The sequence below is a fragment of the Vitreoscilla massiliensis genome, from assembly GCF_001457815.1.
Classification (GTDB): domain Bacteria; phylum Pseudomonadota; class Gammaproteobacteria; order Burkholderiales; family Neisseriaceae; genus Vitreoscilla; species Vitreoscilla massiliensis.
The window spans coordinates 55,839-111,872 of record NZ_LN898216.1; the positions used below are offsets into that span (position 1 = coordinate 55,839).

The 56,034-nt window shown below is 51.2% G+C and carries 63 protein-coding genes (2 of these 63 running past the window's edge); 31 read left to right on the forward strand and 32 right to left on the reverse strand.

Annotation, left to right across the window (positions count from 1 at the left end):
• From BN3003_RS00845 to BN3003_RS00855, 3 genes are all read left to right on the forward strand, one after another.
• Positions 1-296 carry the 3' portion of a hypothetical protein gene (locus tag BN3003_RS00845; protein ID WP_147645287.1) on the forward strand. The gene continues 169 nt to the left of window position 1, outside the view, so 296 of the gene's 465 nt are visible here — the last part of the coding sequence; the start codon falls outside the window, past its left edge; its stop codon occupies positions 294-296.
• 22 nt (positions 297-318) lie between these two features.
• Positions 319-1,749, forward strand: a complete 1,431-nt coding sequence (locus BN3003_RS00850; protein ID WP_058304852.1) for a radical SAM protein — start codon at positions 319-321, stop codon at positions 1,747-1,749.
• Between the two features lie 87 nt (positions 1,750-1,836).
• Positions 1,837-3,693, forward strand: a complete 1,857-nt coding sequence (locus BN3003_RS00855; protein ID WP_058304853.1) for a Na/Pi cotransporter family protein — start codon at positions 1,837-1,839, stop codon at positions 3,691-3,693.
• Positions 3,694-3,774: 81 nt separating this feature from the next.
• Here BN3003_RS00855 and BN3003_RS00860 read toward each other — a convergent pair whose 3' ends face one another.
• The 3 genes from BN3003_RS00860 to BN3003_RS00870 all read right to left on the reverse strand — a co-directional run bounded on the left by BN3003_RS00860 (position 3,775) and on the right by BN3003_RS00870 (position 6,716).
• On the reverse strand, positions 3,775-4,017 hold the full coding sequence (locus BN3003_RS00860) for a DUF1272 domain-containing protein (RefSeq protein WP_058304854.1): 243 nt from the start codon (positions 4,015-4,017) through the stop codon (positions 3,775-3,777).
• A gap of 139 nt (positions 4,018-4,156) precedes the next feature.
• The gene (locus tag BN3003_RS00865; protein WP_058304855.1) at positions 4,157-5,602 is read right to left on the reverse strand and encodes an aldehyde dehydrogenase family protein; all 1,446 of its coding nucleotides are present in this window, start codon (positions 5,600-5,602) and stop codon (positions 4,157-4,159) included.
• Positions 5,603-5,843: 241 nt separating this feature from the next.
• A complete protein-coding gene (locus tag BN3003_RS00870) occupies positions 5,844-6,716 on the reverse strand; it encodes a DMT family transporter (protein WP_058304856.1) in 873 nt (290 codons plus the stop codon).
• Positions 6,717-6,902: 186 nt separating this feature from the next.
• Here BN3003_RS00870 and BN3003_RS00875 point away from each other — a divergent pair, with 186 nt between their 5' ends.
• A complete protein-coding gene (locus BN3003_RS00875) occupies positions 6,903-7,757 on the forward strand; it encodes a helix-turn-helix domain-containing protein (protein WP_058304857.1) in 855 nt (284 codons plus the stop codon).
• Positions 7,758-7,830: 73 nt separating this feature from the next.
• Here BN3003_RS00875 and BN3003_RS00880 read toward each other — a convergent pair whose 3' ends face one another.
• From BN3003_RS00880 to BN3003_RS00940, 13 genes are all read right to left on the reverse strand, one after another.
• Positions 7,831-9,219, reverse strand: a complete 1,389-nt coding sequence (locus BN3003_RS00880) for an MFS transporter (protein WP_058305098.1) — start codon at positions 9,217-9,219, stop codon at positions 7,831-7,833.
• Between the two features lie 310 nt (positions 9,220-9,529).
• Positions 9,530-10,312 (reverse strand): 3-oxoadipate enol-lactonase, encoded by a 783-nt coding sequence (pcaD, locus tag BN3003_RS00885; protein ID WP_058304858.1) that lies wholly within the window; start codon positions 10,310-10,312, stop codon positions 9,530-9,532.
• Between the two features lie 9 nt (positions 10,313-10,321).
• The gene (gene pcaF / locus BN3003_RS00890) at positions 10,322-11,530 is read right to left on the reverse strand and encodes a 3-oxoadipyl-CoA thiolase (RefSeq protein WP_058304859.1); all 1,209 of its coding nucleotides are present in this window, start codon (positions 11,528-11,530) and stop codon (positions 10,322-10,324) included.
• Positions 11,531-11,589: 59 nt separating this feature from the next.
• A complete protein-coding gene (locus BN3003_RS00895; RefSeq protein WP_058304860.1) occupies positions 11,590-12,240 on the reverse strand; it encodes a 3-oxoacid CoA-transferase subunit B in 651 nt (216 codons plus the stop codon).
• 12 nt (positions 12,241-12,252) lie between these two features.
• Positions 12,253-12,924 (reverse strand): 3-oxoacid CoA-transferase subunit A, encoded by a 672-nt coding sequence (locus BN3003_RS00900; RefSeq protein WP_058304861.1) that lies wholly within the window; start codon positions 12,922-12,924, stop codon positions 12,253-12,255.
• Positions 12,925-12,990: 66 nt separating this feature from the next.
• The gene (gene benE / locus BN3003_RS00905) at positions 12,991-14,190 is read right to left on the reverse strand and encodes a benzoate/H(+) symporter BenE (protein WP_058304862.1); all 1,200 of its coding nucleotides are present in this window, start codon (positions 14,188-14,190) and stop codon (positions 12,991-12,993) included.
• A gap of 18 nt (positions 14,191-14,208) precedes the next feature.
• Entirely contained in the window at positions 14,209-14,991 is a 783-nt protein-coding gene (gene benD, locus BN3003_RS00910) for a benzoate diol dehydrogenase BenD (RefSeq protein WP_082625476.1), read from the reverse strand.
• Positions 14,992-15,005: 14 nt separating this feature from the next.
• Complete coding sequence (benC, locus tag BN3003_RS00915; RefSeq protein ID WP_058304864.1) at positions 15,006-16,022, reverse strand: benzoate 1,2-dioxygenase electron transfer component BenC; 1,017 nt, start codon at positions 16,020-16,022, stop codon at positions 15,006-15,008.
• A gap of 83 nt (positions 16,023-16,105) precedes the next feature.
• Complete coding sequence (benB, locus tag BN3003_RS00920; RefSeq protein ID WP_187119834.1) at positions 16,106-16,606, reverse strand: benzoate 1,2-dioxygenase small subunit; 501 nt, start codon at positions 16,604-16,606, stop codon at positions 16,106-16,108.
• On the reverse strand, positions 16,603-17,988 hold the full coding sequence (benA, locus tag BN3003_RS00925) for a benzoate 1,2-dioxygenase large subunit (RefSeq protein WP_058304866.1): 1,386 nt from the start codon (positions 17,986-17,988) through the stop codon (positions 16,603-16,605). The genes benB and benA overlap by 4 nt, the downstream gene beginning before the upstream one ends.
• 84 nt (positions 17,989-18,072) lie before the next feature.
• Positions 18,073-18,999: a catechol 1,2-dioxygenase gene (catA, locus tag BN3003_RS00930; RefSeq protein WP_058304867.1), complete on the reverse strand. Its 927-nt coding sequence runs from the start codon at positions 18,997-18,999 to the stop codon at positions 18,073-18,075.
• 93 nt (positions 19,000-19,092) lie between these two features.
• Positions 19,093-19,383 carry a muconolactone Delta-isomerase gene (gene catC, locus BN3003_RS00935; RefSeq protein ID WP_058304868.1) on the reverse strand — a complete coding sequence of 97 codons (291 nt, stop codon included), beginning with the start codon at positions 19,381-19,383 and terminating at the stop codon, positions 19,093-19,095.
• Positions 19,384-19,397: 14 nt separating this feature from the next.
• Positions 19,398-20,507, reverse strand: coding sequence for a muconate/chloromuconate family cycloisomerase (locus BN3003_RS00940; RefSeq protein ID WP_058304869.1), 1,110 nt, complete (start codon positions 20,505-20,507; stop codon positions 19,398-19,400).
• Positions 20,508-20,616: 109 nt separating this feature from the next.
• Here BN3003_RS00940 and BN3003_RS00945 point away from each other — a divergent pair, with 109 nt between their 5' ends.
• Positions 20,617-21,531, forward strand: a complete 915-nt coding sequence (locus tag BN3003_RS00945) for a LysR family transcriptional regulator (RefSeq protein ID WP_058304870.1) — start codon at positions 20,617-20,619, stop codon at positions 21,529-21,531.
• Positions 21,532-21,733: 202 nt separating this feature from the next.
• Positions 21,734-22,000, forward strand: a complete 267-nt coding sequence (locus tag BN3003_RS18725; protein WP_147645289.1) for a hypothetical protein — start codon at positions 21,734-21,736, stop codon at positions 21,998-22,000.
• Between the two features lie 189 nt (positions 22,001-22,189).
• On the opposite strand, the gene BN3003_RS00950 is transcribed toward BN3003_RS18725, so the two are convergent.
• The 7 genes from BN3003_RS00950 to BN3003_RS00980 all read right to left on the reverse strand — a co-directional run bounded on the left by BN3003_RS00950 (position 22,190) and on the right by BN3003_RS00980 (position 28,797).
• On the reverse strand, positions 22,190-23,188 hold the full coding sequence (locus tag BN3003_RS00950) for a homoserine dehydrogenase (protein ID WP_058304871.1): 999 nt from the start codon (positions 23,186-23,188) through the stop codon (positions 22,190-22,192).
• 94 nt (positions 23,189-23,282) lie between these two features.
• A complete protein-coding gene (locus tag BN3003_RS00955) occupies positions 23,283-23,657 on the reverse strand; it encodes a hypothetical protein (protein WP_058304872.1) in 375 nt (124 codons plus the stop codon).
• 101 nt (positions 23,658-23,758) lie between these two features.
• Positions 23,759-24,592: an NYN domain-containing protein gene (locus BN3003_RS00960; RefSeq protein ID WP_234332978.1), complete on the reverse strand. Its 834-nt coding sequence runs from the start codon at positions 24,590-24,592 to the stop codon at positions 23,759-23,761.
• Positions 24,593-25,111, reverse strand: coding sequence for a transcription elongation factor GreB (gene greB, locus BN3003_RS00965; protein ID WP_058304874.1), 519 nt, complete (start codon positions 25,109-25,111; stop codon positions 24,593-24,595).
• Complete coding sequence (recD, locus tag BN3003_RS00970; protein ID WP_058304875.1) at positions 25,101-26,831, reverse strand: exodeoxyribonuclease V subunit alpha; 1,731 nt, start codon at positions 26,829-26,831, stop codon at positions 25,101-25,103. The genes greB and recD overlap by 11 nt, the downstream gene beginning before the upstream one ends.
• An 18-nt stretch (positions 26,832-26,849) precedes the next feature.
• Positions 26,850-27,554: a lipoprotein-releasing ABC transporter ATP-binding protein LolD gene (lolD, locus tag BN3003_RS00975; RefSeq protein ID WP_058304876.1), complete on the reverse strand. Its 705-nt coding sequence runs from the start codon at positions 27,552-27,554 to the stop codon at positions 26,850-26,852.
• Complete coding sequence (locus BN3003_RS00980) at positions 27,547-28,797, reverse strand: lipoprotein-releasing ABC transporter permease subunit (protein ID WP_058304877.1); 1,251 nt, start codon at positions 28,795-28,797, stop codon at positions 27,547-27,549. The genes lolD and BN3003_RS00980 overlap by 8 nt, the downstream gene beginning before the upstream one ends.
• 144 nt (positions 28,798-28,941) lie before the next feature.
• Between BN3003_RS00980 and BN3003_RS00985 the strand changes: the two genes are divergently transcribed.
• From BN3003_RS00985 to BN3003_RS01020, 8 genes are all read left to right on the forward strand, one after another.
• On the forward strand, positions 28,942-29,403 hold the full coding sequence (locus BN3003_RS00985) for a nucleoside deaminase (RefSeq protein WP_234332980.1): 462 nt from the start codon (positions 28,942-28,944) through the stop codon (positions 29,401-29,403).
• Between the two features lie 90 nt (positions 29,404-29,493).
• Positions 29,494-29,940: an SRPBCC family protein gene (locus tag BN3003_RS00990; RefSeq protein WP_058304878.1), complete on the forward strand. Its 447-nt coding sequence runs from the start codon at positions 29,494-29,496 to the stop codon at positions 29,938-29,940.
• Between the two features lie 180 nt (positions 29,941-30,120).
• Positions 30,121-31,050, forward strand: coding sequence for a tRNA 2-thiocytidine(32) synthetase TtcA (ttcA, locus tag BN3003_RS00995; RefSeq protein ID WP_058304879.1), 930 nt, complete (start codon positions 30,121-30,123; stop codon positions 31,048-31,050).
• Positions 31,041-31,445 carry a hypothetical protein gene (locus BN3003_RS01000; protein WP_058304880.1) on the forward strand — a complete coding sequence of 135 codons (405 nt, stop codon included), beginning with the start codon at positions 31,041-31,043 and terminating at the stop codon, positions 31,443-31,445. The genes ttcA and BN3003_RS01000 overlap by 10 nt, the downstream gene beginning before the upstream one ends.
• A 164-nt stretch (positions 31,446-31,609) precedes the next feature.
• Positions 31,610-32,404 carry a polyamine aminopropyltransferase gene (locus BN3003_RS01005; protein WP_058304881.1) on the forward strand — a complete coding sequence of 265 codons (795 nt, stop codon included), beginning with the start codon at positions 31,610-31,612 and terminating at the stop codon, positions 32,402-32,404.
• A 20-nt stretch (positions 32,405-32,424) separates the two neighbouring features.
• A complete protein-coding gene (locus tag BN3003_RS01010) occupies positions 32,425-32,745 on the forward strand; it encodes a (2Fe-2S) ferredoxin domain-containing protein (RefSeq protein ID WP_058304882.1) in 321 nt (106 codons plus the stop codon).
• Complete coding sequence (locus BN3003_RS01015; protein ID WP_058304883.1) at positions 32,745-33,371, forward strand: alpha/beta hydrolase; 627 nt, start codon at positions 32,745-32,747, stop codon at positions 33,369-33,371. The genes BN3003_RS01010 and BN3003_RS01015 overlap by 1 nt, the downstream gene beginning before the upstream one ends.
• Entirely contained in the window at positions 33,371-34,033 is a 663-nt protein-coding gene (locus BN3003_RS01020) for a CDP-alcohol phosphatidyltransferase family protein (protein WP_058304884.1), read from the forward strand. Before BN3003_RS01015 ends, BN3003_RS01020 begins: the two co-directional genes overlap by 1 nt.
• Positions 34,034-34,097: 64 nt before the next feature.
• On the opposite strand, the gene BN3003_RS01025 is transcribed toward BN3003_RS01020, so the two are convergent.
• From BN3003_RS01025 to BN3003_RS01055, 7 genes are all read right to left on the reverse strand, one after another.
• Positions 34,098-34,361, reverse strand: coding sequence for an HP1242/YdcH family protein (locus BN3003_RS01025; protein ID WP_058304885.1), 264 nt, complete (start codon positions 34,359-34,361; stop codon positions 34,098-34,100).
• A 136-nt stretch (positions 34,362-34,497) separates the two neighbouring features.
• Positions 34,498-34,965, reverse strand: coding sequence for a DUF2269 family protein (locus tag BN3003_RS01030; RefSeq protein ID WP_058304886.1), 468 nt, complete (start codon positions 34,963-34,965; stop codon positions 34,498-34,500).
• A 1-nt stretch (position 34,966) separates the two neighbouring features.
• Positions 34,967-35,332: a DoxX-like family protein gene (locus BN3003_RS01035; protein ID WP_058304887.1), complete on the reverse strand. Its 366-nt coding sequence runs from the start codon at positions 35,330-35,332 to the stop codon at positions 34,967-34,969.
• Complete coding sequence (locus BN3003_RS01040; RefSeq protein ID WP_058304888.1) at positions 35,332-36,177, reverse strand: sugar nucleotide-binding protein; 846 nt, start codon at positions 36,175-36,177, stop codon at positions 35,332-35,334. The genes BN3003_RS01035 and BN3003_RS01040 overlap by 1 nt, the downstream gene beginning before the upstream one ends.
• Positions 36,178-36,278: 101 nt before the next feature.
• Complete coding sequence (locus BN3003_RS01045; protein WP_058304889.1) at positions 36,279-36,764, reverse strand: DUF4274 domain-containing protein; 486 nt, start codon at positions 36,762-36,764, stop codon at positions 36,279-36,281.
• 105 nt (positions 36,765-36,869) lie between these two features.
• Positions 36,870-37,322 (reverse strand): GIY-YIG nuclease family protein, encoded by a 453-nt coding sequence (locus BN3003_RS01050; RefSeq protein ID WP_058304890.1) that lies wholly within the window; start codon positions 37,320-37,322, stop codon positions 36,870-36,872.
• A 217-nt stretch (positions 37,323-37,539) separates the two neighbouring features.
• Positions 37,540-38,058 carry a GbsR/MarR family transcriptional regulator gene (locus BN3003_RS01055; protein ID WP_058304891.1) on the reverse strand — a complete coding sequence of 173 codons (519 nt, stop codon included), beginning with the start codon at positions 38,056-38,058 and terminating at the stop codon, positions 37,540-37,542.
• Positions 38,059-38,283: 225 nt separating this feature from the next.
• On the opposite strand from BN3003_RS01055, the gene creB reads away from it, so the two are divergent.
• The 3 genes from creB to creD all read left to right on the forward strand — a co-directional run bounded on the left by creB (position 38,284) and on the right by creD (position 41,862).
• The gene (gene creB, locus BN3003_RS01060) at positions 38,284-39,003 is read left to right on the forward strand and encodes a two-component system response regulator CreB (protein ID WP_058304892.1); all 720 of its coding nucleotides are present in this window, start codon (positions 38,284-38,286) and stop codon (positions 39,001-39,003) included.
• A complete protein-coding gene (gene creC / locus BN3003_RS01065) occupies positions 39,003-40,430 on the forward strand; it encodes a two-component system sensor histidine kinase CreC (RefSeq protein WP_058304893.1) in 1,428 nt (475 codons plus the stop codon). The genes creB and creC overlap by 1 nt, the downstream gene beginning before the upstream one ends.
• A 76-nt stretch (positions 40,431-40,506) precedes the next feature.
• Positions 40,507-41,862, forward strand: coding sequence for a cell envelope integrity protein CreD (gene creD, locus BN3003_RS01070; RefSeq protein WP_058304894.1), 1,356 nt, complete (start codon positions 40,507-40,509; stop codon positions 41,860-41,862).
• 127 nt (positions 41,863-41,989) lie between these two features.
• Here the strand turns inward: creD and galE are convergent, their stop codons facing one another.
• A complete protein-coding gene (gene galE / locus BN3003_RS01075; RefSeq protein WP_058304895.1) occupies positions 41,990-43,006 on the reverse strand; it encodes a UDP-glucose 4-epimerase GalE in 1,017 nt (338 codons plus the stop codon).
• 19 nt (positions 43,007-43,025) lie between these two features.
• Positions 43,026-43,904, reverse strand: coding sequence for an Hsp33 family molecular chaperone HslO (hslO, locus tag BN3003_RS01080; protein WP_058304896.1), 879 nt, complete (start codon positions 43,902-43,904; stop codon positions 43,026-43,028).
• Between the two features lie 143 nt (positions 43,905-44,047).
• On the opposite strand from hslO, the gene BN3003_RS01085 reads away from it, so the two are divergent.
• The 14 genes from BN3003_RS01085 to BN3003_RS01150 form a co-directional block, all read left to right on the forward strand.
• On the forward strand, positions 44,048-44,899 hold the full coding sequence (locus BN3003_RS01085; protein WP_058304897.1) for a class II glutamine amidotransferase: 852 nt from the start codon (positions 44,048-44,050) through the stop codon (positions 44,897-44,899).
• Positions 44,900-45,244: 345 nt separating this feature from the next.
• Positions 45,245-46,324 carry an endonuclease/exonuclease/phosphatase family protein gene (locus BN3003_RS01090; RefSeq protein WP_058304898.1) on the forward strand — a complete coding sequence of 360 codons (1,080 nt, stop codon included), beginning with the start codon at positions 45,245-45,247 and terminating at the stop codon, positions 46,322-46,324.
• Positions 46,325-46,349: 25 nt separating this feature from the next.
• Entirely contained in the window at positions 46,350-46,820 is a 471-nt protein-coding gene (gene nrdR / locus BN3003_RS01095) for a transcriptional regulator NrdR (RefSeq protein WP_058304899.1), read from the forward strand.
• 15 nt (positions 46,821-46,835) lie between these two features.
• Positions 46,836-47,411 carry a hypothetical protein gene (locus tag BN3003_RS01100; protein ID WP_058304900.1) on the forward strand — a complete coding sequence of 192 codons (576 nt, stop codon included), beginning with the start codon at positions 46,836-46,838 and terminating at the stop codon, positions 47,409-47,411.
• Positions 47,411-48,541, forward strand: a complete 1,131-nt coding sequence (gene ribD / locus BN3003_RS01105) for a bifunctional diaminohydroxyphosphoribosylaminopyrimidine deaminase/5-amino-6-(5-phosphoribosylamino)uracil reductase RibD (RefSeq protein ID WP_058304901.1) — start codon at positions 47,411-47,413, stop codon at positions 48,539-48,541. Before BN3003_RS01100 ends, ribD begins: the two co-directional genes overlap by 1 nt.
• Positions 48,538-49,551, forward strand: a complete 1,014-nt coding sequence (rfbB, locus tag BN3003_RS01110; RefSeq protein ID WP_058304902.1) for a dTDP-glucose 4,6-dehydratase — start codon at positions 48,538-48,540, stop codon at positions 49,549-49,551. The genes ribD and rfbB overlap by 4 nt, the downstream gene beginning before the upstream one ends.
• Before the next feature lie 14 nt (positions 49,552-49,565).
• Positions 49,566-50,435, forward strand: a complete 870-nt coding sequence (gene rfbA, locus BN3003_RS01115) for a glucose-1-phosphate thymidylyltransferase RfbA (RefSeq protein ID WP_058304903.1) — start codon at positions 49,566-49,568, stop codon at positions 50,433-50,435.
• On the forward strand, positions 50,435-50,989 hold the full coding sequence (rfbC, locus tag BN3003_RS01120; protein WP_058304904.1) for a dTDP-4-dehydrorhamnose 3,5-epimerase: 555 nt from the start codon (positions 50,435-50,437) through the stop codon (positions 50,987-50,989). Before rfbA ends, rfbC begins: the two co-directional genes overlap by 1 nt.
• A complete protein-coding gene (gene rfbD / locus BN3003_RS01125; RefSeq protein ID WP_058304905.1) occupies positions 50,977-51,843 on the forward strand; it encodes a dTDP-4-dehydrorhamnose reductase in 867 nt (288 codons plus the stop codon). The genes rfbC and rfbD overlap by 13 nt, the downstream gene beginning before the upstream one ends.
• Before the next feature lie 23 nt (positions 51,844-51,866).
• Entirely contained in the window at positions 51,867-53,168 is a 1,302-nt protein-coding gene (locus BN3003_RS01130) for a nucleotide sugar dehydrogenase (protein ID WP_058304906.1), read from the forward strand.
• Between the two features lie 11 nt (positions 53,169-53,179).
• Positions 53,180-54,229, forward strand: coding sequence for a Gfo/Idh/MocA family protein (locus BN3003_RS01135; protein WP_058305100.1), 1,050 nt, complete (start codon positions 53,180-53,182; stop codon positions 54,227-54,229).
• 3 nt (positions 54,230-54,232) lie between these two features.
• Complete coding sequence (locus BN3003_RS01140; RefSeq protein ID WP_058304907.1) at positions 54,233-55,285, forward strand: glycerol-3-phosphate dehydrogenase/oxidase; 1,053 nt, start codon at positions 54,233-54,235, stop codon at positions 55,283-55,285.
• Positions 55,273-55,860 (forward strand): acyltransferase, encoded by a 588-nt coding sequence (locus BN3003_RS01145; protein ID WP_058304908.1) that lies wholly within the window; start codon positions 55,273-55,275, stop codon positions 55,858-55,860. The genes BN3003_RS01140 and BN3003_RS01145 overlap by 13 nt, the downstream gene beginning before the upstream one ends.
• Positions 55,861-55,878: 18 nt before the next feature.
• Positions 55,879-56,034, forward strand: the 5' portion of a protein-coding gene (locus tag BN3003_RS01150; protein WP_058304909.1) for a DegT/DnrJ/EryC1/StrS family aminotransferase. 921 nt of this gene lie beyond the right edge of the window; only the first 156 of its 1,077 coding nucleotides appear in the window; it begins with the start codon at positions 55,879-55,881; its stop codon lies off the right edge, out of view.

Here is a 56,034-nt window from a genome sequence, read left to right on the forward strand (position 1 = left end):
ATGGATTGATGCTTTGCGCCAGTGCGCTGATGTTGCGCTGGCAGTTTACGCGCCAGCAAGCCCCGCGCAGCCAAACCATCCGCAGCATCGTCTTGTTATTGTTTCTGTATGTGCCCACGCTGCTGTCTGGGCTGTGTGTCACCATGCTGTGGACGCCACCAAAATGGAGGCTGGCATTCCACTCCTTACAACACTTTTTTTGGCAATACCATGGCTGGCTGTTAATGACCGTGTTAATCGGTTATGTTGTCTGTGCCTGCTGTTTGTCGGTCTACCAACGTCGCCACCCCTCTTAAACGCATTTACAGGACGCTTGTTATGTCGCGCAAAAACCGCCCTTACCATTTCTACGACACCACCGGCAGCATCTGCTCCACCTGTTACAGACAGATTGAAGCCAAAATTTTGTTCAAAGACGGCAAAGTGTATATGGACAAATGGTGTCCGCAACACGGCACGGAGCGCGTGCTCATCAGCGACGATGAAGAATATTACCGTTTGGGGCGCGAGGTGTTTGTGAAGCGGCCTGAAATGCCGCAAACCTTTAACACGCGCATGCATTACGGCTGCCCTTACGATTGTGGTCTCTGCCCCGACCACATGCAGCACTCGTGTCTGTCCATCATCGAAATCAACGAGGCTTGCAATCTCAATTGCCCAGTGTGTTTTGCCGCCAGCGGCACCCACAAACACACCCACCATAGCCTAGAAAACATCATTGCCATGTTAGACACGGTGGTGAAAAATGAAGGCGAACCCGATGTGGTGCAATTGTCTGGTGGCGAGCCGACACTGCATCCGCAGTTTTTTGAAATATTGGCGGCGGCGCGAGCGCGGCCAATTAAGCACTTGATGATCAACACCAATGGCATCCGCATCGCGCAAGAGCCTGAGTTTGTCGCCAAGCTGGCCGAATTTGGCCGCCATGGTTTGGAAATCTATTTGCAATTCGATTCGATGCGGCCTGAAGTATTGAAAACCTTGCGCGGCGCCGATTTGAGCCGCATCCGCCGCCAAGCATTAGAGAATTTAAACCAACACAATCTGTCTACCACGCTGGTGGTGACGGTGGCACGCGGCCACAACGACGACGAATTGGGCGACATCATTCGCTTTGCCCAAAGCCAGCCGTGTGTGCGTGGCGTGACCCTCCAGCCGATACAACAAGCCGGTCGTCAAACTGGTGTCGCCGCCGACAACCGCCTAACCGTCAGCGAGATACGCCGCAACATCATCCAGCAATCAGGCATCTTCGATGCCGCCGACATCGTGCCCGTACCGTGCAATCCCGATACCTTGGCCATGGCTTACGCCTTGAAAGTCGGCGACACGCTCACGCCGCTCACCCGCTATTTTGAGCCGCAAACCTTGGTCGAAGGCAGCGCCAACACCATTGTGTTTGAACACGATGTCGATTTAAAACAGCAAGTGTTCAAGCTGTTTTCCACCAACCACAGCCCCGAATCACAAGCTTCGTGCTTGAGCGAATTGATGTGTTGTCTGCCACAAATCGCTGCGCCGAATCTCAGTTATGAAAACGTGTTTCGCATCTTGATTGTGCAATTCATGGACGCCACCAACCTCGACATCCGCGCCTTGAAAAAATCGTGCATCCACTTCGCCACCGCCGATGGCCGCATGATTCCATTTGAAAGCCACAACCTCTTTTACCGCCCCGAACAAGCCGCCTTATTACAAGGCTTGCGCGAGAAGATTGAGCAAACGCATACCGTGTGGGCGCAAGTTTGACTATGATGTGCGCATGTCACACCTAGATGACTTGGCTTTGCATTGAGCGGCTTACAGGCCGCTTTTCTACTGCCATCAAGGAGGCTCATGCGCAATTTACTCAATCTCAAGCAACAGCAAAACCTCAAATATGTGTTGATGTTAGCTTTGCTGTTGGCTTTCAGTGTTTCGTTTTACCACAGCAATGCGTGGCTGCAGCTGTGTTATGGCTTGGCGATTTTTTTGTTTGGCATGCAGTGCATAGAAGAAGGTTTGCAACGCGCTGCCGGCGGTTATTTGGAACGCCTGCTGAACAAATCCACCGACACGCCGTTTAAAGGTTTGTTGTTCGGGATGGGTGCCACGTTTGTGTTGCAATCCAGCACCTTGGTGTCGCTACTGACCATTGCGTTTTTAAGCGCCGGTTTAATCGGCTTGGGCGCAGGGGTGGCGGTGTTATTGGGTACCAACTTGGGCGCGACCAGTGGCATTTGGTTGCTGGCGCTGGCCGGACAAAACATCAGCCTGAGCGTGATGGCCTTGCCTTTGCTGTTTTTTGGCGTGTTGGCGAGTTTTTTTGGCGACAAAGGCAAGGCGTTTGGGCGCGCACTGATGGGCATAGGCTTTATCTTTGTTGGCATCGATGCCATCAAGCAAGGTTTTACCGACATGGGCGGCGCGGTCGATTTCACCCAATTGCACGTCAGCGGCATCACCGAAATTTTGATTTTCATTGCCATCGGTTTGCTGCTCACGGTGGTGTTGCAGTCTACCCACGCCGCCTTGATTTTGACTTTAGCTGCTTTGGCCGGTGGGCAAATCGCGCCCGAACAGGCGTTTGCCTTGGCCATAGGTTCCAACGTCGGCAGCAGCATCACCACTGCCTTTGTTGGCTTTTTGGGCAGCGAACGCAATGGCCAACGCTTGGCCTTGGCGCATGTGTTGTTCAACATCGTCACCGCCTTATTGAGCCTGTTGTTGTTTGTGCCATTAAGCTGGTTGGTATTGCAATCCACCGCGTGGGTGGGCTTGGGCGACAACAGCATGATACAACTGGCGCTGTTTCACACCTTGTTTAACGTCTTGGGCGTGGTGGTGTTTTGGCGTTTTCAAAGCCAGTTGGCGACCAAACTGCAGCAATGGTTGCCTGAGCGCGCCGAACAACAGCTGCCGACCTTGATTGCCGAGCCACACGAAACCCGCCCTGCCAGCAAAAAGTCCAGCACCGAAGCGGTATACCTGAGCAAAAGCAGTTTGCGCGCCTCTGATACCGCGGTATTGGCAGTGGTGAATGAAATTCGCCATTTGAGCCGTTTGACGCTGGAAGTGATGTGCCATGCGGTGTATGTGCCGGCGCAGCAATTGTTTTCGGGCCTCACGGACAACGACGATTTGCGTTTACAGGCCGCCCAATTGCCATTGCAATTGGATGCCGATGCCTTGTACCAACAACACATCAAAGGCGTGTACAGCGAATTACTCGGCTACATCAACCGCATCGAAGTGCCACTGTCGGATGAACAAGAAAGCATCTTACAAAGCTGCCAAGCGCTGGCCTTGCAGTTTGCCGAAGCAGTGAAAGACAGCAAGCATTTGCAGAAAAACCTGCAACTGTATTTGCAAAGCGACGATGAGGTGCAGCATTACTATGCGCGTTTGCGCGAGTATGTGTTTGGCTTGTTGCTGCAAGTGGCTCCGTTAAGCCAAGACGGTGCGGCCTCGCTGTTGGCGCAACAAGCGCAGTTGCAACAAGGCATGCAGCAGTTTGAATTGTCGTTTAGCCGCGAGGTATTGGCCGGTTTGCGCGAGGGCAAACTCAGCGACAGGCAAACCAGCTCGCTGATGAACGACATTGCTTACGCGCGCCGCATTGGTCACAGCTTATTGGAAATTTTGGAACAAGCGCAGCAATTGCTGGCGCAAGCGCCGGCGGTTGAGGCGAAAGATGAGCCTGTTATGGCTTAGGCTTAATGTCTATGCTTTAACACCACATGTGTTTACAGGCCGCATTCAGCGGCCTGTAAACCTGTTGATTACCGAAATTCTTTAAGCTTGCCCACAATCGGGCTTGTGAATGTGCTCGGTAGAGGCAGGGAATTGTTCCCACAAATGCATGGCGCGCGACGGTCGCAAGCGCAGCGTGCCGCCGCAATTGGGACAAGTCTCGTGCAAATGGCCGTTGGCACACGAGGCGCAAAACGTGCATTCAAACGAACAAATGTACGCCCGCTCAGAATCGGCGGGCAAGGCAGCATCACAACATTCACAATTCGGGCGCATCTCCAACATGGTCAGTCCTCTATCGCTTATTGAACACCACCCGATTGTAGCGCTATTTTGTGTTCTATCAAGTGTTTGCCATCAAGCCGCACAAAAAAATACAGGCCGCATGTAAGCGGCCTGTAAGGCATTTCAAACCAGCGCAGACTTATTCAGCCCAGCCTGAAATGAATTTGCTGTCCATGAATTCTTCCAAACCAAACACACCGCCTTCACGGGCGCGACCAGAGGCTTTAACACCACCGAACGCAGCACCACGGGCGCGGCTCTTGCCATTCATTTCCACCATGCCGGCCTGTAACTGACGGCTCAAGCGGCGGCGGCGTTCCACGTCTTGGGTTTGCACATAATTGGTCAAACCGTAAATGGTGTCGTTGGCAATCGCCACCGCTTCTTCTTCGGTGTCGAATGGAATGATGGCCAATACTGGGCCAAAGATTTCATTTTTGGCGATGCCCATTTCATTGTTCACATCGGCAAACACGGTTGGGCGCACAAAATAACCTTCGCTCAAATGCTCTGGCAAACCAGTCCCACCAGACACCAAACGCGCACCTTCGTTAATACCGTCTTGAATCAAGCCTTGGATTTTGTCGAATTGCACTTTGGAAATCACCGGGCCGATGTGCGCACCTTCTTTGTGGGCAATGTCGACCGCAGTGGCATCAGCCACTTCTTTGGCAATGGCCACAGCTTTGTCGTAAAACGGACGCTCTACCAACATGCGTGTCGGTGCATTGCACGATTGACCAGAGTTGTAGAAGCAATGGCGCACACCGCGGGCAACCGCATCTTCGTCGGCATCGGCAAACACCAAGTTCGCGCCTTTACCGCCCAATTCCAACACCACTTTTTTCACCGTATCGGCAGCGGCTTTGGTAATCGCCACACCGGCGCGGGTAGAGCCAGTAAACGACACCATGTCCACATCCGGATGGGTAGACAATTGTGTACCCACACCGACGCCATCACCATTAACCATATTGTAAACGCCAGCCGGCAAGCCCGCTTCGTCAACGATTTCTGTCCACACGATGGACGACAATGGCGCAATTTCAGACGGTTTCAAAATCACCGTGTCGCCAGCCAAAATCGCTGGGATGACTTTCAAAGTCACTTGGTTCATCGGCCAGTTCCACGGCGTAATCGACGCGACCACACCAACTGGTTCCCATGCAATCATGGTGTCTGGGGTATCGGCGCTCAATGGGCGCACGAATTTGAAGTCTTTGAACGCGGCAATGAAGTTTTCAATGTGGTAGACACCGCAATCGACTTGGTCATCCAAAGACATGTCTTGTGGCGCACCCATTTCCAAGCTGATGGCACGGGCCATGTCTTTGGCGCGGCGTTTGTAGATGTCCAAAATCTTTTCCACATAAGCCAGACGCTCGGCAGGCGCAGTCGCGGCCCAAGCAGGGAATGCGGCTTTGGCAGCAGCCACGGCAGCATCGGTATCGGCTTTGTCACCAATCGAAATCACCGCCACGGCTTTTTCAGTCGATGGGTCTATCACTTCCAAATCGTTTGCTTTGGTAGGGTTGACCCATTTGCCATTGATGTAAAACTGACGGTAATCCAATAATTGTGTCATGTATTTCTCCTCTGTTTATCACACTTGAGTATTCGCCAAGACTCTTGTTTCGCCTAACAAAACAAGGCCTTGTTATTGCAATCATCTGTTACTTATTCAATCAAAATCAGTTATTCACAAGCCACACCACGATACCTGAGAAGGTATTTTGCGGCAACCACCCCCAGCCACTTCTTACACACACTGACATTCAGGGGCTTGATTCGATTAAGAAGAAAGGCTTACAGGCCGCTCTGGCTGTTTATGCCTTTGGCTTATGAAACATCAAATAATTGCCAGCCAAAATCAACACCATGCCCACTACCGCCGCCACATGCCATTGATAGCCTTCCCAAACCGTCGAAATGCTCAACGCCACCAAAGGAAACAACAACGTGGTGTAAGCCGATTGCGCCGCTCCCAAGCGTTTGACCAGCGTGAAATACGCGGTAAAACCGATGACCGAGCCAAACAGCGCCAAATACAGCAAAGACCACACAAACGGCGCTTGCAGCGGCATGGCCAAACCCACATCAAATACCCACGCCAAACCTGCCAAAATCACCGTGCCGTAGAGCATCGCATAAGCATTGGTGCTGAACACATCCAAGCCATGTTTCTGATGGCGCACACTGAGCATATTGCCCAAGGAAAAACCATAAGTACCGAGCATGGCCAAGCCTATTCCCCACAATTGCCCCAACTGCCAAGTGCCAAAATCCAATTCATGCCAAAACAGCAATACGATGCCGAGCAAACCCATACAAGCGGCCGGTAAAAAACGCGCGTGCGGCTTTTGTCCAAAAAACAGCCAAGCATTCAGGGCATTGAAAAACACCGCCATCGAAAATATCACCGATTCCAAGCCGGAATTGATGTAGCGCACAGCGGTGTAAAAACACACAAAATTGAGGCTGAACACGCACAAGCTTTGTAACACACAAAAGCCGTGGTCACGCCAACGCAAGCGCTGCAAACGCCCCGTCAGCGCCAAACCCATGAGCAACACCAACGCGGCGATGGCAAAGCGCCAAAAAATCGCCGTCAACGGCGGCGCATACGCGCTTTGCAAGGTGATGCCTATCCAAGTGGTGCCCCAAATCAACACCACCGCCACATACAATAAAACATTCATGTCGTTTAACCTGTTTCAAAACCAGCGCTCAGTCTGCACCATCGACCCAAAGCGCGCTGCGCCAAAACAGCGCCAGACTGTTCTGTTCTTGTGGTTTTTTGCAAAGTCTCGTCATTCATGCGGCCTGTAAGGCCAAAAAACCCCTACAATAGCGTGGTTTAACGCATCTTTGCCGAGCGCAGATTTATGGCTTACCAAACCCGACAACAATTGGAGCAAACCCACGCCGTGTTGCACAACAGCGTGAATCTCAGCTCGGGCATGCAACTGGCGCAGTGGAGCAATCACCACGACCATGTGGCGGTGTGCAGCGACCACCACACGCTGAGTTTGTATGTGCACGAAGGCTATGAGAGTTACCAAAAAACCCGCATGGGCTGGAAAAATGGCGGCGCGCCGGGCAAGTTTTGCCTGATGCCCAAACACCAGCGCAGCGAATGGGACATACGCGGGCAATTGGGCTTTGTGCACCTGTATTTCACCGATGCGCATTTGCACGACATCGCCACGCAAGTGTGGGACAAAGACCCGCACAACATCGTCTTGAACGAGCAAGCGTTTTGCCGCGATGAGCACATCGCGCAGTTATACCAATTGTTTTTGCTGGAGCCGACTTGGCAAGACCCTGCCAACCATTTGCAATTGAGCACCACCAGCACGCTGCTGCTCAACCACTTAATCAAACACTACGGCCAAGTGTCGTGGCAAGCGCCGCAAAGCAAAGGCGGCTTGTCGCCGCACAGTTTGCGCGTGGTGTTGGCTTACATAGACGCGCATCTGGCTGAGGCGCTGACTTTGCAAGACTTGGCGCAAGTGGTGCATTTAAGTGCCTACCATTTTGCCCATATGTTCAAGCAATCGACGCAGATGTCGCCGCACCAATATGTGTTGCAACGGCGCTTACAGCAAGCGCGTGATTTGATACGCAGCAGTGATGAGCCCTTGTTAGACATCGCCTTGCAATGCGGTTTTGGCAATGCCAGCCATTTCAGTCGCCGCTTCAAACAACACTTTGGCGTGTTGCCATCGCAATTGCGTTAAGGGGTTTTGATAGCGTGTTGCAATGCTTACAGGCCGCATCAAGCGGCCTGTAAATGTTTAAAACACTGTGATGTCATGATTGATTGCTGTAAGTCGGCGCGGTGGTGGTCGCAGGCTGATCTGCGGTTTCAGCAGTCGGCGTATGTTTGGCATCGACCGAGGCTTTCAAATTCACCAAGAAGATGGCCAAGGCAGCGATGAAACCTGGGATAGCGATGGCCAAGAAATTCATTTGGTGTGGCAATTCAAATGTCAGCAAAGCACCGGTCAAAACAGGGCCAACAATGGCGCCGATGCGGCCTATGCCCGAAGCCCAACCCATGCCAGTAGAGCGCACTGCTGCTGGATAGAACTGCGCCACAAAGGTATACAACAATATTTGTGAACCGATGGTGGCGGCGCCAGCGATGGCGATTAAGGTGTAGAGCACGGCTTGTGGGCTTTTGAAACCTAACAAAATCAAGGCGATGGCACCGACGGCAAACATGATGGTGAGCACCGGTTTCAAGTGAAATTTGTCCGCCAACACACCGCCACCGATGGCACCAATCATGCCGCCGATGTTCAAGGCAAACAAGAACAGCAAGCTCGCACCCAAGGAATAACCGGCCTGTAACATCAGTTTTGGCAACCAGCTGCCCAAGGCATACACCATCAACAAACACATGAAGAAGGCGACCCAAAACATCAAGGTACTGAAGGTGCGGTTTTGTTGGAACAAGGCTTTCAATGGCGCTTCGTCACCGGCAGTTTTCTCATTTAACCCAAATTGGGTTTGCGCGTTGGCTTGGATGCTGGGGTCGATCTTATTAACAATGCTGGCCACTTGTGCGGTTTCGCCTTTTTGGGTCAAGAACATCAGCGATTCAGGCAGGAATTTCCACAACAAAGGCAATACCAACAAAGGCACGCCGGCGATGTAAAACATGATTTTCCAACCGTAATCGGCCACCAAGAACGAGCCTAACAAAGCCGACGCCATCCCGCCTATGGCATAACCGCTGAACATGATGGCGACCAAGGTGCTGCGGATGCGTTTGGGTGCGTATTCTGTCATCAGCGCCACCACGTTAGGCATCACCCCACCTATGCCCAAACCGGCCAAGAAACGCAAGATGCCGAACTGGATAGGGTTCGCGGCAAACGAGCCCAAGAAGGTAAAGCCACTGAAAATGGCCACACACATCATGATGGTTTTTTTGCGACCCAATTTGTCCGACAAAGTGCCAAAACTCATGGCGCCGAACATCATGCCAAACAAGGCGGTGCTGGCGAGCAAGCCGGCTTCCACTGGGCTTAAGCCCCATTCTTTCATCAGCAGCGGCAAGGCCACGCCATAGATGACCAAGTCGTAGCCATCAAAAATAATCACCAGCAAACACCAAATTAACACCCCCCAGTGAAACGGGGTGAATTTGGCCTGATCGACCAGCTCGTTGATATTGATATTATTGGTTTTCATGTATTTTTCCTCTATTGTCGTGTGCTTCTCACCCGCACACAATGAGGCAAATTCGCCACGGTGTCCAAAACCGAATTTGCATACATTCATACCTAAAAAGTTGCTTGCCACTTGTAGCAAGCCGCACAGACTGTTTTTAAAATTCAAATACTTGTAAAATAAAATCCAAAAAAAAGCCGCATAGCGGCTTAAAACTGCGTTACCTATCCGAAACACGCAGAGAGATCATATTTCTGTTGCTCACGACCTGCACATGCAGGAACAGAGCGTGGACAACAGAACATCAGTTACAACAAACTGTATACCTTTTTTATAAGGAATCTAAGAATTCCCCCAAGGCTTGGTTAAACGCCTCAGGCGCTTCGATATTGGAAATGTGTGATGCGGGTATCGCATACAACTTACTGCCAGCCACCGCCACTTGCATGAATTCAGCATCGGCCACCGTGGTCACAGGGTCTTCCGTGCCCGCCACAAGCAACAGCGGGATTTGAATTTCACCCAATTGCGCGCGCACATCGGCCACGGCCAAGGCTTCACAACAGCTGGCATAGCCTTCGGCGCTGCCGGCGGCCAAGTCTTGTTGCATTTTGCTGATGGTGTCGGGATGGCTGCTGACAAAGTCGGCGGTAAACCAACGACCGGCAGCAGTTGAAGCGATGGGATGCAAACCTTGTTCACGCACCAAGGCCGCGCGTTCCCGCCATGGGCCTTCTTGACCGATTTTGGCGGCGCTGTTGCACACGCTCACCGACAAGAAACGCTCGGGATGGTTAATCGCCAACCACAAACCGGTAATGCCGCCCATAGAGATGCCACAAAAATGCGCTTCCTCCACTTGCAAATGGTCTAACAAAGCCAGCACATCCTCGCCCAGTTCCGCCAAGGTATACGGGCCTTTTGGTGCGCCCGACAGACCATGACCACGGGTGTCGTAACACACCACACAGTAAGCGGCCTGTAATACCGCATATTGCGGCTCCCACATGCTCAAATTGGTGCCCAAGGAATTGGAAAAAATCAGTGTGGGCTTGCTGGCATCGCCAAAGATTTGGTAATGCACATCGTGACTGCTCAGTTTCAAAATCGCCATGCCCTGCCCCTATTCCACACGCTCAAGCAACAGCGCAATGCCTTGACCCACGCCTATGCACATCGAACACAAGGCATAACGGCCTTGGATGTTTTCCAAATGGTTCAAAGCAGTGGTGACCAAACGCGCACCAGAAGCGCCCAACGGATGGCCGATGGATATCGCGCCGCCATTCGGATTCACATGTTCGGCGCCATCGGGCAAACCCAAGTCGCGGGTACAGGCCAAGGCTTGCGCGGCAAACGCCTCGTTCAATTCAATCACGTCTATGTCTTCAAGCTTCACGCCGGTTTGTTGCAGCAATTTTTTAATCGCTGGCGCTGGGCCAAAACCCATGATGCGCGGCTCGACGCCGACGGTGGTTGCACCGATGATTTTGGCACGCGGTTTCAGACCGTATTGTTGCACCGCTGCGACGGAAGCGATTAACACCGCGGACGCGCCATCGTTAATGCCTGAAGCATTGCCTGCGGTCACCGTGCCATCTGGTTTGACCACGCCTTTGAGCTTGGCCAAGGTTTCCAACGTGGTGCTTGGACGGGGAAAACCATCTTTGTCCACCACCACTGGATCGCCTTTTTTCTGCGGGATGGTCACGGCGATGATTTCTTTGTCGAAATAGCCACGCGCTTGCGCGGCGGCTGTGCGCTGTTGGCTGGTCAAGGCAAACAAGTCTTGGTCGGCGCGCGACACATGGAATTGCTCGGCGACGTTTTCAGCGGTTTGCGGCATGGTTTCCACGCCGTACAGCTCTTTCAATTTCGGATTGATGAAGCGCCAGCCCATGGTGGTGTCTTCAATTTTTTGTGTGCGTCCAAACGCGCCATCAGATTTGCCCATCACATACGGCGCACGGGTCATGGACTCGACGCCACCTGCGATGATGAGGTTGGCTTCATCTGCTTTGATGGCGCGTGCGGCCATCGCAATCGCGTCCAAAGACGAACCGCACAAGCGGTTGACCGTGGTCGCGGGCACTTGGTATGGCAAGCCTGCGAGCAAGGCCGACATGCGACCGACATTGCGGTTGTCTTCGCCGCCTTGGTTGGCACAGCCATAAATCACATCGTCTACCGCTTCCCAATTCACGCTGCTGTTGCGCTCCATCAAGGCCTTAATCGGCAAAGCACCCAAATCGTCGGCACGCACACTGGCCAATTCGCCACCATAACGGCCAAACGGCGTACGTATCGCATCAATAATGTAAGCGTTCTTCATCTGTTTTTCCTTTGTGACTTGTTTTGATGTAGCGACCTGTTTACAGGCCGCTTTCATGCTTAATGGGTGGCATCAATCAAGGTCGCGCCTGTCAATGCTTGCAATTCGTCAAAACCCAAACCATCGACTTTTTCGATGACTTTCAAGCCGTCTGGCGTCACGTCAATGACACACAAATCGGTGTAAATGCGGTTGACGCAATGCTTGCCTGTGACAGGGTAAGTCAATTCGGCGACGATTTTCGGTTCGCCCGCTTTGGTCACATGGTCGGTGGTGACAAACACTTTTTTCGCGCCCACGGCCAAGTCCATCGCGCCGCCAACTGCCGGAATTGCATCGGGTGCACCGGTGTGCCAATTGGCCAAATCGCCATTGGCCGCTACTTGAAATGCGCCCAACACACAAATGTCCAAATGGCCGCCACGCATCATTGTGAACGAATCACCGTGGTGGAAAAACGAGCCACCAGTGAGCATGGTCACATACTCTTTGCCCGCATTAATCAACTCAGGATCTTCTTCGCCCGCTGGCGGTGGTGGGCCAAACGCCAATAAGCCGTTTTCCGAATGCAAGAACACGTCTTTGTCGGCAGGCAAATACTTGGAAATCTTGGTAGGCAAGCCTATGCCCAGATTCACATACGCGCCATCGGGAATGTCTTGCGCCACACGGGCGGCAATTTGGTCACGCGTCAGTTTGGTATAAGTCATGTTGGTTTCTCCTTACTGCGCCGGCGCAACTTGCACCACGTGTTGAACAAAAATGCCGGGGGTGATGATGTGTTCGGGATCAAGCTCACCCAAAGCCACGATTTCATTCACTTGCGCAATGGTGCAATCGGAAGCGGTGGCCATGATGGGGCCGAAATTGCGCGCGGATTTGCGGTAAACCAAATTACCCCAACGGTCGCCTTGGTAGGCTTTGATTAAGGCAAAGTCGGCACGAATTGGGTTTTCCAACACATAGTCTTTGCCTTCGTAATGCATGGTTGGTTTGCCTTCAGCCAATAAAGTGCCGAAGCCTGTTGGCGTGTAAATCGGGCCCAAACCCATGCCAGCGGCTTGGATGCGACAGGCCAAATTGCCTTGTGGCACCAATTCCAATTCAATTTTGCCGGCCAAATACAATTCATCAAACACCCATGAATCGGATTGGCGCGGGAAAGAGCAAATCATTTTGCGCACTGCGCCGGTTTTCAACAATTTGGCCAAGCCATAATCGCCATTGCCGGCATTGTTGTTGACGATGACCAAATCTTTCACGCCCAATTCAATCAAGCCATCGATGAGTTCAGCCGGTTGACCTGCGGTGCCAAAGCCACCAATCATCACGGTATTGCCGTCTTTGATTTGGCCAACTGCTTCCAGTAAAGAAGCGGAGGTTTTGTCTATCATGTTCTTCTCTATTCTCTCTAAATGCGGCCTGTAAACCCGATACTGCGTTTACCAGCCCGGATGGTATTAGACTTTAGCCACCTGTTTGACAGGGCGCTTGTTTAAGATCAAATGGGCGACGATACCAATGCAAATGCCCCAAAATACCGAATTCAAACCCAAAAACTTCATGCCCGAGGCGCTGGCTAAGAAGGTAATCAACGCCGCATCACGCTGTTCTGGATTGGCCATGGCCATGGACACATTGGTGGCAATCGCGCCCAACAATGCCAAACCTGCCAAAGCCGCCACCAATTCCTTGGGCAACAGACTGAACAACATCACGATGCTGCCAGCAAACAAACCGCCGATGATGTAGAAAATACCGTTGGCGATGCCTGCAATGTACCGCTTATCCGCTTGCTCGTGCGCATCTTTACCCATGCACAAGGCTGCGGTAATCGAAGCCAACACGATGGTGATGCCGCCAACAAACGCCACCGCCAACGACACCACGCTGGTGGCACTGATGATGGGTTTGGCTGGCATGTCGTAACCACTGATTTTCATGATGGCCATGCCGGGCAAAAACTGTCCTGACAGGCTGACCAAGATCAGCGGAATGGCCAGATTGAAGACACTGTTCCACGTCCATTCTGGGGCGATGAATTGCGGGATGGCCAAGGAGAAATCCACGTCCACAGGATTCATTTTGCCACCGGCCAAACTCAAGGCCACACCAGCGACCAACACCCACACCATTGCATAACGCGGACTGAAGCGCTTGGCCAGCAAAAACACCAGCAACATGCCAAACACAATCACCGGCATGGTGTCGGTGGCCTTGAACAAGCCCAAACCGAACTGAAACAAAATGCCGGCCATCATTGCTGCGGCAATGTCTTGCGGTATCCATTTCAACAACACATCAAAATAGCCGGTGATGCCGATCAGAAAAATCACCACCGCCGCAATGATGTAAGCCGCCACCACCTCATTCAAACTGATGTGCGGAAACAGTGTCACCAGCAGTGCCGTTCCCGGTGCCGACCATGCGGTAATCACCGGCACTTTGTATTTCACCGACAGGTAAATCCCTGCCACGGCAGCGCCGATGGAAATGCCCCAAATCCACGACACCATCATGTCGTTAGACACATGCGCATTCTGAGCGGCCTGAAAGAAAATAATCAAAGGCCCAGAATACGAAATCAACACCGCCAAGAAACCTGCTACCGTGGCCGACACAGACCAATCGTTTTTAATGCTTTGCAAGGCATTTGGCATGACTGCTCCCCGTATCGATTAACCTTGATCGCCGCCGCCCACAGGCACGACCGTACCCGTCATGTAAGACGAATCATCCGATGCCAAAAACAAAATGGCATGGACCTGCTCTTGTATCGTGCCATAGCGGCCAAAAAACGTCCTGTCGCGGGTTTGATCCACCACCGCCTGCATCCATTCTTGCTCAGCTGCCGACAAAGGATTGGCATTGCGCGGAATCTTGCGCGGTGGTGCTTCGGTGCCACCGGTAGCGACGGCGTTGACACGGATGCCATCGGCGGCGTGTTCAAACGCCAACGATGCGGTCAAGGCATTGACGCCACCTTTGGAAGCCGAATACGGAATGCGGTTGATGCCGCGGGTGGCGATGGATGACACATTGACGATGGTGCCTTGTTGATTTTTAATCATTTCCGGCAACACTGCACGGCAACACCACATGGTCGGGAACAGCGAGCGGTTTACTTCTTTGATGATTTCCGCTTCGGTGAATTCTTGAAACGGCTTCATCCAAATCGCGCCGCCGACATTGTTAATCAACACATCGATGCGACCGAATTTGTCTATGGCCGCCGCCATCGCCGCTTCGGCGCCCGCAAAAGTCTCCAAGTCTGCCAACACCATGATGGCCTCAGCCCCCAAGGCGTGCACAGCTTGCAACACGTCTTGCAGTAATTCGGATCGGTCGACCAATATCAGTTGCGCGCCCTCACGAGCGGCCTGTAAGGCCACACCCTCGCCTATGCCTTGGGCAGCGCCAGTGACCACCACCACTTTGTTCGTAAATCGTTGCGTTTGCATGATGGGTCCTTGGCTTAATTGGCAGAGAATTTTTCAAACAAGAAATTGGCCGGTTTCACGCCTTCGCTGTCCAACCAGCCACGCACTGCCTCAACCATCGGCACAGGGCCACACAAATACACGTCGACATCGCCACCATTGAGCCACTCGTTTTCAATGTGTTGGGTCACATAGCCTTTGCGCTCATGATTGCTATCGGCATCGACCACCACAGTACGGAATTCAAACCATGGCAAAGTGTCTTGCAGGTTTTGCAAGGTTTCCATAGACACCAAATCGCAATCGCGGGTCACGCCAAACACCAAACGCACTGGCTGTTCCGAGCCTTCTTTTTGCAACACTTGCAACATGGACAAGAACGGCGCAATGCCCGTACCGCCAGCCAACATCACTACAGGCCGCTTGATGGGGCGCAAATAAAAGCTGCCATTGGGGCCAGTGAAGGACATTTTGTCACCGACTTTGGCAAGCTGGCTCAAATAACCACTCATCTTGCCTTCGGGCACGTTGCGCACCACAAAACTGGTGCGGCGGTTGCCCGGCTCGGAGCTGAAAGAATACGAGCGGTGTTCTTCTGTGCCGGGGATGCCCACGTTCACATATTGACCGGCCAAGAAATGAATGTCGGGTTGGTCTTCGTCCAATTCGATGTCAAAGGTAATGGTTGAATCCGACAATTGGTTCACATCGGTCAACGTGCCTTGGTATTTGTGGATGGTGGTTTTGCACACTTCAGACGAAGCCAAGATTTGGAACACCGCATCCGAGGTGACTTTACATTGGCAGGCCAACACATAGCCTTGTTCGGCTTCTTCAGGGGTTAAGGCATCTTCGATGTAATTGTCTTCCGGCATGTCATAAGTGCCGGTTTCACAGAACGCGCGGCAAGTGCCACAAGCACCTTCACGGCAATCCATGGGAATGTTGATTTTTTGACGGTAGGCGGCGTCTGACAAGACTTCATTATTGGCAACGGTGATGAAACGGGTCACACCATCTTCAAATTGCAAGGCGACTTTATGATTAGACATGATTCGGTCCTCTTCTCTCTTTGTTGTGTTCCAACGCATCATGGCGGCGGTTAACCTAAGCCAACCGCCAACTGTGCTTATTTTTATATGTGATACACATCAATCACTTGGTTGATGTAATCGTTTTTCAGTACCACGTACTTGCTTAAAATCTGCGGCGCATCACCGGAAAAATCGATGACGTAACGCGACATTCCAAAATAGCTGTAATTGGTTTTGTAGCGGAAACTCAAGGTATTCCAGTTAAAGCGCACGGTGGCTAGGTCGCCATTGCGCTCAATGATTTCAATATTGGCGATGTTATGGCAAGTGCGGGTGTCGGGCATGGTGGCCGATGAGCGCTCGGTTTTGATGCGGAACACACGGTCTTCCAAGCCTTGGCGGTCTGGGTAGTAAATCAGCGAAATTTCCGATTGTGGGTCTTCGGTCAATTTGTCGAAATCGTCCCAAGCCGGCATCCAAAATGACGCCGTCGGTGCGTAACAAGTCAACCAGTTGTCCCATTCTTCGTCGTCTAAGTAACGCGCTTCGCGGTATAAAAATTGGCTGACAGCTTCTACGGTGATTTTTTCGTTGCTCATCATGCCGCTCCTTCTGCATCTGCAATGGCTTTTTCCACTGCAATGGCGTGTTTCATCGTCGCTAACCAGTGTTGGTGTTGCGCCAAATACAAACCTTCGTCTTCGGTTTTGATGCAGCTGAGTTTCGGTTTCAGGCCGATTTCACTGGCAGCTTCATCTGGGCCTTGTATCCAGTGTTTGGAGCCGCGGCACATGTCGTTCCATTCCAGCTCTATGCCAGCATAACCGGCTTGGCAAGCACGGAATTCTTCCAAATCGTCGGGGGTTGCCATGCCTGAAGCATTGAAGAAGTCTTCGTATTGGCGAATGCGGCGTGCGCGGGCGTCGGGTGCTTCACCCACAGGGGCGATGCAGTAAATCGTCACTTCGGTTTTGTTGACCGAAATCGGGCGCAACACCCGAATTTGCGAACCAAATTGGTCCATCAAATACACATTCGGGTACAAACACAAATTGCGCGAGCGTTCTATCATCCATTTCGACATCGCTGCACCGTATTTTTCGGTGTATTCGGCGGCTTTAGGGAAGTTAGGACGGTCTTCGGGATTGCCCCATTGGGTCCACAACAACATGTGGCCATTGTCAAAACCGTAAGAGCCACCGCCTTGCTTGCCCCAAGAGCCTGCGCTCATGGCACGCACATTGTCGTTCTCTTGTTGTTTTTCTTTGCGCTGTTGCGTGGTCGCGGCGTAATTCCAGTGCACGGCCGACACGTGATAGCCATCGGCACCGTTTTCAGCAGTCAGTTTCCAGTTGCCTTCGTAAGTGTAGCTGGATGAACCGCGCAACACTTCCAAGCCTTGATCGGATTGGTCGACAATCATGTCGATGATTTTGGTGGTTTCGCCCAAGTATTCGGTCAAAGGCAAGACATCGGCATTCAAGCTGCCAAACAAAAAGCCTTTGTAGCTCTCAAAACGTGCCACTTTTTTCAAATCGTGTGAACCTTCGTGGTTGAAACAATCTGAATAACCGGCTTCGCCTGGGTCTTTGACTTTCAGCAATTTGCCTGAGTTATTGAACGTCCAACCGTGAAATGGGCAGGTGTAAGTGGCTTTGTTGCCGCGTTTGTAACGGCACAATTGCGCGCCACGGTGTGAGCAGGCATTAATCATGGCATTGAGTTCGCCATTTTTATTGCGGGCAATCAATACCGGTTGACGGCCGATGTGGGTGGTGTAGTAATCGTTGTTGTTGGGGATTTGGCTTTCGTGTGCCAGATACACCCAATTGCCTTCAAAGATGTATTTCATTTCCAAATCAAACAGAGTTTGATCGGTAAACACGGAACGGTGTAATTTAAACTCGCCGCTTTCAAAATCTTCAACCAACAAATCATCAATGTGATCCAGATGGCTGACGCTGAGAATAGGGATAGAGGGCATGATGTTCTCCAATCAAACACTGTCTGTTTTTCCATCAAAGCGGCTTTACAGGCCGCTTTGATGCTTGTTTTATGACTTCAGGTGTTAAGCAGCAACGCGGCGGCGCTCTACTTCAGAAGAAGGAGCCGTGTCCTTGTCTTTCACCAATTCCACATTAAAGGTAATGTGTTTGACTGGACGGCTGCCATCCACGCCCAAGCGTTTGATTTCAGCAGCATCGGTCACGTCGGTGGCCACAGCCACCAAACCATCACGGGTAGCGAAGGCGAAGTCATCCCACAGGTATTGGTCACCCTCAATATTGAATTGGGTGGTCAATTTGCGGTAGCCCGGTGCAGACACGAAATAATGCACGTGCGATGGGCGATTGCCATGGCGACCCAATTTGTTCAACAAAGCCTGAGTCGTGCCTTCTGGAGGACAACCATAGCCCACTGGCATGGTGGTTTGCGCCAAGTAATGACCATTGCCATCGGCGATGATGGTGCGGCGCAAATTGAATTCAGATTGGCGTTTGTCAAAGAATGAGTAAGTGCCCAGACCATTGGCGTGCCAGATTTCGACTTTGGCGCCTTCAATCACATTGCCTTCAGTGTCTTTTACCACGCCTTCGATGAACAAAGTGTCCAAGGTGTCTGATTCAGAACCATCGTCCATGCGTGCAAAACCCACGCTTTCTGGCGCACCAGACACGTATAACGGGCCTTCAATCGTGCGTGGCGTACCGCCAGTCAAACCGGCTTTGGCATCGGCTTCATCAGCACGCAAATCCAAGAAATGCTCCAAGCCCAAACCTGCCGCCAACAAGCCCAACTCATTGGCTTGACCCGCGTCAGTCAGGTACTCAATGCCTTTCCACAATTCGCTTTGGCTGATGTCCAAATCTTCAATGGCTTTGAATAAATCACTTAACAAACGCACCACCACTTGTTGCACCCGTGCATCGACTGGGCCCGTGGCTGTGTCCACATTCATTTTTGTAACCAACGCGTCAATTTTTGCATGTTCCATCGTAAAACTCCTTTGTAATAACTGATTGTTTATGATTCACTGAATTAAGGTGTCGTCACACTTCTGCGAGTGCATCGCCACACCTGAAACTGCTTATGAGTCGTCGTCACGCACCGATGACGGATGACGATTCAATGCCATTACCTCCACATCCATATACGGATACAAAGGCAGACCTTGCAAGATGGTGTGTAATTCTTCATTGCTGGCCACATCAAAAATACTGATGTTGGAATACTGGCCCGTCACGCGCCAAATGTGGCGCCACTTGCCTTGACGTTGCAAGTCTTGAGAATAGGCTTTCTCAACGGCTTTGATTTCGGCCGCTTGTTCAGCTGGCATATCCAAAGGGATATGCACGTCCATGCGCACGTGAAACAGCATGATGTCTCCTTGGGTTATTGATGACGCAAAGCGTCGATTTTGTTTTCGTCTACCACTACACCCAAACCCGGTGCTGTTGGTAAGTGCAATTCAAAGTCGCGGTATTGCAGCGGCTCAGTCAAAATTTCTTCGGTCAACAGCAAAGGCCCAAACAATTCGGTGCCAAAAGCCAAGTTTTCAAACGTGGCAAACGTGTGAGCAGAGGCGATGGTGCCTATTGGACCTTCCAACATGGTGCCGCCATACAAATCAATGCCAGCCAATTTCGCCACCGTAGCCACTTCTTTCGCTTCCAATAAACCACCCGATTGGGCAATCTTCACCGCAAACACATGCGCACCGTGATTTTTGGCCACACGGTAAGCGCTGTATGGGCCAGTCAAAGCCTCATCCGCCATGATTGCCACATCAAAACGCTCGGTTAAGCGGCGCAGCGCATCGGTGTTTTCAATCGCACACGGCTGTTCGACCAAATCGATGCCGCCGTCTTGCAAGGCTTGGATGCCGTGTATGCATTCCATTTCCGACCAAGCGCGGTTCACATCCACGCGCACGCTCACGTCTTTGCCCAAAGCCTGTTTGATGGCAATCACGTGCTCCACATCTTGTTGCCAAGGGTTGGAACCGATTTTCAATTTAAAGGTGTTGTGGCGTTTGGCCGCAATCATTTTTTGGGCTTCGGCAATGTCTTTGTCAGTGTCGCCCGAGGCCAAAGTCCACAATACTGGCAAGCTGTTACGCAAACGGCCGCCCAACAATTCGCTCAAAGGCACGCCCAAGCGCTGCGCTTGGATGTCGAGCAAGGCGGTTTGCACCGCACATTTGGCAAAGCGGTTGCCATTAATGGCTTTGTTGACCTGTTTTAAGGTTTGCGCCACATTGTCGCTCTTGTCTTGCAACAACAAGGGAGCGAAATAATGTTCGACATTGGCTTTCACGCTTTCAGGGCTTTCAGCGGCATAATTCAGGCCGCCTATGGTGGTGGCTTCGCCCCAACCGACCAAGCCGTCTTCGGTGGTGATTTTCACCAATACCAAGGTTTGCACCTGCATGGTGGTAACCGACAGTTTGTGCGGTCTGATGGTAGGAATGCCTACGATTAAAGTGTCTACTGATGTGTACATTTTTTCACTTTCAATCTTGTTTGATTGCTCTGTTTGATATACCTTAAAAGAATGAATTACATATGTCCAAGATTGAATTTGTATTTTTCTATACTTTAAAGGTATTGATATGGAATTACGGCATTTGCGCTACTTTGTGGCAGTGGCTGAGGAGCAAAGCTTTACCAAAGCCTCGGAAAAATTGTTCATTGCACAGCCTCCATTGAGTCGACAAATTCAGAATCTGGAATCTGAATTGGGCATACAACTGTTCGAGCGTGGCAGCCGGCCGTTAAAGCTCACCGATGCCGGACAATTTTTTTACCAACACGCCGTCACTTTATTGGCCAAGGCCGAAGAAGTGAAAACCATGACCAAGCGCATCGGTTTGATAGAAACCACCATACGCATGGGCTTTGTCGGCTCTTTGCTGTATGGCCTGTTGTCGCGCATCGTGTATGCGTTCAAACAGCAACAACCACAACTGAAAATCGAACTGATAGAAATGGGTACGGCGGAACAAATTCACGCCCTAAAAGAAGGCCGCATCGACATCGGCTTCGGGCGTTTGCGCATTTCGGATTCGGCGGTAAGGCGGGTATTGCTGCGCGAAGAGCGTTTGGTTTTGGCCACCCACAGCAGCCATCCGTGGGCCAACAATCAAGACGGCCTGTATTTGGCCGACATCGCCGACCAAGCCTTATTGCTCTACCCCAATACCCCCAAACCAAATTTCTCCACGCAAATTCTGGCTTTGTTTACCGAGCATGGTTTGGAACCGAAAAATCACAAAGTGGTGCGCGAAATCCAATTGGCTCTTGGTTTGGTGGCAGCGGGCGAAGGCGTGGCTGTCGTGCCCGAAAGCTCAAAAGCCATCCGCATCCCCAATTTGCATTACATTCCGCTCTTGGACAACGATGCCGTCAGCCCCATTTTCTTGGCCACCCGCAGCATGGACGACAGCGACTACATCCAATCCTTGTTCGACTGCATTTACCACATTTATGACGAAGAACACATTCCTTACCAACGCTATACTCCCTAAAGCAGCAATATAATCAAAAACATGCCTAGAGCAACTGCTTTTACACATGATTACCGGTGGTGTTTTTATGCCATAAGTGTTTATTTACATGGAACATTCTATGTAATGTAATTGTTTTTAAACACACAATAAATTGGATACAGAAGCAATCAATTACATGCAAACTTTAGACACATTTGTGAAGTAACAAAGCTATCTGAGTGTGGATGACTGCATAGAGCTGTACCGCAATGAAATCTGCACAGATGAGGTAGGGTTGTGGCGCACCAAAGAGGCTTTGGTAGAGGAGTTTCCAATGCTTTCAGCTCCGTATTTGCAATGGCTCTTAAGTGCCATCATTTTGTTGCGCCTCATGGAAAAAGGCGGCCATGCCGTGCCTGCCATCAATGGTGATGGCAAGGCTTTATTGGGCAAGCGGCAATATTTGCCCGCAGAAGCATCTGCGCAACATTTGGCACAATACTGTTGAGACCCTCCCGATTTTGGTGCCGACGGTTGTGGTGTGTGCTTGGCATCTGACTTAACGCTGGACGAGCGTGCACAAGGATGGGCCGCCTACAGAATGCGCTTGCCACAAGGCTATGCCTAAATACTCTGGCCATTTCAAATCAAGACAAAAGCGGCCTGTAAACTCCAATCAGCCATAATTCATATACTTTCAAGCCTGTTTGAGCAGATTTTCCAAGTCTTTCAAGGTAGCGGCAGCGGTCGCTTGTGGCGATGAAGCACCGCCTTGCACGCACAGTGCGCCCATTTCCCGCGTCACCACTTGCATGGCCTTGTTTTTGCCGTTCACGCGGTAAAACACATGTTCGGCATCGACGGCGCGCACCGCCACACCAGCGCTCACCTTGCCGTCTTGTACCGTGATATGGCCGATTAAACGCGGCATCAAGCCTTGCGCACGCCATGCGGCCATATCGGCGGCCTGTAAATGTGCCATGCCTGCTCTGGCAATAGTGTGAATGGTGAGGTCGGTATTGAATAAGGCATTGGCGATGATGGTGATTTTGGCGGCCGTGTCCCAGCCATCGGTGTCAAACGAGCTGTCGGCCTCAGCAATGCCGTCCGCTTGCGCTTGTTGCAAAGCCTCATCGAATCCAATGCCCGCGTGCATCATTTGATTGAGAATGAAATTGGCCGTGCCGGTGAATATGCCCTCTATCGCCAACACCTCACAACCGGCCAACTGTCTTTGCACAAAATCCACCGTCGGCAAGGCCGCCGCCGTGGCGCCGCTCACCAACAAAGACAAGCCCGCCTGTTTGGCCGTGTCAAACAATTCACGCCCATGCAGCGCCAAAGCGCCTTTGGAAACGGCTATCACCTGCATATTGTGGCGCAAGGCATGGCGCAAATACACCAAACCCATGCCGCCGGTTTGAAAATCGCTAGTCCCCGTTTCTATCAACACATCGGCCTGTAAGGCTTGCAAAAACGCCTCGCCCGTCAAACCCTCAGTCCAATTGGGCGACACCAAATCTGCAGCTTGCAAACCGTGTGCATACAAGATGCCCGCACGCGAACGGCACACGCCAACCAAACGCACATCAACGCCATAACGCTCGCGGTACGTGGCTTGGCGTTGCCACAACAATTGCGCGATGTGGCTACCAACATTGCCAAAGCCAGTAATGGCGACATTCAAAGTTTTCATAAGAGAGACACGTTTAATACAAGATGGGTGCAACATAAACGCGGACAAGCGGCCTGTAAAGGTTTACAAGCCGCTTGTTGATGCAAAATCCAGACTATTGCGGCGCTAGCAATTGGTAAGACTCGCGCGGCTCAGAGCCTTGATTGTGTTTTTTGAAATACTGCAATTGGATGCGCTGCCCTTGCTTCAATGCCAATCGCGGCACTGGGCTGATGTTGACATCTAACTCGGCCCGCGGCTTGAATGCGGCGCACTGACTGTCAGCGCGGCCACTGACGCTGACATGGCTGATGCGCAAACGCACCGACAAATCCGACCGTTCGTATTCGCCCTCAGGCCCATTGATGTACACCGTGCGCGTGGACGTGTCTTGCAACACCTTACCGTGTATCACACAGCTTTCCACATACGAAGCCTGCGCCCACACAGGCAATGCGACCAAGACCGTGATGCAGCCTATTTTCCACATGGCAAACTCCCGAAGTACGTTGTCCTCGCATTGTGGCAGCATCGAGCTGTTAGCTCAAATCCCAATGCTTACAGGCCGCATAATGCGGCCTGTAAGATGGTTTATTTCAACTTCACATACACATGCTTCTGGCTATTTAATTCTCGCTCTTCCCATGCAAAAATTTCTGGCAGCTTTTTAATCAATGCACTGAAGTTTTTTGCCCCAAAACTGCGTGGGTCAAAATCCACTTGCTTCAATTTCCAACGCTGCCCTACTGTAGACATGGGCAGCCATTCCTCCTCAGCATCTTCAAAAATGGAATGTATTAAATCTATGGGTAAGTCTTTTGTGGCTGTGTGCTTTGAATCCATTGATGCTGTTTTTGCAGCCACAGCTATATTGTCTTTGGCTTTCACCAATTCTGTTTCTTTAGCAACTTCAACAGGGTTTTCAACCACAGGATGCAAGTTTTCAACATAGGTAAAATGGCTACAAGCATTCACAAATGCCTTAGGTGTTTGCTTTTTCCCGAAGCCATAAACAGTTGCACCTTGCTCTTTGATTCGTATCGCCAATGCAGTGAAATCACTGTCACTGGAAATAATGCAGAATCCGTCAAAACGGTTGGTATACAACAAATCCATGGCATCAATAATCATAAAACCATCGGTCGCATTTTTACCTGTTGTATATGAAAACTGTTGCATGGGCTTAATCGCCAAATCATTGATGCATTTCTTCCAAGCATTGCCAACTTGGTCGGTAAAATTACCATAAATCCGTTTTACCGTCGCCTCACCATATTTGGTGATTTCACTAAGAATGTATTCAATGTCTTTGGCCGATGCATTGTCTGCATCTATTAACACCGCTATTTTTGAGATTTTCTCTTCTGATACATTAAAAACTGTTTTTTTGACCTGCATTTTTTCCCTTAATAAACTCACAACCATTCAATCGATTTTCTGATACGCCACCGCCACAATCTCGATCATTTCCAAGCCTTCGGGTGTGAACAATTTGACCTCGTCGCCTTCGCGCGCTTTGATTAAGGCGCGGGCGAGCGGGGAGATCCATGAGATTTTGTTGCAAGTGGTGTCGATTTCATCGATACCGACGATTTTCACCACTTGCTCGTCGCCGTTTTCACGCCAAATTGTCACCGTGGCACCGAAAAACACTTGGTCGGTTTTTTCGCGCGTTTCCGGGTCGACCACATCGGCGATTTCCAAGCGCTTGGTCAAAAAGCGGATGCGACGGTCGATTTCGCGCAAGCGGCGTTTGCCATATTGGTAATCGGCGTTTTCACTGCGGTCACCATTGCTGGCGGCCCAATTGACGATGTTGGTCACTTCGGGGCGTTCGCGGTGCACCAAGTGGTATAACTCGTCTTTCAAACGCTGCCAACCTTGTGGGGTAATGTAATTGCGCGCCGGCGCTGGCGCTTCTGTCGGCTGTGGTTTAGTGCTCATGCTGTAACAAATGTCCCAATACGGTGAGGCGTTGAACGTGGCGGATAGAGGCGGCCTGTAAACTGGCGACATCGCCCCAATACACAAAACGGTGTTTGGCGCGGGTGATGGCGGTATACAGCAAGGCGCGGTGGTAATCTTCGGCCGCTTCCAAGGCGCCCAACGGTGGCAATAACCACACTTCGGCAAATTCCGAACCTTGGCTTTTGTGCACCGTCATTGCAAACGCGTCTTCGTGCGCCGGCAAACGGCTCAAAGGCACGGCACGCATGCCTGCATGGGTCGGGAAAAACGCTTGCAAACGCCCTGCCTCATCGCGCAATACCACGCCGACATCGCCATTGAACAAGCCCATTTCGGCATCGTTGCGCGTCACCATCAGCGCTTGGCCGTGATACCAACGGCCTTGCTCTGCTTGCCAGATGCCTTGATTTTCCAAAATATCGCGCAAAGCCGCATTCACTTGTTCGGCATCGCGACGGCGCACGGTTAACAACATGCGCTGCGTCCACGCCTTGAACACCGCCTCAGGTTGACCCGCCGCGACGGTATGCCAATAGTCTTGCTGCGCCAACCACAGCGACCACGCCATATTGCGCGCATACTCAGGTGCGGCCTGTAAATCTATGTCGCCTTGCTCGGCAAACAAATCGGCAAATGTGTCGGTGCGCTGATGCAATACCGCTGCCGCCAAGCGGCCTATGCCACTGTCGGCACCAAAGCGGTGGCTGACAGTCAGGCGCGCGGTTTGCGCGGCCAATGCCGCAGGCTGAGCGCTGCTGTGCCAAGTGGCATCAGGCAACCAAACTTGTAAATTCGCCGCTTGCTCCGGCAATACTTGCGTTTGCGCCGGCAATAAAGACAGAAAATCGCCCATGCCCACTGGCGGCAATTGGTCAGCATCTCCCAGCAGAATCAAGCGCGTGTCGTCGCCGATGGCGGCAAGCAAATGGCCGAGCATGGAGCTATCGAGCATGGAGGTTTCATCGATGATTACGATGTCGTAAGGCAATATTTGCTCGGCATCGTATTTGGGCAACATCTTCGGCGGCATCATGCCCAACATGCGATGCAGCGTTTTGCCTTCCAAGGCCAATAAGGCTTGCGCCGTCGCTGGCGTCATCACTTCAGCATGGTGTTGCTGCAATTGTTGCAAGGAAAATCGCAGCGACTCGGTCATGCGTGCGGCAGCTTTGCCTGTGGGCGCGGCCAAGGCGATGCGCGGCGGCTTGGCCGCGCCATAGCTGAGCAAACACAGCAATTTGGCCACGGTGGTGGTTTTACCGGTGCCGGGGCCGCCGGTGATGATGGCCAATTGGTTGACGCAAGCGAGCGCAGCCGCTTGCTGTTGTTCTTGACTGGATTGTTCGGCAAACAGGCTTTTTAATAGGCTGGATAAGTCTTGTTCAGGGTTTACAGGCCGGCTTAGACGGCGCAAATGTGTGGCAATCTCGGCTTCCAATTGCCACACACGCCCCAAGGTCAATTTGTCGGCGAATTGGATTAACGGCGTTGACGCTTGCTGCGTGCCGCCGACTATGGGCTGCGCCGCATACGCGCGCGCTTGCTCGTGTTTGGCCAAGGCGATGCAACTGTCGCCATCGGCCAAAGCCTGAAACAAGCGCGGCAACAGCGCCTCAACCTCACCCACCACTGCGGGCGCAAACTTGGCCAAAGCCAGACGGGCGGCTTCAGCCTGCCACAGTGGAATCGTGTCCATAAGCGTCCTGTAACGAAATTACAATTGTTCGGCGGCCATAGAATACGGCATCAAGCGCCCCTCACGCATGGTGAGCATGCGCCCAAAGCGCGCGGCCAATTCCTCATCGTGGGTCACCACCACCAAGGCCGTGCCCATTTCGCGTTGCAAATCCAACATCAAATCCAAAATCACTTGCGCGTTTTTGCGGTCGAGATTGCCGGTGGGTTCGTCGGCAAGCAGGCATTTCGGCCGCGTCACCAAGGCGCGCGCGATGGCGGCACGTTGGCGCTCACCGCCAGACAATTCTGACGGTCGGTGGTCAACACGATTGCCCAAACCGACTTTTTCCAACATTTCCTTAGCGCGTTGCTCAGCCTCAGCCTTGCCAACCTTGCCTATGAGCAAAGGCATTTTGACGTTTTCCAAGGCGGTAAACTCGGGCAACAAATGGTGAAATTGGTACACAAAACCCAAGTGCTGATTGCGCAGCAAGCCCAATTCTTTTTGGCTCACGTCTTTCAGCGGTTGCCCCATCAAGCGCACTTCGCCACCACTGGGCTGATCCAAGCCGCCCATGATGTGCAGCAAGGTCGATTTACCGCTGCCAGAAGCGCCAACAATGCTGACGCTCTCACCTGGTTTCACCTCCAAATCCAAGCTCTGTATCACATCGACTTTGAGCTTGCCGTCTTGGTAAGTGCGCGACACATTGTAACAAGCCAATACCAATTCATTACTCATAACGCAATGCCTCCGCCGGTTGGGTGCGAGCCGCAGCCCAGCTTGGGTATAAAGTGGCCAAGAACGCCATCAACAAAGAAATCGCCGCAATGATGAGCACATCGCTCAAGCGCACGTCGCTGGGCAGGTAATCAATGAAGTAGGTTTGCGCGTTGATTAAGCGTTGGCCAGTCAATTGTTCATACCAATGCACGATTTTGCCGATGTTCAAACCCAGTATCACCCCTGCGACCACGCCAAACAGCGTGCCGAAGAAACCGGCCACCGCGCCTTGCACCATAAAGATTTTCATGATGCTGGCAGGCGACATGCCCAAGGTGCGCAAGATGGCAATGTCGGCTTGTTTTTCATTGACCGCCATCACCAACGACGACACCAAATTAAACGCAGCGACAATCACAATACAGCTCAAGATGATAGTCATCATTTTCTTTTCCAATTCCACGGCTTCAAAATAGCTGCGGTTTTGGTAAGTCCAATCGCGTGCCCACACGCTGGTCTGCTCGGCTTTGGGGATGATGCTGCCGGCCAAAGCCGGTGCTTCTTGCGGATTGGCCAACTTCAAACGCACACCGCTGACCGCATCGCCCATGCGGTACAGCACTTGCGCGTCTTTCAGGTTAATCATCGCCAAACTGGAATCGACTTCAAACATCTTGGTTTGCACCACACCGACCACATTGAACTGTTTCAAACGCGGCGTCACGCCAGCGGGAGTCACATTGCCTTCCGGCGTAATCACGGTGACTTTTTCACCCACTTGCACACCAAGCAACATCGCCAAATCCTTGCCCAAGATGATGTTGAACTCACCCTCGCGCAAATCGGCCAATTTGCCGTGTTCAACCTTATTGGCGTAATCGACCACCTTGCCCTCTTGCGCTGGGTCTACACCGCGCAATTGCACGCCGCGCATTTCACCGGAATTGGCGAGCAAGGCTTGATCGGCCACATACGGCGCCGAAGCCAACACTTCTTTGTTGCCCGCGACCATTTTTTGCAAGTCTTGCCACGGCCGTGCACCGCCCTCATCGAAAAAGCCAATTTCCATGTGTGGCGCTACCGACAATAACTGGCCACGGATTTCCTTTTGAAAGCCATTCATCACTGACAACACCACTATCAGCGCTGTTACCCCCAAGGCAATGCCTGCGACCGACATCACCGAAATAAACGACACAAAACCATTGCGTTTTTTCGAGCGCAAATAGCGAAGTCCGATCCACGTTTCCAACTGAGCCATTGATAGCCTAAACCGTTGACATAAAGAATGGGATTGTAACGATTTTGGCAGCACCCTGAAAGCAAGCCTGTGTTTGTTTACTTGTTCTAACTTGGCAAATTTGGCATCATCTGGCGTCAAAAACCCAGAATTTAAGGCAGCACAGTGAACAAAGAATACATGCAACAAGCGATTAGCGAAGCCCAAGCAGGCATACACGCCGGCCACGGTGGCCCGTTTGGTTGCATCATCGTCAAAGACGGTAAAGTCATCGGCTCAGGCCACAATGAGGTATTAAAGCAACGCGACCCCACCTGCCACGGCGAAGTGATGGCGATACGCGATGCGTGCAAAAACCTTGGCAGCCATGATTTGAGCGGCGCCGAACTCTACACCACCGCCGAACCTTGCCCAATGTGTTTGGGCGCGATTTTGTGGGCCAACATCGAACAAGTGTATTACGGCTGCAATATCCAAGACACCGACAACATCGGTTTTCGCGACGAGGTGTTCTACCGCGTCGCCACACCCGAAGGCAAAAGCCAACTGTTGCATGAATGTGCACGCGACGACTGTTTGGAATTATTCAAAGAATACACGGAACTAGATCACAAACAATTGTACTAAGCCCTTAAAGCGGCCTGTAAGTCTTTTACAGGCCGCTTTTATATCCATCAGCTGTGCCCACATAACAACAGCAACGATAAGGGTTTCACCATGCCACAATTACATTACAGCATACAAATAGAACAAGATCCGCTGACGGTACACCAAATCTTGGTCGACAAAGAGGCTTACAATACTTGGACGTATTCCTTCAGCCCTGAATCGGATTTCATCGGCGATTGGTCGGAAGGCTCGCACATGATGTTTACCTTTGTCGAACCCAGCCAGCTCAAATGGGGCATGGTGGCGGTGGTCGACAAAAACCAACCGGGCGAAATCATCGAATTGCGCTATCTGGGTTATATGGAAAACAGCAGCAATGAAGCGCTGCCCAGCTGGAATTCGGCCTTAGAAACCTACCGTTTCTTGCCCATCAGCAAAGGCACCAAGCTGTCGTGCACCTTGCAAGTGGAAAACAACGACGAGTGCATCGCCTTTTTTGACAAGGCATGGCCAGCGGCGCTACAACGCTTAAAAGACTTGTGCGAACAGCAATAACAGCCCATACACGCAGGGACCACACCTCTGCTGCCCTACCCGACCGCTGCCACACCAGCGGCCTGTCAACTTGAACAGGCTAATTTTCCGATACGAATAAACGCCTTAGACCACAAACCCACCCAAAATCCGCCAATTTCGCGTATAATCGCAGCCCTTTCTATTAAGCCTGTTGCCATTATGTCTGAAAAAAGCAAAGCCGAACTCGAAGCCAACAAATTGATGAAGCGCCTGCGCCATGCGGTCGGCGATGCCATCAACGATTTTGGCATGATAGAACAAGGCGACAAAATCATGGTTTGCCTCTCTGGTGGCAAAGACTCTTACGCCATGCTCGACATCTTGCTGGGCTTACAAAAATCCGCACCGATAGACTTTGACATCGTCGCCGTCAACCTCGACCAAAAGCAACCCGGTTTCCCCACCCACATCTTGCCTGAGTATTTGCAAGCCTTGGGCGTAGACTACCACATCATCGAAGAAGACACGTACAGCGTGGTCAAACGCGTGGTGCCAGAAGGCAAAACCACTTGCGGTTTGTGCAGCCGTTTGCGCCGCGGCATTTTGTACCGTGTTGCCAAAGAATTGGGTTGCAGCAAAATCGCCTTGGGCCACCACCGCGATGACATCTTGGAAACGATGTTTTTGAACATGTTTTTCGGTGGCAAACTCAAGGCTATGCCACCGAAATTGGTGTCTGACAACGGCGAACACATCGTCATCCGTCCGCTGGCTTATGTAAAGGAAAAAGACTTGGTGCGCTTTGCTACCTTGCGTGAATTCCCGATCATTCCGTGCAATTTGTGTGGCTCACAGCCGAATTTGCAGCGCCAAGTGGTCAAAGAAATGCTTGAAGACTGGGACAAACGTTTCCCAGGTCGTATCGAATCGATGTTCAGCGCCTTACAAAACGTGGTGCCATCACATTTGGCCGACCCAAAACTGTTTGATTTTGTCGGCTTGGAACGCGGCCAAGAATTGCCACACGGCGGCGATACCGCGTTTGACAAAGAAGACTTCAGCGCGCCAGCAGCGCCGGCCAACAGCGGCAAAGTCATCAATATTTTGGACAACCGCAGCCGCGACACCGAAGCCTTGTCATGCAAATAAATACCATAGCCAGCGTTCGCAGCGCCGTATTGCTGGCTGTTATTGCTTTACAGGCCGCTTGTGGCACGGCGCAAGTCAGCGATGAGGCGCAAACCTTGGCGCAATTGCAACAAGACAAGGCGCGTTTGAACCGCGTGTATGCCAGTGTTGAAGCCAGCTTGATTCAGAATCAGGCCAGCGATGCCGCGGTGGCACAAGCGCGGCAGCAATTGACCGCTTTAAAACTGGCGCGCCTGAAAGCGTGCACCGCACCAGCGTCGCCGAACGCACCATTGCGTTTGCAATACACGCAATGCCAATACCAAGCGACGTTAAACGATTTAGACAAATTGCAACAATGGCACAAGCTGCGTTACCAATTTAACGCGCCTGCGCCGAAAACCACCGCCCCCTAATCTTACCGGCCGCTGTTTTATCTCATAAGCGGCCTGTAAACCTCGGTAAGCCTATTGTTACTGAGATTTCCTAACCTTATTGCCTGCGCTTAAGCCATGGCCGCTGCCGATTCCGCCGCGGCGTCTGTGTTATAGTGTGGGCATTATTTTGCTAGTACAAGACCATGACCCGTCACCCGTATCAGCGCTTACGGGCGCAACAATTTGAATTGCCCGAAGTGGGCATTTCCGAAGAAGACAACATCCGCTCTTTGCATTTGGGCAGCCCGACCATACAGTCGTCGATGAACCTCGATAACCCGAGCGAATTGGTGTTGTCCTACAGCCAAGCCATGATGGGCTGGCTGTTGTTTCAAGACGCGCCTGCGCACATTACCCAAATCGGTTTGGGCGGCGGCTCGTTTGCGCGTTGGTTGGCCGAGTATTGCCCAAGCACCGTGCAAACCGTGGTGGAAATCCATCCACAAGTGATTGCCATCGCCCAAGCCATGTTCGACATCCCCGAAGAAAGCGACACGTTTGAACTGGTCGAAGCCGACGGCGCCGACTTCATCAAAACCATGCGCGGCGGCACCGATGTGATTTTGGTCGACGGCTTCGATGGCGAACAAATCATCGACGCTTTTGTCGATGTGCCCTTCTTTCAAGACTGCCACACCGCGCTGAGCGAACAAGGCATTTTCGTTACCAATTGGTGGCAAGGCGACAAGCGCTTTGATTTGTTTGTCGAGAAACTGCGCATCGTCTTTGATGACCAAGTATTGTTGCTGCCTGCGCTCACCCACGGCAATATTGCGGTGTTTGCCTTCAAAGGCTCACCGGAAATGCAGTTGGAAAAATTAAAAAAACGCGCCGACAAATTGGCAACGCAATACCATTTGGACTTTGCCCACATGGTGCATTCCATCAAATCGCGCCACCAACACAATGGCAAAGTATTGCAATTCACACCCGCTTAAGCGGCCTGTAAAGGACATCCATGGCTTATTTTGAACGACACGTGTTTGTGTGCACCAATGCCCGCAACGATGACAGCCGCAAATCGTGTGGCGACCACAATGTGGGCAAACATGCCGCTGGCGTGGTCAAAAACGAATGCCTGAAAGCCCACATCCACGGCGAAGGCAAAATCCGCGTCAGCCAAAGCGGCTGTTTGGGTCGCTGCGAAGAAGGCCCGTTGTTGGTGATTTATCCTGAAGCACGTTGGTACAACTACCACAGCGATGAGGATTTAAAGCAAATTGTCGCCGAAGACTTGGTCGCTGGCCGCCCTGTTGAACACCTGTTATTGGACAAATAATGTTAAAACAACCGGAAATCGTGTGGGTAGACGGCCCTACAGGCCGCTTGGAAACCATTTACATCCCCGCACAAGAAGATGTGGCCGTGGGCGTGGCGGTGATTAACCACCCCAATCCAACCCAAGGCGGCACCAATACCAATAAAGTCATCCAAACCGTGGCCAAATCATTGAGCAAACAGGGCTACCACTGCTATTTGCCCAATTTGCGCGGCGTCGGCAACAGCGATGGCGTGCACGATTATGGCGTGGGCGAGGTTGATGATGTGTTGGCCGTCATCGCCTACGCACAAGCCGCCCATCCTGAAGCAGGCAAACTCACCGTCGCTGGTTTCTCTTTTGGCGGCTATGTGTCGGCCAATGTGGCGCAACACGTCGACATCGACCATTTGATTTTCTTGGCTGCGGCGATGATGAAATACGAACGCCACGCGCCGCCAGTGCCGCATCCTGAACGGGTGTTTTTTGTACATGGCAATGCCGATGATGTGGTGGAGTTGGAACACACTTATGCGTGGTGCCGTCCACAAGGCATCAGTGTGATGGTCATGCCTGAAGCCGGCCATTTCTTTCATGGCCGCTTAATCGAATTGGGACAAATCATCGACCGCTACGGGCTGCGCTGATGAGCACAGACAACCGCCGCCCCATCGCCGCCCGCCACACAGGCTGGGCGCAAAAAATCACCCGCGTCCTCATCAAGCTGCGCTTGAGTCCCAACACGATTTCGGTGTTCAGCATCGTGTTTAGCGTATTGGGTGCGGCCTGTATCGGTTTTGCTCACGGTGCCGCTTGGTCATGGCTCATCTTTGCGCTGTGCATACAGCTGCGGCTGTTGTGCAATTTGTTTGATGGCATGGTGGCAGTAGACGGCGGTCTGAGCTCGGCCGTGGGCGCACTCTACAATGAAGTGCCCGACCGCGTCTCGGATACGGTATTGTTTGTGAGCGCCGCTTATGTGATAGATTTGCCCGAATTGGGTTGGGCAGCGGCCTTATTTGCCGCCTTCACCGCTTACATCCGTGTATTGGGCGGCAGCGTTGGTGAGCCGCAATTGTTTTTGGGCCCGTTTGCCAAGCAGCAGCGCATGGCAGCTTTGACCATCGCCGCGCTCATCAGTATCGCCGAAGCAGCGTGGCTGCACAGCTTTTATGTGATGGGCACCGCCTTGCTCATCATCGCCGTTGGCAGCGCATACACCTGCGTGCGCCGCTTGCGCGCCATCGCCACCCAATTACACACCAAGGCCAATCAGGCCGACCAAGACGCACATTATCCCTTCAAATAACTTAAACAAGCGGCCTGTACATTTACAGGCCGCTTTGATACGGTTTCATACCAGCTTCAAACACCTAAGCCGCATCGTGCGCCGCTTTGGCCGCTTGATAGAGCTCATCTTTGATAGCAGCACGCTGGTGTTTCAAACGCGCCAACTCATCATCCTCTAAGATTTTCACGTCTTCTTCATCGTCGGTAATTTGCTGGTCTATGGCGCTGTACTCCTCCATCAATTTGGCAAAATGGCCGTTTTCCTGCGCCATTTTGGCGAAAGTATCCGCCAATTCTGGGAACTCCACATTCAACACATGCGATAACAATTTCGTATACGGTTGCATCATCACTCCTCAAGTATGAACAGGCCAGCAAACCCGCTGCCTAGGCTTAATGTAATGCGCAAACACGTGCAGTGTAAATACTTTAAGCACTTCTTATGCAAACACGGCCTGTAACTTACAGGCCGCTTGTTTCATCTTACATCGGTTTCAATACCATCAAAAAATACACCGTCATCATCGCAATAAATGCAGGATAACCAAGCAATTCCCAGCGCTTGGCGTAGCGCCAATACTTGGCCGGCAAGGCGGTGTTTTGCGCATGCGCGGCGATGGCCATGTCGCGCATTTTCAATTGCAACCACACCACTGGCAGCCAACAAATCCCTGCCAAAGAATACAATGCAAACGTCCACAACAGCCATTTGCTGTCAAACGGTATGCCCGACACCCACATCATCCATAAGCCAGATAAGGGCTGGAAAATCACCGCCGGTGTGGTGAACCACCAATCCGCTTTCGCCACCCAACGACTGACCACCGCTTGCGCCGCCACCGAGCCACTGCGGTTGGCCCAGAACAAATAAAACGCGGTGCCAAAACCTGTGCCCACCATCAACACAGACGACAACACATGCAAGGCTTTTACCCATAAGTAGTATTCCATTTCACACCTTCCTTGTTTCAGTCACGGCCAAATGGGCCATCATTGCCGCTATCGGCAGGTTTTTTAGCAACGGGCCAAACGGGTGCAACCAGTTTTCCGGCAGCCACAGCGCAATCACCACACTGTAAAACGCCACCAACACACATTGCCCCCACCACAGCCACCGACTTGGCCGCCATATAATCCACAGCGCCAAGCCCACATCGCACAGCGATGCAGAAATCAGCAGCGGCCATTGCCACGCCGACTCTATGCCCACTTGCGAGAGCAATTGCAGCGATTGTTGCGGCACCGTCAATATCGGCTGCAAACCGCTGTACAACCACAGCACCACCAACGACGCCACCATCGCTTTGCGGCTGTTCATCACACTCCTCCTTGTGCATAAGCGGCCTGTAAAAATTGCGCCGGCGTTTGTGGGCGCTTACCCAATAACTGCGCAAACTCGGCCACAGACACCAAGCGGCTCTCTAGCAACATGTCCACGCTGTCGACACTGACCAAGCCGCCGCTGACGGTTTGCAACAAGACAGCCGCCGCCTTGGTCATGCCGATGGGCAAGGCATGAATGTGTGCCGGCGCTTGTTGCCATGCGTAATGGCGCAGCAATTGCACATATTCGGCCAAACTCACCACCTCGCCGCCAACCGCATGCACCACGCCGTGTTGTATCGTGTCCAACATCTGCACACAGCCTGCCACCACATCATTCAACGCCACCGGTTGTATCGGCGTTTGTCCCGCTTGCGGCAAGCACAGATGTGGCAACTTCGCCATACGCACAAACAGCTTGCTGCTGCGGCCTTGCGGCGAGAACACCAAACTCGGTCGCACGATGCCAACTTTCAGGCCGCTGCTCAGCAGCCATGCATCCAACTGGCCTTTGCTGCGCAAAAACACTTGCTTAGCATCGACATCTGCCCCCGCCGCCGAAACTTGCAACACATAGCGCAAGCCTTGCGCAGCGGCTTGTTGGTACAAGGCTTGCGGCGCCTCGCATTGCAAGGTGTGCATGCGCACCGCATCGTCAGACATCAGCCCGACACAGTTCACAATGGCATCGACTTGTTGCAGATACGGCGACCAAGTGGTGGGGCGCAGCAAATCACATTCGGCGGAAGTGGGTGCACACACCCTATGGCCTTGTTGCTGTAACTGCGCCAACACTGCCGCCCCTATCAAGCCGGAACTGCCCAGTAATAAAATGTTCATATTAATTCCGAAATTTCTGTTAAAAGAGAAATATCAATTTTTAAAAACAGGCAATCGCACTGAGGCCATTGCCTACTGGTTTAACGTGTGCAGCTTACAGTTTAGTCGTCATTTTCGGCATTCCATACGGCGGTGGCGATGTCTAAAGGCAAACCGTCGTCGTAAGCATCATCGTCCAAATCCACATATTCTGTGCCCATCACCACCGCATACATCAGCTCAGGTATGCCCCAAACATCAGCAAAATTGCTGTATTCGCTCGGATGCACGGGACTGTCGTGGGCGGGGTCAAAATAAATATTGCCATGCGCATAATAACCTTGTTGCAAACGCGCTATCAGCTCGCGACACAACAGCGCATCTTCACTTTGGTATTGCGCTTGGTCGGGTGCAAATTGCGCCTGATAACGCCCACCTAGGCACCAAAACATCATTTTTGCCGTCGCCTGATCCAAATCGCTTTGGACGGCCAAGTATTGCAAATGCGGCAAATTATCGTCGTAATTGCTGCCGGCCACATACACATGCCGCTGTTCAGCTGAAGCGGCCTGTAAATAGGCATGGATGATGTCATCAACGGGCGACATGGGGCACTCCTTTTCAACACTTATTTCAAGAATTTTTGGATGCTGCTACCAAGTTTCAACAAACGCACCAAAATCACACTCGACAAATTGGGTACTCACCCTCTCTTAAGACTCACTCTCACCCACAGAGCCAGAGTTCCAAAGTGGTCGAAATTTTTGAATCAGCGCTTTTTCTTCAATTTCATCCATAGAAATGTTAGGCTCACCAAAAAGCATCATCACATCCGATTTTCGCACCCACACTTCATGGTTTTTACCCGTTTCTATTCCAGTTCGAATACGTGCTGCATGCTTTGTGCCAGTCACACTTCTTCTAAATCCATCAGTGTGCTGTTTGCAACGGGTGGCCAATGTTTTCCCTGCCTTACCTATGTAGACGATGCGCGCTGCTTGCTTAGGGGAGATTTCTAACCACATGTAAACCCAACCATGTTTTGCGCTGGTCTCATTGGCGAGAAATGGTGCACTCAACTCAAAAAAGGGATTATTTGATTCATCCAGTATCAGTTTCCCCACTTTCACAAACCCCAAATTAGCAATCGCGTCCACGATATCCATCACAACACCGCCTTTTTCAAATTACCCAACCATTAACAGAAAACCACCTTGTCAAAATCTGAATCCCCTTCAGTATTCTTTATGCTCTCTTAGCGTAAAAAAGAATAATCAACAGGGCTACTGAACACATACACATGCCGCTGTTCAGCTGAAGCGGCCTGTAAATAGGCATGGATGATGTCATCAACGGGCGACATGGGGCATTCCTTTTCAACACTTATTTCAAGAATTTTTGGATGCTGCTACCGAGTTTCAACAAACGCACCAAAGTTGCGCTCGACAGTTTCAACATCTGCCCTGTCCACACTGTTAAGGTGGAAATCAAATCGTGGGTTTGCGTAATGCGGCGTTGCACTTCTTTGTCTTGCTCGGCAAATTCAGGACTGGCCATCATTTCGGTCAAAAAGCGCTCGGTCGGCTCGATTTCACGGCGTTGGCGTTCGGCGGCGATGATGCGGAACAATTCCCACACATCACCATTGGTTTCAAAGTGGTCGCGTCTGTCGCCCAATTGGTGTACCACGGTGACCAAGCGCCAGCTTTGCAATTCTTTGATGCTGTTGCTGACATTGGAGCGTGCCACCCCTAAGGTATCGCAGATTTCATCAGCCGCCATCGGGCGCGCCGCAATGAACAACAAAGCATGGATTTGTGCCACGGTGCGATTCACCCCCCATTGCGTGCCCATTTCACCCCAATGCAAAATGAATTTTTCCGCCAATGGTGTCAGTTTCATGGTGTTTCTCCTTACAGTTTCTTGCATGGTAAAACGCCTATTAATTTCTGTCAATACAGAAATTAAGCAATGATATGAAACTTTCTCCAAGTTGCAAACCGTGCTGCTGGATTATTACAGACATGACACTGGCAGACAGCGCGCCGAAATACTGCTGAAAATAGTCCCAGACTCTATTAGAATAGGCTGTATTGTTTTAATGACCCACTACGATTGAAACCTGCCATGACAAAAATTTTACTGGTTGAAGACGATGCGGCGATTGCGGAGCCGTTAAGCTATGCCTTAAAACGCGAAACTTGGGAAGTGATGTGGTGCCCTACCGCGCAACAGGCTTTGGATTATTTAAATGCCGAACAAGTGGATTTCATGATTTTGGACGTAGGTTTACCCGATATGGATGGTTTTGAACTGTGCCGTCAAATCCGCAAAACCAACAACACCCCTTTGCTGTTTTTAACCGCGCGCACCGATGAAATAGAACGCATCATCGGTTTGGAAATCGGTGCCGACGATTATTGCGCCAAGCCTTTCAGCCCACGCGAATTGATTTCACGCATCAAAGCGATTTTGCGCCGCGTGCAGCCGCCCGCTCCTATACCAGTGGCAGTCAACACCACCGAGGCTTTGAGCGTGCCTGCCCATCCCGATGATGTGTTGTTGCCGCCTTGGCATTACCAAGCAGCGCGCCAACAAGTCAGTTACGAGGGGCAAACACTGTCGCTCACTCGCAATGAATTGAATTTATTGGTGGCGTTTTTACGCCGTCCCAATTGGGTACTCAGTCGCGAGCAATTGATGCAAGCAGCGTGGCCACATCCTGACCACAGCTTGCTGCGCACCGTCGATACCCACATCAAAACCCTGCGCCAAAAACTCAAATCGGCCGAAGCCCAAGAATCCATCGTCACCCACCGTGGTTTGGGTTACGAATTGAGACATTAATGCCCATTTTTATCCGCATTTGGTTGTTGTTCACCATTATTTTGATTTGTGGCGGTGTACTGATGGTGCACCAGTTCCAAGAACAGGTTAAACCCAATACCCGCAAGGTGATGGAAGACATTTTGGCCGACAATGCCAACGTGATTTCGGCCTTGGTGGCCAAAGATGTGGCCAATGGCCAAGTCAAAAGCAAGGCGTTTAACGAGCGCATGCAAACCGTGCTCGAGCGCGAAATCAGCGGCAAGATTTGGTCTATCGACAAAACCGCGGTGCAATTGCGCATGTACATTACCGATGAAAACGGCATCGTGATTTACGATTCGCTCGGCAAATTTGTTGGCGAAGACTTTTCGCAATGGCGCGATGTGTATTTGACTTTGCGCGGCAAATACGGCGCCCGTTCCAGCCTAGACCCCACCAACCCCAAAGCCAGCATGTCGGTGATGCATGTGGCCGCACCGATTGTGAACAAAGGCGAATTGATCGGTGTGGTCAGTTTGGGCAAACCCAGCGCCAGCATCCAACCTTTTATCGACAATGCCGAAAAAGAGGTGTGGAATTTGGCGGTGTGGTATTTGTTCATCGGCTGGATTGCTTGCGGCTTAATGTCGTGGTGGCTCAGTCACAACATCAACCAAGTGCGCCGCTTTGCCTTGGCCTTGGCGCCGACCAGCCAACAGCCTCGTTTTTGGCTGTCAAAAGAATTGAACGACTTGACCCAAGCCATCGCCACCATGCGCACGCAATTGGAAGACCAAGCCTATGTCGAGCAATACGTCAGCACCCTCACGCACGAATTGAAAAGCCCGTTGGCAGGCATACGCGCCGGCGCGGAATTACTGCAAGAGCCATTGCCTTTGGAAGACCAGCAACACTTTGCCGACAACATCGTCGCCCAAGCCGACAAATTGCATTCGCTGATACAGCGCATGTTGTTGATGATGCGTTTGGAAAAAAGCGGCGCTGCCACCAAACAAGAGCCGATAGATGTACCGCAACTGCTGCAAGACGTGATTGCGCAACGCCAAAGCATGAGCTCAAGCAAACACGTCGACATCGTTTGCAGCGGCGAATTGGCACCGAAATTACAGGGCGATGTGTTTTGGTTGCAACAAGCCATCGGCAATGTGCTCGACAATGCCTTGGACTTTTGTGAAGTGGGCAGCAGCATCAAGATTTGGGGCGAAAAAATCGGCCCCGATTGGATGCTGTACATCAGCAACCAAGGCCCGCAAGTCGACGCATTTGCCTTGGAAAAAGTATTTGACCGCTATTTCTCGCTCGCCCGCAGCAGCGGCAATCGCGGCAGCGGCATCGGTTTGACCATGGTACAAGAGGTAATGCAGCGCCACCATGGCCATGCGCGTTTGTTCAATGTCAAAGACGGTGTCTGCGTTTCATTGAGGTTTCACACAGTGTCGGTGTGATTTCATCTTCACTTAACCCAGTATTCACACCATGGCGGCATGCTGAAACAGTTAACCACTGTTGAGGAGTGTCGCCATGAAACTGGGATTGAAATTTTTCGCCATCTTTATCGTGTGTGTGCTGTTTGTGGCGGTCATGTATGGCATACGCGATTTGGTCGCCGAGCGCCAACAATTGGCCGAACGCGTTAACCGTGACATCGCCGAGCAATATGTGTCGTCACAACGGGTATTGGCACCGCTTGCATTGATACCGATTAACCGCGTCTGCCCCGCCAACAGCACGACCTCAAACGCGGCCTGTAAACCCTCTACCCGCTGGATCAGCCTCGCTGCTGATAATGCCAATTGGCACAATGCCTTGCAAGTAGACAGCGACAGTTTGAAACGCGGCATCTACCGCAGCATGTTGTTTCACAACGGCATGAACTACCAAGCCCAATACGACTTCAGCCGTTTGAGCGTCGCTGAGGGTGAGCAAATAGATTGGTCGCAAGCGCTGTGGGTGTGGCAAATCAGTGACCAACGCGGCCTCAATCAAGCCCCTACTCTGGACATCAACGGGCACAAGCAAACATTAAAACTGATGTTACAAGCCCATCCGCGCATCGAAGGTGCGTATTATGCCGCACCCTTGCTTGCCACCGACAAGCCGGTCAAATTGCAATTACAGGCCGCTTTCACGGGCACCTCTGACTTAAGCCTATTGCCCTTGGCCGCCACGCAAATCGACATGCAATCTCCGTGGGCACACCCTAAGTTCGAGGGCAGCAACCTGCCACAATCGCGCCAAGTGCAAGACAGCGGCTTCAAAGCCAGTTGGAGCAGCGGCTTTATGAACGAAAACAACCAGCAATATGTACAACAATGCTTGAGTCGCAGCGATTGTAAAATCAGCCTCTATCCCGCCAACAATGACTGGCAAGCGGCGGCGGTATCGGTATTCAATCCCGTCAATGTCTATACCTTGAGCGACCGCGCCATCAAATACGCGCTGCTGTTTGTGCTGATGGTGTTTGGCGTGTTTGGTCTATTTGAAGTATTGAAAGACTTGCGCGTGCATCCCGTGCAATACGGCTTGGTCGGCGCAGCCTTGGCGGTGTTTTACCTGTTGTTATTGTCTTTGAGTGAGCACATCGGCTTCACCCTCGCCTATGTCATCGCCGCCAGTGCCTGCGTGTTGCTCATCAGCTGTTATGTGGCGGCCATTTTGCACAGCTGGCTGCGTGCCAGTGTCTTGACGGTCTTATTGCTGGGCTTGTACAGCGTGTTGTACTTCTTGCTGCACACCAGCGAATGGACGCTGATTTTAGGCTCAGGCTTGGTGTTTGTGGTGTTGGCCAGCATCATGTTGCTGACGCGCAAATTGGATTGGTATGCCTTAGAACAACGCCATTTGTACCACCCTCGCACACATTCTGAATCCGAGTGAGTCGCAAACAAGCACAAAAAAGCCGCCCTAGGGCGGCTTTTGGCCTTTACAGGCCGCATTCAGCTGCTTGCTTGTGGCTAGTTTATACGACTTGTAGATTCACTCAATATGCTGATTTACAGGCCGCTTATTCATCATAGCCATTGGGATTATTGCTTTGCCAACGCCATGAATCTTGCATCATCTGCGCCAAATCGCGCTTGGCTGTCCAGCCCAATTGGGTTTGGGCCAAGCTTGAGTCCGCCCAATAACTGGGCACATCGCCGCCGCGACGCGGCGCCACCACATACGGTATCTTCATGCCTGCGGCCGCTTCAAACGCATGCAACACGTCCAAAACCGAACTGCCTTGCCCTGTGCCCAAGTTATACACATGAAAACCCGCATCTTGCTGGTGCACTTCCACCGCTTTGACATGGCCATCGGCCAAATCGGCCACATGAATGTAATCGCGCACACCGGTGCCATCGGGCGTCGGATAATCATCACCAAACACCGCCAAATGCTCACGTTTGCCCACTGCCACTTGGCAGATATACGGCAACAAATTGTTCGGAATGCCGTTCGGGCTTTCACCTATCAACCCGCTTTCATGCGCACCGATGGGATTAAAATAGCGCAACACCACCATACTCCAACGCTCATCAGTAGCCGCCACATCGCGCATCATGCATTCAACCATGTACTTGCTGGTACCATAGGGATTGGACGTATTGCCCGCAGGCGAGGACTCCGTCAACGGCACCACTTCAGGGTCGCCATAGACGGTAGCCGAAGAACTGAACACCAGTTGGAACACCCCAGCTTTGGCCATTTCTTCCATCAACACCAATGAGCCCGACACATTATTGTCGTAATACTTCATCGGCAAGGCCACGCTCTCACCCACTGCTTTTAAACCAGCAAAATGAATGACCGCATCAAATGTGTGTTCAGTAAACAGGTGTTGCAACACGCTGCGGTCGCGCACATCGCCTTCCACAAACGCAATGGTGCGGCCTGTAATCTGCTCCAAACGTGTCAATACTTTGCGACTGGCATTGACCAGATTGTCCAGTATCACCACTTCATGGCCGGCCTGTAATAAGGCAATGACGGTGTGCGAGCCGATATAGCCCATACCACCGGTGGTTAAAATTTTCACACTGTTCCCATCACCGCGCTTATTGTTTTAACTCATGGCGCACGGCGGCGGCCACATCATTGCCAAACAAGGTTTTCACATCTTCCTCATCAAACACATATTTTTGCTGACAAAAATCACAGGCGATTTCGACGCTGCCTTGTTCCAATAAGATTTGACCCACTTCTTGACCGCCCAATAACAGCAACATATTGCCCACTTTTTCATGTGAGCAAGTGCAGGCAAATTCCAAGTTTTCGGCTTCAAACACGCGCACTTGTTGCTCATGGAACAAACGGTATAACAAGGTATTGGCATCGGTAGCCAGCAGTTCTTCACGGTTCACGGTTTGCAGCAACGACTCGACGTATTGCCAATCTTCGCGCGCCATCTCTTGACCGGCCAAACGCTGCACCATCATGCCCACAGCACGTTCGCCATCGGCGGCCAAAATCAAATCGCTGTCCAATTGCTCCGATTGTGCCAAATAATTGGCCAACATTTGCGCAATGCTGTTGCCTTGTAAACCGACAATGCCTTGCCACATTTCGCCTTGGCGCGGTTGCAGTGTCAACACAAACTGACCTTGTTCACCGATTAAGTCTTGCAAACTGGCATCGTCAGCGATGGTCAAACTGTCATCAAAACGCGCCGTGCCGCGACAAGTCTGTTCGCTGGTCGCCTCTGCCACCAACAGTTTCAACACGCCCGTGCCTTGTACTTGCAATATGAACGTGCCATCAAACTTCAGATTCGCCGCCAACAAAGCGCCAGCGGCGACCAATTCGCCCAAAGCCTTGGCGATGGGAGCGGGATAGTCTTTTTGGTTCACAATGTGTTGCCACACTTGCTCCAAAGCCACATGCACACCGCGCAGCGGCAATTGGTCTAAGATAAATCGGGTACGTTGATTGCTCATGTCTTGCTTTCTGTATGTCTTGCAGTAAGGCTTTTAAATGCGGCCTGTAAGCCCCATCTTCAAGTAGGCGTTTGGTGTGGCGCTCTGCCATTGCTATAATGTGCCAGAGTTTTGAGAAACCCATGTATCCAAAAGGAATCCCTATGTGCCAATTATTGGGCATGAATTGTAACACGCCTACAGACATCGTTTTTTCGTTTGAGGGGTTTCGTTTGCGCGGCGGCTTAACCGACAGCCATGCCGATGGTTTTGGCATTGCCTTCTTTGAAGGCAAAGGTGTGCGTTTGTACCACGATGACAAACCCAGCGCCTCGTCGCCAGTGGCCGATTTGATCAAGACTTACCAAATCAAGTCTGAAAACGTCATCGCTCACATCCGCAAAGCCACCCAAGGCGAGGTCAATTTGGCCAATACCCATCCGTTTGTGCGTGAGCTGTGGGGCGAGTATTGGGTGTTTGCCCACAATGGCAATTTGCGCGACTTTCACCCGGCAATAGGTGAATTTTATCGCCCTGTCGGCAATACCGATTCCGAGCGGGCATTTTGTTTTATCTTGGAACAATTGCGCCAACGCTTTACCGAAAAGCCTGCTGAGTCGGTGTTGATGCAGCACATCGCCTGCTTGGTCAAAGAAATTCGCGCCCATGGCTTGTTCAATTTGCTGATGTCCAATGGCGATTTGATGTTTGCTCACGCCAGCACCTTATTGCATTACATTGTGCGCAAAGCACCATTTGGCGAAGCGGTATTGCTTGATGACGACATCAACATCGACTTCGCCGCCGTCACCACGCCCAACGACCGCGTGGCGGTGATTGCGACCTTACCATTGACCACCAACGAGTGTTGGCAACAGATAGCCGTCAATGAATTGGTGTGTTTGCGCGAAGGCGAAGTGGTGTTCAGCGATGCGCCAGAACCCAAGCAATTCATGAGCATAGACGAAGGTTTGTGCATTGCCCGCAGCGTCGGCGCCGCGGGTGCATGTGATTAAAATTTAAGCAACCGCAATTAATCTTAATGAATCAATTGCTTAATTCGCTTATCCACATGATATCCCGCTGCTTGCCCCCGACACTTGTCCATAGTTGGGAATTAATTCAGCGCCAACACAGTCTGTAGGCGGCAATTCGGGATAAACTGTGGATGGCTTGTGCATAAATGGCGGAATATTTATTTACAGGCCGCATTATTGAGGATTGCCTAAAATTTAGGCAGAATAAAATTTTCAAGCCAGACCAAACACTTGTGCTGATTATCCACATGATATGCCCACGGTTTGTACACTTAAGCTGTGAGTGTATCGTGCTCACCCACCCATTTAAGAGAAAGGTCATGCATGAATTTGGTTTTTGGCGTGTTGTTGTGTTTGCCCATTCTTGCCACCTTATTGCCTTTTTTGCGCTGCAGCCATTGGACGGTGCGCATTTTTGACTTTCCGCGTTTGCAAATCGCCTTTTTAAGCTTGGTGTTGATTGTGCTGAGCCTGTTGGCCAGCAATGAGCCCATGTGGATGGTGGGTTTGCAAATCGCCAATGGCGCCTGTTTTGCTTACCAATTGTACAAAATCAGCGCTTACGGCCCGTGGCACCGCAAGCAAGTCTTGGATGCCCAAGGCGAAGACGATGGTCGCACCATTTCTATCCTCAACAGCAATGTGCTCACCCCCAACCGCGATTTTCAAAAAGTGTTGGACATGGTGGCGCGTTACCAACCCGATTTGTTTCTGACGTTGGAAACCGATGCGTGGTGGGAAGACAAACTCAAGCCTTTGGAGCAAGACTATCCGTATACCGTCAAAATCCCCTTGGACAATTTGTATGGCATGCATTTGTACAGCCGCTTAGAATTGAGCGATACCGAGATACGGCATTGGGTCAAAGAAGACATCCCGTCTATTGTTTCCGATGTGATTTTGCGCTCGGGTGACAAAATCAAGATTTACTGCCTGCACCCAGAGCCACCAGCACCGGGTGAAAGCGATGTATCCACGCCCAGAGACGCAGAATTGTTGCTCGCGGGTAAAGAAATCAACCACACGGATGAAACTGTGATTGTGTTTGGCGACCTGAACGATGTAGCGTGGTCACACACCACGCGTTTGTTCCAAAAAATCAGTGGCTTGCTCGACCCGCGCGTGGGACGTGGCCTGTTCAATACCTTTCATGCCCACCATTGGTTTTTGCGCTGGCCACTGGACCACATGTTTGTCAGCAACGACTTTCTGGTGAAAAAACTGCTCCGTTTGGGCAATGTGGGTTCCGACCACTTCCCCGTTTATGCTAAATTTCAGTATTATCCGAAAGCGGAAGCCTTACAGCCTGAGCTAGAAGCCGATGCCGAAGACCATCAAGACGCCAACGCAACCATCGCTGAGGCAGAGCCCATTAAAGAAGTGGTGGATACCAAATATGATTGAAACTATGTTTACAGGACGCTTTTAAATGCGCTGTCCATATTGCCATCATTTAGAAACCCAAGTCATAGACTCGCGTTTGATTAACGACAGCCACAGCGTGCGCCGCCGTCGCCGTTGCATCGCCTGTGACCGCCGTTTCAATACTTATGAAACCGCCGAAATTCGCATGCCGCAAGTGATCAAATCCAGTGGCGAACGCGTGCCGTTTGACGAAAACAAATTGCGCACCAGCATGATGCGCGCGCTGCACAAGCGCCCCATCAACCAAGACCATGTTGAAGAAGCCATCTTGGCCATCAAGCAAACCCTACAGCAACAAGGCGAACGCGACATCCCCAGTCAAAAAGTGGGCGAATTGGTGATGAACCAATTGAGCCAAATGGACGAAGTGGCGTTTGTGCGTTTTGCCTCGGTTTACCACAGCTTTAACGATGTGTCTGAATTCACCCAGACCATCGCCCGTTTAACCCAACCCAAATCGAATCATGCCGATTAACTCCAAAGGGATGAAATGAAGCACCTAAAATTGTTTGGCATCAGCGCCTTAAGCTTGGTTTTATTAGCCGCTTGTAACCAAAGCACCGAATCTTCTGTGGGCGACACCCCTCCTGCCAGCAGCGCGTCCACTGCGCAAGCGAGCACCCCAGTGGCTGCGGCGCAAACCATCGCCAGCAAAGATGGCAAAATCAGCCTGTCTGTCACTGGCCAATATGCCGACAAATTGGCCGAAGCCGGTCAATTGATCAGCGACATTCCGAGCGAGCAATTGCTGTTCTTGCAACGCGATGATGCTGCCGATGTATTGTTATACGCTGCCGATTTGGGCAAATCCAAAAAAGACGCAGCCACGTATTTGAAAAACTTAAGCGATGCCGTGAAAGCAGATGCCGCCTTGAAAAATGCCACAGTCGGCGCGGTTGAAGGCAATAAATTGGCTTACCAATTCAGCGAAACCCAAGCCGAAACCGAAGTCAACCAAGCCTGTGTGGCCATTAACGATGGCAATATTTACTCAGTCTGCGCCATCAGCAGCAGCCAAGCGCCGGCACAATTGGCACAATTATTGGGCAATATTGCGGTTAAATAATGGTGCCTGAATTCTCTGCCTTACACACCGCCATGATGCAGCGCGCGCTGCATTTGGCGGCCAGCGCTGGCAATACCACCAGCCCCAATCCCAAAGTGGGCTGCGTCATCGCCCACGGCGAACAAATTGTCGGCGAGGGTTTTCATGTCCAAGCAGGCGCACCACATGCCGAAGTGCATGCGCTGCGTCAAGCAGGCGATTTGGCACGCGGCGCCACCGCTTATGTGACCCTAGAGCCTTGCAGCCATACCGGCAAAACCCCACCTTGCGCCAATGCTTTAATTGAAGCGGGCGTGGCCAAAGTCATATGCGCCATGGTCGACCCCAACCCGCAAGTCGCAGGACAAGGTTTAGCACGTTTACAGGCCGCTTCCATACGCACAGCTCACGGTTTATTGAGCACACAAGCACAGGCCTTGAACCGTGGTTTTCTGTCGCGCATCCAGCGCTCCCGTCCTTTTATCACCTTGAAATTGGCCGCCAGCCTCGATGGCAAAACCGCCTTGGCCGATGGTCAAAGCCAATGGATTACCGGCGATGCGGCGCGTGCCGATGTGCACCAGCAGCGTGCCGCCAGCAATGCCATCATCACCGGCAGTGGCACCGTGCTGGCTGACAATCCGCAGCTGAATGTGCGCGGCGTGGCGTGTTTGCAACCGCCGGTGCGGGTGGTGTTAGACCGCAGTTTGCGCAGCCCTGTCGATGCACAGATATTCGATACCAGCGTGGCGCCGACTTGGTTGTTTACCGCAAAAGAACAAGACACCAGCGCTTATGCCGCTCGCGGCGTGCGTTGTTTTGTGTGGGAACAGCCACACACTGACAACAGTTTGCAATTTATATTGCATACTCTAGCCCAAGAAGGCATTAATGAAGCTTGGGTAGAAGCTGGCTCTGTACTCAGCGCCGCCTTCATACAGCAAGACTGCGTGGACGAATTGCTACTGTATCAAGCACCGAAAATTTTAGGCGCCGCGGCGATAGGTTTGCTGCCCTTACAGGCCGATGCCTCGGTTTTATCACAAGCGTCTCATTGGCACACCGTTTCGGTGAGCACTTTGGGCAATGACATCAAATGGCGTTTGCGCCATGGCTCACACGTGGGCACACACGGGGAAATATTGGTATGACATCAAGCATCGTGGTTACCGGTGGCGCAGGCTTCATAGGCGCACATGTGGTGCGCTATTTGACCGAAGTCAGCACAGACGACATCGTCATCATCGACAAACTCAGTTACGCCGGTCATTTGGGGCGTTTGAGCGATGTCATCGATTTACCACGGGTGCATTTTTACCAAGCAGACGTGTGCGACACCGCCAAGATGAGCGAGATTTTGCAGCAGCACCAGCCGTGGGCCATCATGCATTTGGCGGCGGAAAGCCATGTCGACCGCTCCATTGACGCACCGAGCGTGTTCTTGCACAACAACATCCAAGGCACACAGTCGCTGTTACAGGCCGCATTAAGTTATTGGCAAGGCTTGCCCGCCGATTTACAGGCCGCATTTCGCTATTTGCAAGTGTCTACCGATGAGGTGTTTGGCGATGCCGAAGACAATGGCTATGCCGCGCATGAAGACAGCCCTTACCGCCCTAGCAGTCCCTACTCTGCCAGCAAGGCCTCGGCCGACCATTGGGTACAGTCTTACCAACGCACGTTTGGCTTGCCAACTTTAATCAGCTATTGCAGCAACAATTACGGCCCGGGCCAGTTCCCGGAAAAACTCATTCCTTTGTCGATTGAGCGCATCAAAAATGGCGAACGCATTCCTGTGTACGGCGATGGTTTGCAACAGCGTGATTGGCTGTATGTGGTGGAACATGCGCGCGCCTTGTGGTTGATGCTGACGCAAGCTCAGCCTAATCAATGCTATGTGGTCGCTGCCGGCCATCCAATTACCAATTTAGAATTGCTACAAGCCTTGTATGTGGAAGTGCAAAAACAATTGGGCCGGCCTGTAAACGAAGTGCCGATAGAATTTGTCACCGACCGTTTGGGCCACGACCGCTGCTACTCACTCGATGCCAGCAAAATCAAGCGCGAACTGGGTTGGCAAGAACAAACCTTATTGCAAGACGGCTTGGCCGCCACTGTGCACCAAGCCTTGAACACACCACTTTTGATTGCTGAAAAATAAACATAAGGGAAGCTATGAAAGGCATCTTACTGGCAGGAGGAAAAGGCAGCCGTCTGAATCCGATGACGTTTGCGGTGAACAAGCATTTATTGCCAGTTTACGACAAGCCCATGATTTACTATTCGATGTCGATTTTGATGCTGGGCGGCATCCGTGACATCGCCTTAATCAGCAATCCCGAAGACCAACACCTGTTCCAACGCCTGTTTGGCGATGGCAGCCGCTTGGGTTTGAACATCACCTATTTCGTACAAGAAGAAGCACGCGGCATCCCCGATGCCTTCTTGATCACGCAAGAATGGCTGCAAGACGACGATGTGTGTTTGATTTTGGGTGACAATATTTTCTTTGGCGAAAGCTTTGGCCACAAGCTCAGCACTGCCATCAATGAGCTCAATGGCGCCACCATCTTCACCCAACAAGTGAACAATCCGCAGCGTTTTGGCGTGGCCTGTTTTGACGAGCACGACAACATCACTTCTTTGCATGAAAAACCAAAAGAATTCATCTCCAACCACGCCATTACCGGCCTGTATTTGTTTGACAAGCAAGTCGCCCAATTCGCCGCCAATACCCGCCCATCGGCGCGCGGTGAATTGGAAATCATGGATGTGTTGGAACAATACCGCCAACAACAACGCTTAAGCCATACCACGCTAGGGCGCGGCTTTGCGTGGCTGGATGCGGGTACGGCCGAAAGCCTATTGGAAGCCGGCTCGTGCATACACACCATCGAAAAAATGCAAGGTTTGAAAATTGCCTGTTTGGAAGAATTGGCCGTGCGCCAAGGCTGGTGTGATAAGGCCACCCTCTTGCAACACCAAGCCAACCAATCACAATCGGCTTACGATTTGTATGTGCAAAAAATCTTGGAGCAAGTGTGATGCAAATCCGTGAGACTTTTTTTGAAAGCGTGCACTTGCTCGATGTGCCCCGCTATCCCGATGAGCGCGGCTGGTTTAGCGAGTCGCAACACCAACAGCAATATGCCGATTTACTTGGCTTAGATGCGCCGGTGTTTTTGCAAAGCAATGTTTCTCATTCACATATCAATGTGTTGCGCGGCATGCATGCCCAATTGACCCGCCCACAAGGCAAGTTAATCCAAGTATTGAGCGGCGAGATTTACGATGTGTTTGTGGACTTGCGTGCTGACCAAGCCACCTTCGGACTATGGCACGGCATCAGACTTTCCGCTCAAAACAGCCAGCAACTGTGGATTCCTGCTGGTTTTGCGCATGGGTTTCTAACACTAGCGCAAGACACCACAGTGTTGTACCATTGCAGCGATTACTATGTTCCCAACGATCAAATCACATTGTTGTGGAATGACCCCGATATCAATATTCAGTGGCCCAACAGCCACACTAGTCCTGTGTTATCACCCAAAGATCAGGCTGGAATGACATTGAAGGAATACATAAAATGCGCGTCTTAATCACTGGGGCGAGAGGTCAATTAGGTCAAAGTTTGCGCGAACGCGTACCTGAAGACTGGGAAGTCATATTCACAGACTCTAAGACTTTGGACATTACCAACAGCACCACCTTGGACGCCATGATTCAGGGCTTTCAACCTGAAGTCATCGTCAATACAGCCGCATACACCAATGTAGACCAAGCCGAACATGAGCCCAAGCAGGCGTTTGCCGTGAATGCTCATGGTGTGGCCAATTTGGCTCAGGCGGCCCAAAAAGTCGGCAGCCGCTTGATTCACATTTCGACAGATTATGTGTTCAGAGGCAATACCAATCAGCCTTACACGGCTTTGGATGCGCCCAATCCCAGCAATGTCTATGGCAAATCCAAATTGGCGGGTGAATTACTGGCTTTAGGTCTGTGTGAACACACCACGATTGTGCGCACTTCTTGGGTATTCAGTGAACACGGTCGCAACTTTGTTCCTGCTGTCATTAATAAATTACTCGACAATCAAACGGTTGAAATTTACGAAAACAATATTGGCACCCCTACTTATGCAGGTGCTTTGGCCGATTACATCATCGAATTGGTTGAAACCCAAAACCCTGCCAAGATTGTGCATTATTGCAGTGATGTGATTTTAGACCGCGTGGAATTGGCGCAAATGATTGCCACACAATTAAGTGCCCACACCCACAAACAATACGACATCAAAGTCACCGCACCTGTAACTTTGGCCAATGCCGAACACACAGTCAGACCTGATTACTCAGCCTTACGCTCCAGCCAAACTCATCCGGATCAAGCGCAAGCTGTGTCAGTCTTACAACAACACATACAAACCATCATCAACTCTCTGTTAAACAAATAACCAGTTTTACTACAGGAACAAACATGTTTGAACAAGCTATAGAACGCTACCAAAATAAAGAAGCCATCATCGGCATTGTTGGCCTAGGCTATGTGGGCTTACCACTGTTATTGCGTTATACCCAAGTAGGTTTTAAAGTCATCGGTTTTGACATTGACGACTTCAAAGTCAACTCATTGAATGCGGGTAAAAGCTATATCGAACACATTGCTGCCGATAAAATTCAAGCTGCACAGTCTTTGTTTGAAGCCACCACTGATTTCAGTCGCATCTCTGAATGTGATGCCATCATTCTGTGTGTTCCTACCCCATTGAACCAATACCGTGAACCCGACATCAGCTATGTCATCGATACCACTGATGCGGTCAAACCTTATTTGCGTGCCGGTCAATTGTTGTCTTTGGAAAGCACTACCTATCCAGGCACCACTGAAGAAGAATTGTTACCACGCGTTGAAGAAAGCGGCCTGAAAGTGGGCGAAAACTTCTTCTTAGTATATTCACCTGAGCGCGAAGACCCAGGCAATCCTAATTTTGAAACCCGCACCATCCCTAAAGTGGTCGGTGGTCATACCGACAAATGTTTGCAAGTCGGTATTGCCTTGTATGGCGCAGCAATCGACCAAGTCGTACCAGTCAGCTCAACCAAAGCAGCCGAGATGACCAAATTATTGGAAAACATCCACCGCGCGGTCAATATTGGTTTGGCCAATGAAATGAAAATCGTCGCTGACAAAATGGGCGTTGACATTTATGAAGTGATTGATGCGGCCAAAACCAAACCATTTGGCTTTGTGGCTTACTACCCAGGCCCTGGTATTGGCGGTCACTGTATTCCTATTGACCCATTCTACTTGACTTGGAAAGCGCGTGAATTTGGCGTAAACACCCGCTTCATCGAATTGGCAGGCGAAATCAACTCAGGTATGCCAGATTATGTGGTCAACAAAACGGCTTTGGCCTTGAACGACCGTGAAAAATCGTTGAAAGGCAGCCGCGTATTGGTCTTGGGCATTGCTTACAAGAAAAACGTGGACGACATGCGCGAAAGCCCATCGGTATTTGTGATGGAAAAATTGCGTGATTTGGGTGCCAAAGTCGATTACAGCGATCCTCATGTCCCAAGCTTCCCTAAAATGCGTGAACACAATTTTGAATTGGACAGTGTGGCTTTGACTGCGGAAAACATTGCCGCTTACGACTGTGTGATTTTGACCACCGAGCACGATAAATTTGACTATGCATTGTTAGAACAACATGCGCAACTTATCGTCGATACCCGCGGTAAATTCACGACACAATCAGGTAAAGTCATCAAGGCTTAATGGACACACTCATGTTTGACATCATTAAAGACCGTAAAATCAAAGTTGCCATCGTCGGTTGTGGCCGCATTGCCAATAACCATTTTGGCTCGATTGAAAAACACCAAGATTCATTGGAATTGGTGGGCGTATGCGATACCAATGCCGAAGCCTTGGCAGCAGCAGTCGCCCGCTCAGGTGCCAAAGCTTATGGCAAATTACAAGATTTGTTGCAAGACACCGATGCCGACTTAATCATCTTGACCACGCCATCAGGCCAGCATCCACAACAAGCCGTCGACTGTTTTGAGGCTGGCTTCAATGTTTTGACTGAAAAACCTATGGCCACACGTTTACACGATGGTGAACGCATGGTTCAGGCCGCTGACAAAGCAGGTAAACGCTTGTTTGTGGTGAAACAAAACCGTTTGAATGCCACCATGCAATTGCTCAAACGTGCCGTTGCAGAAAAACGCTTTGGCAACATCAATATGGTGCACTTGAATGTGTTCTGGACCCGCCCACAAGACTATTACGACCAAGGCGGATGGCGTGGCACTTGGGAGTTTGACGGCGGGGCCTTCATGAACCAAGCCAGCCACTATGTCGATTTGATGGAATGGTTGATTGGCCCAGTGCAAGATGTGCAAGCGATGGTCTCTACTCACCGTGACATCGAAACCGAAGACACTGGCGTGGTGAACATCCGCTGGCGCCATGGTGCTTTGGGTTCTATGGCGGTAACCATGTGTACTTACCCTAAAAATTACGAGGGCTCTATCACCATCTTGGGTGACAAAGGCACAGTACGTGTGGGCGGTGTGGCGGTCAACGACATCCAAACTTGGGAATTCGACGAAGCCAAAGACTACGATGACCAAGTCAAAGAAGCCAATTACGAAACCACTTCGGTATACGGTTTTGGCCATCCTTTGTATTACAAAAATGTCATTGATGTATTGCGTGGTGAAGCCGAGCCAATTACCGATGGCCGTGAAGGCTTGAAATCATTGGAATTGCTGATTGCCATTTACTTGGCCGCACGCGATAACAAAACAGTGTCTTTGCCATTGATTTATTGATCGATGAAAAAAATTGCCGTGGTGGGTGCAGGAATCATCGGTTCCTGTACTGCTTGGTCTTTGCTCAAACGGGGTTATCAAGTCGACTTGTACGACAAAGATGCCCCTATGGCGCATACCAGTCAGTCTTCTTCTAAATTGTTACATGGTGGTTTACGCTATCTGGAAACAGGCCAGTTTAAATTGGTACACAAAGCCTTGCAAGCGCGCCAATTTTGGCTGCAACAAGCGCCGCATCTGTGTCGCCAATTGGAATTGTTGTTTCCCATTTACAAACATGAAGGACGCCCTAAATGGCAAATTGGCTTGGGCACCAAACTGTATGATGTTTTGGCCAATGGCAGTGGTTTTCCTAAAAGCAAGTGGCTCAGTGCGGATGAAACTTTGCGTCGCAGCCCGCATTTAAATACACACAATCTGTTGGGTGCTTACTCGTTTTACGATGGCCAAATGGATGATTACCAACTGGGGCAATGGGTGGTACAACAAATCCTTGATTTGCATGGACAAGTGTTTACAGGCCGGCCTGTAAACACGTTGGCCGAACTGCAAGACTATGATGCGATTGTGAATGCTACTGGACCTTGGGTGATGCATTTGCGTTCTCAACAAGACACGCCGCCAGCCATTGCCATTGATTGGGTACGTGGCAGCCATTTGTTTGTGGATCAGCCTTTACAACAAGCATTGATGCTACCGATTCCGAATGAAAAACGCATTTTCTTTGTGTTGCCCTATCAAGGCAAAACCATGATAGGCACCACCGAAATTCGTCAAGACCATCCAGAATCTGAGCCAGCATCAGAAGCTGAAATTGATTACCTATTACAATCTTATAACCAATACCACCAGCAGCCGCTGTCAAGAGCAGATGTTTGTGATACATTCGCTGGCGTAAGACCCTTATTAAAAGATGCCATCAACCCCAGTAACAGCACGCGTGAATGGGCATTTGAAACAGTGGGCAAGGTTTTGCATGTTTATGGTGGCAAATGGACAACCGCACAAATTCAAGGTGAAGCGGCTTGTGAGGAATTATTAAAATGTCTGAATTAAATTATACCGTGCACCCCAGTGCCATCATCGATGCAGGTGCACAAATTGGAGCAGGTAGCCGTGTTTGGCATTTTGTGCACATCTGTGGCGGTGCTGTGATTGGTACGGGCTGCTCATTTGGTCAAAATGTGTTTGTGGGCAATAAAGTCATCATCGGTGACAACTGTAAAATTCAAAACAATGTCTCCGTTTACGACAATGTCACTTTAGAAGAAGGCGTATTTTGTGGGCCCAGCATGGTGTTTACCAATGTCTACAACCCACGCTCACTGATAGAACGCAAAAACGAATACCGCGATACTTTGGTTAAAAAAGGTGCAACTTTGGGGGCCAATTGCACCATTGTTTGTGGCAACACTGTCGGCCGTTATGCCTTTATCGGTGCAGGTGCCGTCGTGAACAAAGATGTGCCCGATTATGCCTTGATGGTAGGGGTGCCCGCCAAACAAATTGGCTGGATGAGTGAATATGGCGAACAATTGGATTTGCCATTGTCTGGTGAAGCCAGCACAACTTGCTCCCACTCTGGAGCCACTTACCAACTCATCGGCCAACAACTGAACAAATTGGATTAATTTACAGGACGCTTGATAATGGAATTTATTGATTTAGCCGCACAACAACAACGCATCAAGTCTGAAATTGATGCCAATATTCAAAAAGTTTTGAGCCATGGTAAGTACATCTTAGGCCCTGAAGTCAATGAATTAGAAGAAAAATTGGCAGCGTATACCGGCGCCAAATACTGC

Bases quoted from the DNA above. Each gene is read 5' to 3' on its own strand.
- benE (WP_058304862.1), bottom strand. From the start codon at position 14,190: ATGCCAAATGCCTTGCAAAGCATTAAAAACGATTGGTCTGTGTCGGCC.
- BN3003_RS01085 (WP_058304897.1), top strand. From the start codon at position 44,048: ATGTGCCAATTATTGGGCATGAATTGTAACACGCCTACAGACATCGTT.
- BN3003_RS01010 (WP_058304882.1), top strand. From the start codon at position 32,425: ATGGCTTATTTTGAACGACACGTGTTTGTGTGCACCAATGCCCGCAAC.
- BN3003_RS01100 (WP_058304900.1), top strand. From the start codon at position 46,836: ATGAAGCACCTAAAATTGTTTGGCATCAGCGCCTTAAGCTTGGTTTTA.
- BN3003_RS00980 (WP_058304877.1), bottom strand. From the start codon at position 28,797: ATGGCTCAGTTGGAAACGTGGATCGGACTTCGCTATTTGCGCTCGAAA.
- greB (WP_058304874.1), bottom strand. From the start codon at position 25,111: ATGAGCACTAAACCACAGCCGACAGAAGCGCCAGCGCCGGCGCGCAAT.
- rfbB (WP_058304902.1), top strand. From the start codon at position 48,538: ATGACATCAAGCATCGTGGTTACCGGTGGCGCAGGCTTCATAGGCGCA.
- BN3003_RS01000 (WP_058304880.1), top strand. From the start codon at position 31,041: ATGCAAATAAATACCATAGCCAGCGTTCGCAGCGCCGTATTGCTGGCT.
- BN3003_RS01030 (WP_058304886.1), bottom strand. From the start codon at position 34,965: ATGGAATACTACTTATGGGTAAAAGCCTTGCATGTGTTGTCGTCTGTG.
- pcaD (WP_058304858.1), bottom strand. From the start codon at position 10,312: ATGGCGATTTTGAAACTGAGCAGTCACGATGTGCATTACCAAATCTTT.
- BN3003_RS00865 (WP_058304855.1), bottom strand. From the start codon at position 5,602: ATGACACAATTATTGGATTACCGTCAGTTTTACATCAATGGCAAATGG.
- lolD (WP_058304876.1), bottom strand. From the start codon at position 27,554: ATGAGTAATGAATTGGTATTGGCTTGTTACAATGTGTCGCGCACTTAC.
- ribD (WP_058304901.1), top strand. From the start codon at position 47,411: ATGGTGCCTGAATTCTCTGCCTTACACACCGCCATGATGCAGCGCGCG.
- creC (WP_058304893.1), top strand. From the start codon at position 39,003: ATGCCCATTTTTATCCGCATTTGGTTGTTGTTCACCATTATTTTGATT.
- BN3003_RS01045 (WP_058304889.1), bottom strand. From the start codon at position 36,764: ATGTCGCCCGTTGATGACATCATCCATGCCTATTTACAGGCCGCTTCA.
- BN3003_RS01130 (WP_058304906.1), top strand. From the start codon at position 51,867: ATGTTTGAACAAGCTATAGAACGCTACCAAAATAAAGAAGCCATCATC.
- BN3003_RS01140 (WP_058304907.1), top strand. From the start codon at position 54,233: ATGAAAAAAATTGCCGTGGTGGGTGCAGGAATCATCGGTTCCTGTACT.
- benC (WP_058304864.1), bottom strand. From the start codon at position 16,022: ATGTCTAATCATAAAGTCGCCTTGCAATTTGAAGATGGTGTGACCCGT.
- BN3003_RS00880 (WP_058305098.1), bottom strand. From the start codon at position 9,219: ATGAAAACCAATAATATCAATATCAACGAGCTGGTCGATCAGGCCAAA.
- BN3003_RS00850 (WP_058304852.1), top strand. From the start codon at position 319: ATGTCGCGCAAAAACCGCCCTTACCATTTCTACGACACCACCGGCAGC.
- benD (WP_082625476.1), bottom strand. From the start codon at position 14,991: ATGCAAACGCAACGATTTACGAACAAAGTGGTGGTGGTCACTGGCGCT.
- recD (WP_058304875.1), bottom strand. From the start codon at position 26,831: ATGGACACGATTCCACTGTGGCAGGCTGAAGCCGCCCGTCTGGCTTTG.
- BN3003_RS00955 (WP_058304872.1), bottom strand. From the start codon at position 23,657: ATGTGGAAAATAGGCTGCATCACGGTCTTGGTCGCATTGCCTGTGTGG.
- BN3003_RS00860 (WP_058304854.1), bottom strand. From the start codon at position 4,017: ATGTTGGAGATGCGCCCGAATTGTGAATGTTGTGATGCTGCCTTGCCC.
- BN3003_RS00960 (WP_234332978.1), bottom strand. From the start codon at position 24,592: ATGGTTGTGAGTTTATTAAGGGAAAAAATGCAGGTCAAAAAAACAGTT.
- nrdR (WP_058304899.1), top strand. From the start codon at position 46,350: ATGCGCTGTCCATATTGCCATCATTTAGAAACCCAAGTCATAGACTCG.
- BN3003_RS00990 (WP_058304878.1), top strand. From the start codon at position 29,494: ATGCCACAATTACATTACAGCATACAAATAGAACAAGATCCGCTGACG.
- rfbD (WP_058304905.1), top strand. From the start codon at position 50,977: ATGCGCGTCTTAATCACTGGGGCGAGAGGTCAATTAGGTCAAAGTTTG.
- BN3003_RS01055 (WP_058304891.1), bottom strand. From the start codon at position 38,058: ATGAAACTGACACCATTGGCGGAAAAATTCATTTTGCATTGGGGTGAA.
- catC (WP_058304868.1), bottom strand. From the start codon at position 19,383: ATGCTGTTTCACGTGCGCATGGACGTGCATATCCCTTTGGATATGCCA.
- BN3003_RS01040 (WP_058304888.1), bottom strand. From the start codon at position 36,177: ATGAACATTTTATTACTGGGCAGTTCCGGCTTGATAGGGGCGGCAGTG.
- BN3003_RS01135 (WP_058305100.1), top strand. From the start codon at position 53,180: ATGTTTGACATCATTAAAGACCGTAAAATCAAAGTTGCCATCGTCGGT.
- BN3003_RS01050 (WP_058304890.1), bottom strand. From the start codon at position 37,322: ATGGATATCGTGGACGCGATTGCTAATTTGGGGTTTGTGAAAGTGGGG.
- BN3003_RS01025 (WP_058304885.1), bottom strand. From the start codon at position 34,361: ATGCAACCGTATACGAAATTGTTATCGCATGTGTTGAATGTGGAGTTC.
- creB (WP_058304892.1), top strand. From the start codon at position 38,284: ATGACAAAAATTTTACTGGTTGAAGACGATGCGGCGATTGCGGAGCCG.
- BN3003_RS01145 (WP_058304908.1), top strand. From the start codon at position 55,273: ATGTCTGAATTAAATTATACCGTGCACCCCAGTGCCATCATCGATGCA.
- BN3003_RS00900 (WP_058304861.1), bottom strand. From the start codon at position 12,924: ATGATAGACAAAACCTCCGCTTCTTTACTGGAAGCAGTTGGCCAAATC.
- BN3003_RS01015 (WP_058304883.1), top strand. From the start codon at position 32,745: ATGTTAAAACAACCGGAAATCGTGTGGGTAGACGGCCCTACAGGCCGC.
- creD (WP_058304894.1), top strand. From the start codon at position 40,507: ATGAAACTGGGATTGAAATTTTTCGCCATCTTTATCGTGTGTGTGCTG.
- BN3003_RS00895 (WP_058304860.1), bottom strand. From the start codon at position 12,240: ATGACTTATACCAAACTGACGCGTGACCAAATTGCCGCCCGTGTGGCG.
- BN3003_RS01020 (WP_058304884.1), top strand. From the start codon at position 33,371: ATGAGCACAGACAACCGCCGCCCCATCGCCGCCCGCCACACAGGCTGG.
- benB (WP_187119834.1), bottom strand. From the start codon at position 16,606: ATGATGAGCAACGAAAAAATCACCGTAGAAGCTGTCAGCCAATTTTTA.
- benA (WP_058304866.1), bottom strand. From the start codon at position 17,988: ATGCCCTCTATCCCTATTCTCAGCGTCAGCCATCTGGATCACATTGAT.
- BN3003_RS00855 (WP_058304853.1), top strand. From the start codon at position 1,837: ATGCGCAATTTACTCAATCTCAAGCAACAGCAAAACCTCAAATATGTG.
- BN3003_RS00875 (WP_058304857.1), top strand. From the start codon at position 6,903: ATGGCTTACCAAACCCGACAACAATTGGAGCAAACCCACGCCGTGTTG.
- catA (WP_058304867.1), bottom strand. From the start codon at position 18,999: ATGGAACATGCAAAAATTGACGCGTTGGTTACAAAAATGAATGTGGAC.
- BN3003_RS01090 (WP_058304898.1), top strand. From the start codon at position 45,245: ATGAATTTGGTTTTTGGCGTGTTGTTGTGTTTGCCCATTCTTGCCACC.
- hslO (WP_058304896.1), bottom strand. From the start codon at position 43,904: ATGAGCAATCAACGTACCCGATTTATCTTAGACCAATTGCCGCTGCGC.
- BN3003_RS01005 (WP_058304881.1), top strand. From the start codon at position 31,610: ATGACCCGTCACCCGTATCAGCGCTTACGGGCGCAACAATTTGAATTG.
- ttcA (WP_058304879.1), top strand. From the start codon at position 30,121: ATGTCTGAAAAAAGCAAAGCCGAACTCGAAGCCAACAAATTGATGAAG.
- BN3003_RS00870 (WP_058304856.1), bottom strand. From the start codon at position 6,716: ATGAATGTTTTATTGTATGTGGCGGTGGTGTTGATTTGGGGCACCACT.
- BN3003_RS00940 (WP_058304869.1), bottom strand. From the start codon at position 20,507: ATGTACACATCAGTAGACACTTTAATCGTAGGCATTCCTACCATCAGA.
- rfbC (WP_058304904.1), top strand. From the start codon at position 50,435: ATGCAAATCCGTGAGACTTTTTTTGAAAGCGTGCACTTGCTCGATGTG.
- BN3003_RS01035 (WP_058304887.1), bottom strand. From the start codon at position 35,332: ATGAACAGCCGCAAAGCGATGGTGGCGTCGTTGGTGGTGCTGTGGTTG.
- rfbA (WP_058304903.1), top strand. From the start codon at position 49,566: ATGAAAGGCATCTTACTGGCAGGAGGAAAAGGCAGCCGTCTGAATCCG.
- BN3003_RS00950 (WP_058304871.1), bottom strand. From the start codon at position 23,188: ATGAAAACTTTGAATGTCGCCATTACTGGCTTTGGCAATGTTGGTAGC.
- pcaF (WP_058304859.1), bottom strand. From the start codon at position 11,530: ATGAAGAACGCTTACATTATTGATGCGATACGTACGCCGTTTGGCCGT.
- BN3003_RS00945 (WP_058304870.1), top strand. From the start codon at position 20,617: ATGGAATTACGGCATTTGCGCTACTTTGTGGCAGTGGCTGAGGAGCAA.